Source organism: Aeromicrobium sp. (assembly GCF_037719875.1).
GTDB lineage: Bacteria > Actinomycetota > Actinomycetes > Propionibacteriales > Nocardioidaceae > Aeromicrobium.
In genome coordinates this window covers 1-57671 of sequence record NZ_JBBJMJ010000017.1, presented here as the reverse complement: position 1 = coordinate 57671, position 57671 = coordinate 1, and the positions used below count along the sequence as shown (strand labels likewise).

The 57671-nt window shown below is 67.7% G+C and carries 52 protein-coding genes, 3 tRNA genes and 1 pseudogene (1 of these 56 running past the window's edge); 27 read left to right on the top strand and 29 right to left on the bottom strand.

All coding sequences use genetic code 11. The features are described from left to right. On the bottom strand, positions 1-567 hold the 5' portion of the coding sequence (locus tag WKF39_RS14065) for a YdeI/OmpD-associated family protein (protein ID WP_340389479.1). 6 nt of this gene lie to the left of the window's left edge; the window shows 567 of its 573 coding nt (coding positions 1-567); the start codon lies at positions 565-567; its stop codon lies off the left edge, out of view. A 40-nt stretch (positions 568-607) separates the two neighbouring features. Between WKF39_RS14065 and WKF39_RS14060 the strand changes: the two genes are divergently transcribed. Next, positions 608-1477, top strand: a complete 870-nt coding sequence (locus WKF39_RS14060) for an SDR family NAD(P)-dependent oxidoreductase (RefSeq protein ID WP_340389477.1) — start codon at positions 608-610, stop codon at positions 1475-1477. Here the strand turns inward: WKF39_RS14060 and WKF39_RS14055 are convergent. The 6 genes from WKF39_RS14055 to WKF39_RS14030 are packed head-to-tail and all read right to left on the bottom strand — an operon-like array spanning position 1398 to position 6581. Continuing rightward, positions 1398-2573 carry a PP2C family protein-serine/threonine phosphatase gene (locus WKF39_RS14055; protein ID WP_340389474.1) on the bottom strand — a complete coding sequence of 392 codons (1176 nt, stop codon included), beginning with the start codon at positions 2571-2573 and terminating at the stop codon, positions 1398-1400. The two genes, WKF39_RS14060 and WKF39_RS14055, sit on opposite strands and share 80 nt — an antisense overlap. 9 nt (positions 2574-2582) lie before the next feature. Further along, positions 2583-3395, bottom strand: a complete 813-nt coding sequence (locus WKF39_RS14050; RefSeq protein WP_340389472.1) for a DNA-formamidopyrimidine glycosylase family protein — start codon at positions 3393-3395, stop codon at positions 2583-2585. After that, positions 3388-3846 carry a ribose-5-phosphate isomerase gene (locus tag WKF39_RS14045; RefSeq protein WP_340389470.1) on the bottom strand — a complete coding sequence of 153 codons (459 nt, stop codon included), beginning with the start codon at positions 3844-3846 and terminating at the stop codon, positions 3388-3390. Before WKF39_RS14045 ends, WKF39_RS14050 begins: the two co-directional genes overlap by 8 nt. A gap of 44 nt (positions 3847-3890) precedes the next feature. After that, entirely contained in the window at positions 3891-4778 is an 888-nt protein-coding gene (locus WKF39_RS14040; RefSeq protein WP_340389467.1) for an alpha/beta hydrolase, read from the bottom strand. A gap of 16 nt (positions 4779-4794) precedes the next feature. Next, complete coding sequence (locus WKF39_RS14035; RefSeq protein ID WP_340389465.1) at positions 4795-5436, bottom strand: DsbA family protein; 642 nt, start codon at positions 5434-5436, stop codon at positions 4795-4797. Next, the gene (locus tag WKF39_RS14030; protein WP_340389463.1) at positions 5433-6581 is read right to left on the bottom strand and encodes a glutamate--cysteine ligase; all 1149 of its coding nucleotides are present in this window, start codon (positions 6579-6581) and stop codon (positions 5433-5435) included. Before WKF39_RS14030 ends, WKF39_RS14035 begins: the two co-directional genes overlap by 4 nt. Positions 6582-6628: 47 nt before the next feature. Between WKF39_RS14030 and WKF39_RS14025 the strand changes: the two genes are divergently transcribed. Further along, entirely contained in the window at positions 6629-7291 is a 663-nt protein-coding gene (locus WKF39_RS14025; RefSeq protein WP_340389461.1) for a class I SAM-dependent methyltransferase, read from the top strand. Positions 7292-7354: 63 nt separating this feature from the next. Continuing rightward, positions 7355-9874: an aminopeptidase N gene (gene pepN / locus WKF39_RS14020; RefSeq protein WP_340389459.1), complete on the top strand. Its 2520-nt coding sequence runs from the start codon at positions 7355-7357 to the stop codon at positions 9872-9874. 84 nt (positions 9875-9958) lie between these two features. Here the strand turns inward: pepN and WKF39_RS14015 are convergent, their stop codons facing one another. Then, a complete protein-coding gene (locus tag WKF39_RS14015; protein WP_340389457.1) occupies positions 9959-10933 on the bottom strand; it encodes a hypothetical protein in 975 nt (324 codons plus the stop codon). Positions 10934-11111: 178 nt separating this feature from the next. Continuing rightward, positions 11112-11396, bottom strand: a complete 285-nt coding sequence (locus WKF39_RS14010) for a hypothetical protein (RefSeq protein ID WP_340389455.1) — start codon at positions 11394-11396, stop codon at positions 11112-11114. A gap of 33 nt (positions 11397-11429) precedes the next feature. Here WKF39_RS14010 and WKF39_RS14005 point away from each other — a divergent pair, with 33 nt between their 5' ends. Together WKF39_RS14005 and WKF39_RS14000 are read left to right on the top strand one after the other, a co-directional pair. Continuing rightward, positions 11430-12353, top strand: coding sequence for a mechanosensitive ion channel family protein (locus WKF39_RS14005; protein WP_340389453.1), 924 nt, complete (start codon positions 11430-11432; stop codon positions 12351-12353). Beyond that, complete coding sequence (locus tag WKF39_RS14000) at positions 12350-12733, top strand: globin (RefSeq protein WP_340389451.1); 384 nt, start codon at positions 12350-12352, stop codon at positions 12731-12733. Before WKF39_RS14005 ends, WKF39_RS14000 begins: the two co-directional genes overlap by 4 nt. A 104-nt stretch (positions 12734-12837) precedes the next feature. Here WKF39_RS14000 and WKF39_RS13995 read toward each other — a convergent pair whose 3' ends face one another. The 3 genes from WKF39_RS13995 to WKF39_RS13985 are packed head-to-tail and all read right to left on the bottom strand — an operon-like array spanning position 12838 to position 15329. Then, positions 12838-13560 carry a thioesterase family protein gene (locus WKF39_RS13995; protein WP_340389449.1) on the bottom strand — a complete coding sequence of 241 codons (723 nt, stop codon included), beginning with the start codon at positions 13558-13560 and terminating at the stop codon, positions 12838-12840. A gap of 33 nt (positions 13561-13593) precedes the next feature. Continuing rightward, entirely contained in the window at positions 13594-13821 is a 228-nt protein-coding gene (locus WKF39_RS13990; protein WP_340389447.1) for a biotin/lipoyl-binding carrier protein, read from the bottom strand. Then, a complete protein-coding gene (locus WKF39_RS13985) occupies positions 13821-15329 on the bottom strand; it encodes a carboxyl transferase domain-containing protein (RefSeq protein ID WP_340389445.1) in 1509 nt (502 codons plus the stop codon). Before WKF39_RS13985 ends, WKF39_RS13990 begins: the two co-directional genes overlap by 1 nt. A 171-nt stretch (positions 15330-15500) precedes the next feature. Here WKF39_RS13985 and fabG point away from each other — a divergent pair, with 171 nt between their 5' ends. From fabG to WKF39_RS13965, 4 genes are all read left to right on the top strand, one after another. Further along, on the top strand, positions 15501-16256 hold the full coding sequence (fabG, locus tag WKF39_RS13980; RefSeq protein ID WP_340389442.1) for a 3-oxoacyl-ACP reductase FabG: 756 nt from the start codon (positions 15501-15503) through the stop codon (positions 16254-16256). A 1-nt stretch (position 16257) separates the two neighbouring features. Beyond that, positions 16258-17289 carry a phosphotransferase family protein gene (locus WKF39_RS13975; RefSeq protein WP_340389440.1) on the top strand — a complete coding sequence of 344 codons (1032 nt, stop codon included), beginning with the start codon at positions 16258-16260 and terminating at the stop codon, positions 17287-17289. 10 nt (positions 17290-17299) lie between these two features. After that, on the top strand, positions 17300-17920 hold the full coding sequence (locus WKF39_RS13970) for a TetR/AcrR family transcriptional regulator (RefSeq protein WP_340389438.1): 621 nt from the start codon (positions 17300-17302) through the stop codon (positions 17918-17920). Positions 17921-18119: 199 nt separating this feature from the next. Next, the gene (locus WKF39_RS13965; RefSeq protein ID WP_340389436.1) at positions 18120-19097 is read left to right on the top strand and encodes a type IV toxin-antitoxin system AbiEi family antitoxin domain-containing protein; all 978 of its coding nucleotides are present in this window, start codon (positions 18120-18122) and stop codon (positions 19095-19097) included. Between the two features lie 134 nt (positions 19098-19231). On the opposite strand, the gene WKF39_RS13960 is transcribed toward WKF39_RS13965, so the two are convergent. After that, the gene (locus WKF39_RS13960) at positions 19232-19627 is read right to left on the bottom strand and encodes a holo-ACP synthase (protein WP_340389434.1); all 396 of its coding nucleotides are present in this window, start codon (positions 19625-19627) and stop codon (positions 19232-19234) included. Next, the gene (locus WKF39_RS13955; protein WP_340389432.1) at positions 19618-28617 is read right to left on the bottom strand and encodes a fatty acid synthase subunit beta domain-containing protein; all 9000 of its coding nucleotides are present in this window, start codon (positions 28615-28617) and stop codon (positions 19618-19620) included. The genes WKF39_RS13960 and WKF39_RS13955 overlap by 10 nt, the downstream gene beginning before the upstream one ends. A 189-nt stretch (positions 28618-28806) precedes the next feature. Between WKF39_RS13955 and WKF39_RS13950 the strand changes: the two genes are divergently transcribed. Together WKF39_RS13950 and WKF39_RS13945 are read left to right on the top strand one after the other, a co-directional pair. Further along, entirely contained in the window at positions 28807-29778 is a 972-nt protein-coding gene (locus WKF39_RS13950; protein WP_340389430.1) for a LysR family transcriptional regulator, read from the top strand. Between the two features lie 88 nt (positions 29779-29866). Beyond that, positions 29867-31471, top strand: coding sequence for a M4 family metallopeptidase (locus tag WKF39_RS13945; protein WP_340389428.1), 1605 nt, complete (start codon positions 29867-29869; stop codon positions 31469-31471). Positions 31472-31542: 71 nt separating this feature from the next. Here WKF39_RS13945 and WKF39_RS13940 read toward each other — a convergent pair whose 3' ends face one another. Genes WKF39_RS13940 through WKF39_RS13930 form a run of 3 tightly spaced genes read right to left on the bottom strand, consistent with a single transcriptional unit; the run spans position 31543 to position 34721 of the window. Next, complete coding sequence (locus WKF39_RS13940; protein ID WP_340389426.1) at positions 31543-32313, bottom strand: SDR family oxidoreductase; 771 nt, start codon at positions 32311-32313, stop codon at positions 31543-31545. Continuing rightward, the gene (locus tag WKF39_RS13935) at positions 32310-33524 is read right to left on the bottom strand and encodes an acetyl-CoA C-acetyltransferase (protein WP_340389424.1); all 1215 of its coding nucleotides are present in this window, start codon (positions 33522-33524) and stop codon (positions 32310-32312) included. Before WKF39_RS13935 ends, WKF39_RS13940 begins: the two co-directional genes overlap by 4 nt. A 48-nt stretch (positions 33525-33572) precedes the next feature. After that, on the bottom strand, positions 33573-34721 hold the full coding sequence (locus WKF39_RS13930) for an acyl-CoA dehydrogenase family protein (protein WP_340389422.1): 1149 nt from the start codon (positions 34719-34721) through the stop codon (positions 33573-33575). 116 nt (positions 34722-34837) lie between these two features. Here WKF39_RS13930 and WKF39_RS13925 point away from each other — a divergent pair, with 116 nt between their 5' ends. Continuing rightward, positions 34838-35452: a TetR/AcrR family transcriptional regulator gene (locus WKF39_RS13925; protein WP_340389420.1), complete on the top strand. Its 615-nt coding sequence runs from the start codon at positions 34838-34840 to the stop codon at positions 35450-35452. Positions 35453-35477: 25 nt separating this feature from the next. Here WKF39_RS13925 and WKF39_RS13920 read toward each other — a convergent pair whose 3' ends face one another. Continuing rightward, on the bottom strand, positions 35478-36026 hold the full coding sequence (locus WKF39_RS13920; protein WP_340389418.1) for a YceI family protein: 549 nt from the start codon (positions 36024-36026) through the stop codon (positions 35478-35480). Positions 36027-36119: 93 nt separating this feature from the next. Between WKF39_RS13920 and WKF39_RS13915 the strand changes: the two genes are divergently transcribed. Beyond that, positions 36120-36593, top strand: a complete 474-nt coding sequence (locus WKF39_RS13915) for a MarR family transcriptional regulator (RefSeq protein WP_340389416.1) — start codon at positions 36120-36122, stop codon at positions 36591-36593. A gap of 3 nt (positions 36594-36596) precedes the next feature. On the opposite strand, the gene ettA is transcribed toward WKF39_RS13915, so the two are convergent. The 5 genes from ettA to WKF39_RS13890 form a co-directional block, all read right to left on the bottom strand. After that, positions 36597-38279: an energy-dependent translational throttle protein EttA gene (ettA, locus tag WKF39_RS13910; RefSeq protein WP_340389414.1), complete on the bottom strand. Its 1683-nt coding sequence runs from the start codon at positions 38277-38279 to the stop codon at positions 36597-36599. Between the two features lie 39 nt (positions 38280-38318). Beyond that, positions 38319-38759, bottom strand: coding sequence for a single-stranded DNA-binding protein (locus WKF39_RS13905; RefSeq protein WP_340389412.1), 441 nt, complete (start codon positions 38757-38759; stop codon positions 38319-38321). A gap of 108 nt (positions 38760-38867) precedes the next feature. Beyond that, complete coding sequence (locus tag WKF39_RS13900) at positions 38868-40517, bottom strand: GTPase (RefSeq protein WP_340389410.1); 1650 nt, start codon at positions 40515-40517, stop codon at positions 38868-38870. After that, a complete protein-coding gene (locus WKF39_RS13895; protein WP_340389408.1) occupies positions 40514-42229 on the bottom strand; it encodes a GTPase domain-containing protein in 1716 nt (571 codons plus the stop codon). The genes WKF39_RS13900 and WKF39_RS13895 overlap by 4 nt, the downstream gene beginning before the upstream one ends. Before the next feature lie 98 nt (positions 42230-42327). Continuing rightward, positions 42328-43509, bottom strand: a complete 1182-nt coding sequence (locus WKF39_RS13890; RefSeq protein WP_340389406.1) for a PrsW family intramembrane metalloprotease — start codon at positions 43507-43509, stop codon at positions 42328-42330. 55 nt (positions 43510-43564) lie between these two features. On the opposite strand from WKF39_RS13890, the gene WKF39_RS13885 reads away from it, so the two are divergent. Continuing rightward, positions 43565-43638 (top strand) — tRNA-Arg (locus tag WKF39_RS13885). Between the two features lie 104 nt (positions 43639-43742). Here the strand turns inward: WKF39_RS13885 and WKF39_RS13880 are convergent. Beyond that, complete coding sequence (locus WKF39_RS13880) at positions 43743-44630, bottom strand: LysR family transcriptional regulator ArgP (protein WP_340389404.1); 888 nt, start codon at positions 44628-44630, stop codon at positions 43743-43745. 71 nt (positions 44631-44701) lie between these two features. Here WKF39_RS13880 and WKF39_RS13875 point away from each other — a divergent pair, with 71 nt between their 5' ends. From WKF39_RS13875 to WKF39_RS13865, 3 genes are read left to right on the top strand one after another with little or no spacing between them, the layout of a single operon-like run. After that, positions 44702-45328, top strand: a complete 627-nt coding sequence (locus WKF39_RS13875; RefSeq protein WP_340389402.1) for a LysE/ArgO family amino acid transporter — start codon at positions 44702-44704, stop codon at positions 45326-45328. Further along, positions 45325-45705 carry a CrcB family protein gene (locus WKF39_RS13870; protein WP_340389400.1) on the top strand — a complete coding sequence of 127 codons (381 nt, stop codon included), beginning with the start codon at positions 45325-45327 and terminating at the stop codon, positions 45703-45705. The genes WKF39_RS13875 and WKF39_RS13870 overlap by 4 nt, the downstream gene beginning before the upstream one ends. Beyond that, complete coding sequence (locus WKF39_RS13865) at positions 45702-46061, top strand: CrcB family protein (RefSeq protein WP_340389398.1); 360 nt, start codon at positions 45702-45704, stop codon at positions 46059-46061. Before WKF39_RS13870 ends, WKF39_RS13865 begins: the two co-directional genes overlap by 4 nt. Positions 46062-46131: 70 nt before the next feature. Here the strand turns inward: WKF39_RS13865 and WKF39_RS13860 are convergent, their stop codons facing one another. Continuing rightward, positions 46132-46899 (bottom strand): thioredoxin domain-containing protein, encoded by a 768-nt coding sequence (locus tag WKF39_RS13860; RefSeq protein ID WP_340389396.1) that lies wholly within the window; start codon positions 46897-46899, stop codon positions 46132-46134. A gap of 118 nt (positions 46900-47017) precedes the next feature. Here WKF39_RS13860 and orn point away from each other — a divergent pair, with 118 nt between their 5' ends. Together orn and WKF39_RS13850 are read left to right on the top strand one after the other, a co-directional pair. Continuing rightward, positions 47018-47623 (top strand): oligoribonuclease, encoded by a 606-nt coding sequence (gene orn / locus WKF39_RS13855; RefSeq protein ID WP_340389394.1) that lies wholly within the window; start codon positions 47018-47020, stop codon positions 47621-47623. 78 nt (positions 47624-47701) lie between these two features. Continuing rightward, a tRNA-His gene (locus WKF39_RS13850) sits at positions 47702-47777 on the top strand. A gap of 35 nt (positions 47778-47812) precedes the next feature. Here the strand turns inward: WKF39_RS13850 and WKF39_RS13845 are convergent. Next, positions 47813-48565 carry a DUF4097 family beta strand repeat-containing protein gene (locus WKF39_RS13845; protein ID WP_340389392.1) on the bottom strand — a complete coding sequence of 251 codons (753 nt, stop codon included), beginning with the start codon at positions 48563-48565 and terminating at the stop codon, positions 47813-47815. Beyond that, a complete protein-coding gene (locus WKF39_RS13840) occupies positions 48562-50316 on the bottom strand; it encodes a glycerol-3-phosphate dehydrogenase/oxidase (protein WP_340389390.1) in 1755 nt (584 codons plus the stop codon). The genes WKF39_RS13845 and WKF39_RS13840 overlap by 4 nt, the downstream gene beginning before the upstream one ends. Before the next feature lie 77 nt (positions 50317-50393). On the opposite strand from WKF39_RS13840, the gene WKF39_RS13835 reads away from it, so the two are divergent. The 6 genes from WKF39_RS13835 (at position 50394) to WKF39_RS13810 (ending at position 54727) form a co-directional block, all read left to right on the top strand. Next, positions 50394-51059 (top strand): histidine phosphatase family protein, encoded by a 666-nt coding sequence (locus WKF39_RS13835; RefSeq protein WP_340389388.1) that lies wholly within the window; start codon positions 50394-50396, stop codon positions 51057-51059. A 22-nt stretch (positions 51060-51081) separates the two neighbouring features. Then, positions 51082-51762 carry a DNA alkylation repair protein gene (locus tag WKF39_RS13830; protein WP_340389386.1) on the top strand — a complete coding sequence of 227 codons (681 nt, stop codon included), beginning with the start codon at positions 51082-51084 and terminating at the stop codon, positions 51760-51762. After that, entirely contained in the window at positions 51752-53299 is a 1548-nt protein-coding gene (locus tag WKF39_RS13825) for an NAD(P)/FAD-dependent oxidoreductase (protein ID WP_340389384.1), read from the top strand. Before WKF39_RS13830 ends, WKF39_RS13825 begins: the two co-directional genes overlap by 11 nt. Positions 53300-53325: 26 nt before the next feature. Continuing rightward, positions 53326-53398, top strand: a tRNA-Lys gene (locus tag WKF39_RS13820). Positions 53399-53533: 135 nt separating this feature from the next. Beyond that, positions 53534-53797, top strand: coding sequence for a zf-TFIIB domain-containing protein (locus tag WKF39_RS13815; protein WP_340389382.1), 264 nt, complete (start codon positions 53534-53536; stop codon positions 53795-53797). A gap of 75 nt (positions 53798-53872) precedes the next feature. Next, positions 53873-54727, top strand: coding sequence for an NAD-dependent epimerase/dehydratase family protein (locus tag WKF39_RS13810; protein WP_340389380.1), 855 nt, complete (start codon positions 53873-53875; stop codon positions 54725-54727). Here the strand turns inward: WKF39_RS13810 and WKF39_RS13805 are convergent. Further along, positions 54724-55308, bottom strand: a complete 585-nt coding sequence (locus tag WKF39_RS13805; protein WP_340389378.1) for a hypothetical protein — start codon at positions 55306-55308, stop codon at positions 54724-54726. The genes WKF39_RS13810 and WKF39_RS13805 overlap by 4 nt on opposite strands. 35 nt (positions 55309-55343) lie before the next feature. Here WKF39_RS13805 and WKF39_RS13800 point away from each other — a divergent pair, with 35 nt between their 5' ends. Both WKF39_RS13800 and WKF39_RS13795 read left to right on the top strand, forming a co-directional pair. Next, the gene (locus tag WKF39_RS13800; protein WP_340389376.1) at positions 55344-55640 is read left to right on the top strand and encodes a DUF503 family protein; all 297 of its coding nucleotides are present in this window, start codon (positions 55344-55346) and stop codon (positions 55638-55640) included. Positions 55641-55662: 22 nt separating this feature from the next. Then, on the top strand, positions 55663-56283 hold the full coding sequence (locus WKF39_RS13795) for an FMN-binding negative transcriptional regulator (protein WP_340389374.1): 621 nt from the start codon (positions 55663-55665) through the stop codon (positions 56281-56283). 95 nt (positions 56284-56378) lie between these two features. Here WKF39_RS13795 and WKF39_RS13790 read toward each other — a convergent pair. Beyond that, positions 56379-57671, bottom strand: a pseudogene (locus tag WKF39_RS13790) (hypothetical protein); the annotation flags it as partial.

The window sequence follows — 57671 nt, the reverse complement described above, 5'->3', positions numbered from 1 at the left end:
GAGCTTCTCCCCACGGGCGAACATGTCAACGAACTTCACGATCCGCCGTTCGCGGGTCTCGGGTTTCTTGGCGTGGTGGAGCTGGTAGTAGACCGCGAAGGCGTTCTGCTTGCTCAGCGTCGCGAAGAAGGCCTTCGCCTCAGGGTTTCGCTCGAGCACCTCGAGGAAGTCGGCCGGCACCTCGGCGGTCGACGGACTCGCGGTCGCCGCCTCCCACCGCCCGTCCTGCTTGGCTCGGTCAGCTTCGGCGAGTCCGGCGGGGCGCATGCGTCCCGCGGCAGTCAGAGCCAGAACCTTGTCGCGATTGATCTGTGACCAGGGGCTGCGCCGGCGCCTCGGGACGTAGGCCTGCTGGTAAAACCCGTCGTCGAGCTTCTTGCGCTGGCCATCGATCCAGCCGTATGCCAAGGCGAGGTCGAGCATCTCGGGGATCGTCGCACTCGCCACCGACGAACCCTTCTTGGCGATCACGACCCAGGCCCCGTCGGTGTCCGCGTGGTGGGCCTCGAACCAGGCCTCTGCCTCGGCAGCATCGACAAATCTGAGCAGGGGACGATCCTGGGGCATATCTCGACCATATTCGCGGCATCTGACACATACTGACCGGATGACCGACCGCACCCGCCCTCGCACCGTGCTCATCACCGGCTGCTCCTCAGGCATCGGTGAATCCACCGCGGCCCGCCTCGCGCGCTCCGGCTGGACCGTCTTCGCAACGGCGCGCAAGCCCGAGACACTTGCCGACCTGGCAACGGCCGGCTGCCACACCCTCGCCCTCGACGTCACCAGCGAGGAGTCCATGGCATCGGCGGTCGAGACCGTGCTCGGCGAGGTCGGACACCTTGACGCCCTGGTCAACAACGCAGGCTATTCCCAGTCCGGCGCAGCGGAGGCGCTCGATCTCGATGACGTGCGCCGGCAGTTCGAGACGAATGTCTTCGGCCTCCTGCGCATGTGCCAGCTCGTGCTCCCGTCGATGCGCGAGCACCGCGGTGGACGCATCGTCAACATCTCGTCGATGGGCGGCCGACTCGTGTTTCCTGGTGGCGGCGCCTATCACGCGACCAAGTACGCCGTTGAGGCCCTGTCGGACGCGATGCGGTTCGAGGTCGCCGGATTCGGCGTCAGGGTTGTCATCGTGGAGCCCGGACTCATCACGACCAACTTCGACAACGCGGCCGTCGCATCGATGGAGGGCAACGCAGACGGCCCGTACGCCAAGTTCAACGCGCAGGTCGCGAAGGCGACGAAGGAGGCCTACGCCGGGCCCATGCGACACCTCGGCGGCAGCCCTGAGGCGGTGGCCAAGGTCATCGAGAAGTCGCTCGACGCGCGACGCCCCAAGATCCGCTACACCGTGACGCCATCGGCATCCCTGTCGATCCGGAGTCGCAACCTCATGGGTGCGCGGGGTTGGGACGCGATGCTGAAGTCGCAATATCCTCAGCCGAAGGGGCCACCAGCCCCGAACGTGTGAGGATCAGGACGGCCCGGTCGTCCTTGCCGGAATCGACGAGCTCGAGGATCCGCCGGGCTGCCTGATCGAACCCGTTCGACACGACCCCTGCCGCCGCGGTGCGCAACCACTCGATGCCGGCCGTGAAGTCCTGCGTGCGGGACTCGACGACTCCATCGGTGTAGAACATCAGCGCATCCCCCTCATCGAGGGTGCCGATCGTCTGGTGGAAGTCCGGACGCTTCAGGACACCCAGCGCGGTCCCACGCGCCCCGTCGATCTCCCACGCCTTGCTCCCGTTGTGCCAGCGAAGTGCGGGCGGGTGCCCGGCGTTGATGATCGAGTAGTCGCCACTCGGCAGGTCGACCAGGACGTGCACCGCGGTGGCAAATCCTTCGTTCCAGTTCTGGCGGACCAGGAAGTCGTTGGCGGCGGCGAACAGGCCGAGTGGGGGCAGCGCGCCGATCAGCCCGCCGAGCGCTCCGGCCAGCTGCAGCGACTGGGTGCCGGCCGCCACCCCCTTGCCGCACACATCGACCAGGACCATCTCGAGCCTGGACTCATCATCTGAGAGCCTGGCGACGAGGAAGTCACCGGCAAACTTGGCGCCACCGGCCGACATCATCGCCGCCTGCGACGACCAACCCGGCGGCAAGGGCGGCACAGCGCCCTGAGCTTGCAGCCGATCCCTCAGGTCGACCAGCATCGCCTCGCCGAGAGGGCCTGGCAGCCCGCTGCGGTGGCGACTCGACTCGAACAGCACGATGATCGCGACGATCGCCATCACGACCAAGGTGCTGACCCGCCCCGTCGTCATGCCGTTCTGAACCGTCTCGAGCGTCACGGTGATCGCGATCGTGACGACGATGAAAAGGACGAGGATCAGCAGCGGGCGATATCGCAGGGCCATCGTCCCCAGCAACATGGGGATCACGAATGTCGCAGCCGGGAACGTGTTGTAGCTGGCCAGCGACACCGCAAGGATGCCGGTCGCCATGACGATCAGACCGACGAGGACCGCGACCTGTCCCTCACTCGTGCCGGTACGCCAACGAACGATGCGATCGTCCACATAGCGGGCCACCGTGGGCAGCGCTCGCCGGAACCGTGTTGTCACCCATCGAGCCTATCCACGATGCTGGCAGGTGGGGCACCAAAAGAGGTTTCTGCCGGCAAGCAGACGGCGACGGATCGGCGAGTCGCAGACCAGGCAGCCCTGTCCCTCGCGCCGATAGACATAGACCTCTCCCCCATGGTCATCTGCGCGAGGCTCCCGACCCATCGCTTCCGGTTCGTGCTCGGGTCGGACGGTGTCGATCCTTCCCGTACGCACTCCGTCGCGCATCAGCTCGACCAGGTCGGCCCACATCGCGTCCCACCGCTTGCGGGCGAGCCGGCGACCCGCGGTCATCGGTGCCACGCCGTGGCGGAACAGCACCTCAGCGCGATAGACGTTGCCGACCCCGGCCAGCACGGCCTGGTCCATCAACAGGGCTGCCACGGGGACGGATGAGCGGTGGATGCGCCGCCACGCGCGGTCGGGGTCTGCATCGGCTCGCAGCGGGTCGGGGCCGAGCCGGGCCAGGATTGCATCGATGTCCGGCGGTGTGAGCAGCTCGCACGCGTTGGGCCCACGCAGATCGGCGGTGGATCGCGCCTCGATCCGCCAGCGGACCTGCCCGACGACTGGGTGCTGCATCCCGGGTCGGATGACGAACGAGCCGTAGAGGCCCAGATGGATGTGGACCTGATCCGGGACGCCCGCGAACGACACGAACACATGCTTGCCCCAGGCTTCGGCGTCCTCCAGCACGAGCCCGTCCAGCCGGGCGGCCTCGGCGGCGAATCGGCCCTGCGGACTCGACGACGCGACGCTCAGGCCGGCATACGTGGTCCGCAGCTCGTCGGCGAGTCGGTGAAGGGTGTGCCCCTCAGGCAAGCTCGCCGGTCTCCTCGTAGGCCAGCAGCATGTCGATGCGTCGCTGGTGGCGCTCGGCGTGGCTCCACGGTGTCGTGAGGAACGCCTCGACGATCGCGGTGGCCTCGTCGGCGGTGTGCATGCGTCCGCCGACGGCCAGGACCTGCGCGTCATTGTGCTGACGGGCGAGCGAGGCGGTCTCGGTGCTCCACCCCAGCGCGGCCCGGGCCCCCTTGACCTTGTTGGCAGCGATCTGCTCACCGTTGCCGGAGCCGCCGATCACGACGCCCAGCGAGCCCGGCTCGGCCACTGCGGCGGTGGCCGCGGAGATGCAGAACGGGGGGTAGTCGTCCTCGGCGTCGAAGGTGGACGCACCATGGTCGACGGGCTCGAAGCCCCGGTCGGTGAGCCAGGCGATCAGGTGGGTCTTGAGCTCGAAGCCGGCGTGGTCGGAACCGATGTGGACGCGCATGCGATCAGTCTCCCAGCCCCGTCTGCGATCCGCTCAGGCACCCGTCAGCGCGTACGTGCCCGACGCGCATCGAGCAGCGCGCCGAGCATCGTGACGATCGCCCGCGATGCGTCGAACGCCGCAGGCTGCCGCCAGAACGAGTGCACCATGCCGAGCGCCCGGACCGCGGTCACCTCGACACCGGCCTCGGCGAGCAGAGCGGCATAGGTCTCGCCCTGGTCGCGCAGCAGATCGTGCTCGTTGGTCACAAGCAGCGTCGGCGGGTGCTCCGCGAGATTCGTTGACTCCACCGGCGAGACCTCGGGCAGGTCGCCGAGGTCTCCGGGGGCATAGGCCTCCCAGAACCACTCCATCGACGCACTGTCGAGGGCCGCGTTGGCGAGGGGCCCGGCGAGATCCGCGCGGCGATCGACCGGCGGGTAGAGGAGGGCCTGGAAGTCGATCGCAGACGGATCACGAACCGCCAGGCCGGCCACGAGATTGGCGCCCGACGAGTCGCCGATCGCGGGCAGGAACGACGCGTCGACCCGTTTGTCGCGGTCGTGCGTACGCAGCCAGAGCGCTGCGGCCTGCACGTCGTCGAGCGGTGCGGGATAGGGGTGTTCGGGCGCCCGGCGATAGTCGACCGCAAGCAGCGCCCAGCCAGTCTGGTGGGCGAGGTAGCGGCAGAAGCTGTCGTGCGTCTCCAGGTCATGCAGGACCCACCCCCCGCCGTGGACGTAGAGCGCGACAGGTGCGCCCTGCCGGGGCCGATAGAGCCGGCCCGGAACCCCGTTCGCGTCGACGTCATCGACGTGATCCAGGCCGATCTTGTCGGTCTCGGCCAGTGCCGCAGCCCGGGCGGTCGCCCGGAGCTCGGCGTAGGTGTCGGCCAGCGTGGAGGGGATGCCCAGCTCTTGCAGGAGCGCGCGTGACTGGGGGTGGAGAGCCATGCGCCGAGCCTAGCGATCAGTCGAAGGAGAGGTCACCCGCTCGCGAGCGCTTGAGCTCGAAGAAGTCGTCGAAGCCGGCCAGCAGCCGGGCACCGTCGAACACCGACCCGGCAACCTCTCCACGCGGGATGCTCTGGAGCACCGGACCGAAGAAGGCTGTCCCGCCGATCGCGATGACCGGCGTGCCGACCTCTTCGCCGACCCGGTCGATCCCGACCTTGTGGGAGGCGCGCACGGCATCGTCAAGCGACGTGTCGTCCGCCGCTTCGGCCAGCTCGACCGGCAGTCCGGCCTCCTCGAGCACCTCCCGGTAGAGCGCCTGATCGAACTCACGTCCGTCGTTGTGGTGCTTGGTGCCGATCGCGGTGTAGAACGGGCGAAGCGCCTCGGTGCCGTGGGCCTGCTCGATCGCGATCGCGAGGCGTACCGGTCCCCAGCCGCTCTCGATCATGTCCTTGTAGTCCTGGGGGACGTCCTTGTCCTCGTTGAGGACCGAGAGGCTCATGACGTGGAACGTGGTCCGGACGTCGCGGACCTGCTCGACCTCGAGCATCCAACGCGAGGTGATCCAGGCGAACGGGCACAACGGGTCGAACCAGAAGTCAACATCTTCGGTCGACGTGGCAGTTGCGCGTGGGTCAGCTTCTGTGGCAGTCATGGTTGGTGCAACAACGGCCGGCCCGCCCGCATTTCCTCGACGAGCGATCCGACCACGGCATCGAGCTCGCCACCATGTGCGGCCGCAACCCGCCGCTGGCGCTGGTAGGACGCCCCACCGGCAATGATGTCGTGGATCCCACCGAGCTCTTCGGTGCACCTCAGCCGCTCGGCGACCGGCGCCAGCCGCTCGAGGAGCCGTTGGAGATCGGTCGTGACGAGCTCCTCATCGGCGTTCCTGTCGAGGATCAGGATCGCCTCCATGCCGTAGCGGGCGGAGCGCCACTTGTTCTCCTGGGCGAACCACGGAGGCACGGTCGGCAGCTCGCGGCCCGCGTCCAGCTCGGATGAGAAGTGCTCGACCAGGCAGTGGGTCAGCGCCGAGATGCTGAGCAGCTCGGCCTGCGACGGGATGCCGTCGCACACGCGCACCTCGAGCGTGCCGAACTTGGGAGACGGCCGCAGGTCCCAGCGGATCTCGTCGAAGACATCGATGACACCGGTGTGCAGCATGTCGTCGACGTAGCCCTCCAGCTGGCTCCACTCCTCGAACTGGAATGGCAGGCCGGCCGTCGGCAGCTGCTGGAACATCAACGCGCGGTTGGAGGCATAACCGGTCTCCTTGCCGCCCCAGAACGGCGACGAGGCACTGAGCGCCTGGAGGTGGCCGTAGTAGGCCAGCATCGCCCGGCTGATCGGCAGGACCTTGTCGCGGTCGTCGATGCCGACGTGGACGTGGACCCCATAGATCAACATCTGGCGACCCCACCACTGGGTGCGGTCGATCAGCGTGGCGTACCGCTGCTTGTCCGTGACCTTCTGGTGGTCCCACGCGGCGAAGGGGTGGGTTCCCGCGCACATCAGCTCGACCCGCAACGGGTCGGTCACCCGGCGGATCTCCTCGATGGCTCGCTCGAGGTCGGCGCCGGCCTCGGCCACGGTGCGGCACACACCGGAGACGATCTCGACGGTGTTGAGCAGCAGCTCCTGGCGGATGTGCGGGTGCTCTCCACCTCCCGCGGGCGCGACCGCATCGAGCACGGTCTGGGCGACCTGGCGCAGGTCCCCGGAGTCAGAGTCGACGAGCGCGAGCTCCCACTCGATGCCGATCGTCGAGCGCTCGGACTTCGCGAACGGGATCCTCATGCATCCATCCTGCCTGACGGCCGGCAGGCAGGCGCTACTGTCCCAGGATGGGAAGACGCGACGCGAGCCGAGCCTGGCAACGGGACCATCCATGGGCGGTCGTCTATGACCGGATATCCGGGGGCGAACGCCTCGGCAGGCTCATCTGGCGAGTCGGCATGGGCTCGGACCTCGGCCTCCTGCACCGCACGGCCCACGCCGAGCTCTCCAGGTTGCCCTACGGCTCGGCCGTTCTCGACATCCCGTGCGGTGGTGGAGTCACCCTCCGAGACGTCCCCCGCAATCGATCGCTGCGATACGTCGCCGCCGACATCTCACCGGCGATGCTCGAGCGGACCGGCAAGGAGGCTGCTCGTCGCGGCATCCAGGTCGAGCTCGCGGAGGCGGACGTGCACGACCTGGCATACGACGAGGGGGCTTTCGACCTGGTGCTCGCGTTCACGAGCCTGCACTGCTTCCCCGAGCCTGAGCAGGCCGTCAAGGAGCTCGTGCGTGTCCTGAAACCCGGGGGCCGCCTCGCCGGGAGCAGCATGCTGACCGGGCAAGGCCTTCGCCACCTGGCGGGCTGGGTCGGTGGCCGGACCATCGGCGTCCTCGGCCCCGGCTGCACCAGGGACGAGCTCATCGGCTGGCTGGAAGAGGCGGGTATGCATGAGATCGTCCTGCTGCCGTCGGGCGGCATCACCTACTTCACCGCGACGCGCGGCTGATCGCGCGGCCGCATCGCGCCCACCGCATCGCGCCTGGATCTGTCGCGTGAAAGCATGGCCGACATGCCTGGTACCAATCTCACCCGCGAAGAAGCCAGCGAGCGCGCCTCGATCGTCTCCACAGAGACATACGACGTCCAGCTCGACCTCACCCTCGACTCCGACACCCGCTTCGGCTCCGTCACGACGATCGCGTTCACCGCGACTCCCGGGGCCTCGACATTCGTCGATCTCGTCGACGGCGAGATCTCCTCGATCACGCTCAACGACGCGTCCGTGGACCTCTCGGCCTACGACGACAACCGCATCGCGCTGACCGGCCTCGCCGAGTCCAACGTGCTGCGCGTCGAGACGACGTTGCCCTATTCGCGCTCGGGTGAGGGGCTGCACCGCTTCGTCGATCCGGTCGACCAGCGCGTCTATCTCTACACCCAGTTCGAGGTGCCGGACGCGCGTCGGGTGTTTGCCACCTTCGAGCAGCCCGACCTCAAGGCGACATTCGAGTTCCACATCACTGCCCCGTCGGTCTGGGCCGTGGTGTCCAACTCCCCCACGCCCGAGCCGGAGTCTGCCGCCGAAGGAACCTCGACGTGGCACTTCGCGCCGACCAAGCGCATGTCGACCTACATCACTGCTCTCATCGCGGGCGAGTACGTCTCGGTGACGGACTCCTACCGCGGCGCATACGAGGCGATCCCGCTCGGCATCTTCTGCCGCCAGTCGCTCGTCGAGCACCTCGACGCCGACGACATCTTCCTGGTCACCAAGCAGGGCTTCGAGTTCTTCGAGGGCGCCTTCGAGATGGGCTACCCGTTCGGCAAGTACGACCAGCTGTTCGTGCCGGAGTACAACATGGGGGCGATGGAGAACGCCGGCGCCGTGACGTTCCGCGACGAGATGATCTTCCGGAGCCGGCAGACCGTTGCTGCATACGAGCAGCGTGCCAACACGATCCTGCACGAGATGGCGCACATGTGGTTCGGCGACCTCGTGACGATGAAGTGGTGGGACGACCTCTGGCTCAACGAGTCGTTCGCCGAGTTCGCTGCCTCGCACGCCGCGACCAACGCGACGCGTTTCACCGACTCGTGGACGAGCTTCACCAACGCCCGCAAGAACTGGGCCTACCGCCAGGACCAGCTGCCGTCGACGCACCCGATCGCCGCCGACAACTACGACCTGCACGCGGTCGAGGCCAACTTCGACGGCATCACGTATGCCAAGGGCGCCTCGGCGCTCAAGCAGCTCGTGGCCTGGGTCGGCGAGAAGGACTTCTTCGCCGGGCTGCGGGCCTATTTCGGCAAGCACGCCTACGACAACACGCAGCTCAGCGATCTGCTGGTCGAGCTCGAGGAGGCCTCGGGCCGCGAGCTGGGCGAGTGGGCGCAGGAGTGGCTGCAGACGTCGGGCGTCAACACGCTGCGGGCGAAGTTCGAGACCGACGCTGCCGGCGCCTTCACCTCGTTCTCGATCGAGCAGTCCGCGATCGAGGCATATCCGACGCTGCGTCGTCACCGCATCGCGATCGGGCTCTACGACCAGGTCGACGGGCGGTTGGTCCGCACCGAGCGGGTCGAGACCGACATCCGGGGCGCCTCGACGCAGATCGACGAGCTGCTCGACACCCGGCAGCCCGACCTGATCCTGCTCAATGACGACGACCTGACGTACGCCAAGATCCGGCTCGACGAGCGGTCCTTTGCGACTCTGATCCAGAGCATCGCTACCTTCGAGGAGTCGCTCCCCCGCGCCCTGTGCTGGGGCTCGGCGTGGGACATGACGCGCGATGCCGAGCTCTCGTCGTCGGACTTCGTGACGCTCGTGCTCGCCGGTGTTGGCTCCGAGACCGACCTGACGGCCGTCGGGTCGTTGCTCCGCCAGGGATTGGGCGCGGTCAATCTCTACACCTCGGACGCGGCGCGACCCGAGCTCGCCGAGCGCTGGGAGTCCGGCGTGCGTACGCTGCTGGACTCGGCTGAGCCCGGCAGTGACCACCAGCTCGCCCTCGTGCGGGCCTACGCCTCGGCCGCCTCCGGGCCCACGCACCTGCGCGAGATCCTCGACGGCGGTCTCGAAGGCCTCACGGTCGACGCCGATCTCCGCTGGACGCTCGTGACGGCGCTCGCGCGGCTCGGCGAGGCAGGCGAGGAGGAGATCTCCAGCGAGCTCGAGCGGGACAACACGATCTCGGGCCAGGAGAACGCCGTCGCGGCCCGCGCCATCCGTCCCCTGGCGGAGGCCAAGGCTGAGGCTTGGCAGATCGCGGCTGTCGATCCGTCGACACCCAACGAGACACGGCGGCAGGCGGCGCTGGCATTCCAGGTCGCGGGTCAGGCCGATGTCCTGGAGCCATATGTCGACCGTTACCTCGAGATGGCCGGCACGATCATCGACGACATGGGCGTGTGGATCGGGCAGATCGCGCTGATCTACCTGTTCCCCTCGGCAAACCCGTCACAGGCCGCCCTCGACAAGGTCGATGCCTGGCTGTCCTCGACGACGGCCAACCCGGCGGCGAAGCGCTATGTCTCCGAGGGCCGGGACGATCTCGCCCGTGCCCTGAAGGCCCAGCAAGCCTTCTAGCTCCCGTAACCGCTGGGAGTGACGCTTTTGAGGCACGCTTCGGCGTGTCACCTCAAAAGCGTCACTCCCAGCGGGATGGCTGGGTCAGTCCCAGCGCCGACCGGGTGGCCAGCGCCACCACCAGTCCGGTTTGTCGGTCGTCCAGAGCGGCTCGGCTCGGCGCATCATGGCGTGGAGCCGCGCCTGCTGCAGCCGTATGACTAGCGCAGCCTCGTCTCGATGGTCGATCGCACCCACCCTGGACACGACCAGGTTGAGGACCTCGAAGCCCTCTTCGCGCACGTTGTCGCCAGCGTGCGACGCCTCCTCCCGGTGGCCAGAGCCGTCGGACTCGATGACGAGTCCGACCCCACGATCGAGCAGATCGGCGATCCCAGCCAGACGGCCGGCATGGTCGAAGATCGGCACATTCACCTCAAGGCCGGTGAGCCCCCCGACCACCTCGGCCACATACCGCGTGCGGCTCTCCCACGGACTGGCCGAACGGGTGGATGCCATGGCCAGCGCCTGCCGGGTCTGGACGATCCCTCGGGTCTTCTGGTGCTGGTCGATCAGTCCGGCAAGGTTGCCCAGGGTCGTGCGCCCCTGCTCGATGACAGTCGAGACGCACATCTCGACCGCTACCAGGGCCTCGCACAGGCTGGGTGCATCGAGCGCCATGTCGTATGCCGCTCGGGTCAACGTCGCAGCGCCAACCGATTCGATGACGGTGACCTCGTGCTCGTGCACCGATCGGCGCGTGGGTTGCAGGCCGTCTTGGCGTCTGTGCTGGCCGCGGCCCGCCGAGATCACCGCGACCGGGACGGGCCTGTAGAAGCGGTCGCGTCCGTCGGCATGTGCCACACCGTGGCCCCTCGCGGCCGCCCACCCGGTCAGGAGATCCGAACGCGACATGAGGGCGATGGCGTCGCCGATACGTACGTCTGGATCGTCGGGATCCACCCCGCCGGATCGGACCTGGCCCCAGTAGGGGTGCTCCCACAGCCCGGTGCGCAGCTCCCACTCTGTCGCACCGGCCATCCGGGCCTGTCGGTAGGTCGTGGTCCACGGCTCACTCATGGTCCGAGCGTGGACACCCGCGCGCCATCAGGTCAGCGCCCGCATCCGGGTCTGTGGATCAGCAACGCCCGTCCACAACCCACCCCACCGCTGGGCGTGACGCTTTTGAGGCGACACGCCGAGCCACACCTCAAACGCGTCACGCCCAGCGGGGAAGGGACCCGGCCGGGCGTTGAGGTCAGTGGTGGCGCGTGGGGGTGCTGTCGGGGATCTTCTGGATCTCGTTGCCCGGTGCCGGGGGGACGTAGTTGTTGCGGGCCGTGAGCAAGCCGAACAGTGCGATCAGCACGAAGAGACCAAGAGTGCCGCCCCCGAACAGGACCAACAGGTAGAGATCGCTGCGCTCCTGCCCGTCGGGCCAGGCAGGACTGGCTGGCGCGTCGGCGAGCGCCGCAGCCGAGCTGGCGAAGAACGTCACGACGAAGGCAAGTGCGAGTCCGAGCACGCGGGCGGGAGTCCTCATGGACCCCATCGTATCCACCCGTAGGCTGGAGTAATGCCACCCCTCGATGTGAACTGGGACATCCCCGCAGGCAAGGCGTACGAGTGGTTCGTCGCCGACCCCGCCTCGATCCTGCTGATCATCGGCGTCGGGCTCGCCTTCCGATGGTTCGTCGTCCGGTCGATTCACCGGCTGGTCAAGCGCGCCGGCAACGGTGCGGTGCCCAGTGTCATCGCCAACACCAAGGCCGGCGAGCTCCTCGCCGATCTCAAATCACCCGTAAGTGCGCGGCGACAGCAGCGGGCCGAGACGATGGGCTCGCTGCTCACCAGCGTCGCCACCGGCACGATCCTTGCGGTCGTGACCGTCATGGTGCTGTCCAAGCTCAGCGTGGACGTCGCACCCATCATCGCGAGCGCCGGCATCGTCGGCATCGCCTTCGGATTCGGCGCGCAGAACCTCGTCAAGGACTTCCTCTCCGGCATCTTCATGATCCTCGAGGACCAGTACGGCGTCGGCGACACCGTAGACCTCGGCGAAGCGACCGGAACCGTCGAGGCCGTCGGACTGCGGGTCACGCGTCTGCGCGACGTCAACGGCACGGTCTGGTATGTCCGAAACGGCGAGATCCTGCGCGTCGGCAACCAGAGCCAGAACTGGGCCAGAACCGTCCTCGACGTGACGGTCACCTATGACGCCGACCTCACCCAGGTCCAGGAGATCCTGCAGCAGGTCGCCACCTCGACGTACGAGGACCCGCGATTCCACGATGTCATCATCGAAGCCCCCGAGGTCTGGGGTGTCGAGCGGTTCGACAAGGACGGAGTCGTGGTCCGTGTGGTGCTCAAGACCGCGCCGGCCCAGCAGTGGCTCGTCGCCCGCGCGATGCGGCAGCGGATCAAGGCCGAGTTCGATCGAGCCGGGATCAAGATGCCGACGACCTTCCCCACGATCCATGCCGAAGGGCCCACACCGTGACCGATCAACCGACGTTCTACGACGCGATCGGCGGGCACGACACGATCAAGCTCATCGTCGACACGTTCTATGCCGGCGTCTCGACCGACGAGGTGCTACGACCGCTCTATCCCGAGGAGGATCTCGGCCCGGCCAATGAGCGATTCCGGATGTTCCTCGAGCAGTACTGGGGCGGCCCCACCAACTATTCCGACCAGCGGGGGCACCCTCGGCTCCGGATGCGGCACGCGCCCTTTGCGGTCACCCCCGACGCGCGCGACCGATGGCTCGTGCACTTCCGCGCCGGCCTCGACAAAGCTGCCCTCCCGCCCGAGCTCGACGCGCAGTTCTGGGCGTACGTCCAGCACGCCGCGAACTTCATGGTCAACACCGCGACCTGAGCGAAGCGAAGCGGTGTTGGGCCATGAAGCAACGACACAGCATGGTCAACACCGCGACCTGAGCGGAGTGGTCAACACCGCGACCTGAGCGAAGCGAAGCGGCGCTAGTCGGCCGATCCGGCGAACTCCGCCTTCTCCTCATCCGACAACCGGCGCGACGTCTGGGCCTCGAGGTCGAAGCCGACCATCACCGTGTTGCACTGGGCCAGCACGACGTCGTCGGCGGTGAGCTGCGACTCGATCGTGACCGACGAGTCGCCGATCCGGCTGATCCGGTTCTGGGCGGCATAGGGCTCGGCCCGCCAGAGCATCGGTTCGCCGAACGACACGTCGACCCGGCCGACGACGAAGCGACCCGGCGACATACTGGTGAGGCGGCCCGCGACGAACAGGATCCGCGCCTCCTGGAACAGCTCGAACATCTTGGTCGTGCTGACCGAGCCGGTCGGGTCGAGGTCGCTGCGGCGGACCCGCGACGGCAGGGCCTCTTCCGTTGCCGGGTGGCGCTTGACCTCTGAGCGGGCGCCGAGTGTTGTGACAACTCGCGCGAACACGGCAGCGGACCCCGTCGAACGGATCTCCTGTGTGAGATCGTCACCCTCGCGGGTCGACCACACCTGGACCGGTCGGGGGCTCAAGAGGAGCGGGCGCAGGAAGTCGATCGCGATCCGGGACACCTGCTCGTCGGCCCTGACCAGACCGTCGTCGACCAGCATCGCGCGACTCTCGGCGGCGTAGTCGAGGTAGACGACATTGTTGACGTGGTTGAGCGAGTCGAGGTCGGCCCAACGCATGGACACCTCGTGGACAGTGGGATCGGCGGGCACGCGCCGATGATGCCAGACGAGGCGAACGGCCGCTCAGGCGCTGGCGGTCTCGTCGATCTCGATCAGGGGGTCGCCCTCCTGGACGATCTGCCCCACCTCGACGAGCACCTTGCTGACGAACCCCGAGGCCTCGGCATAGACCGGGATCTCCATCTTCATGCTCTCGAGGACCGCGAGCACGTCGCCGACCCCGACCTGGTCGCCCTCGCGGGCGACGATCTTCCAGACGTTCGCGACGATCTCGGCCCTGGCCGCAAACATCAGCTGGCCGACTCGTGCGTCAGCATGCGCAGCGCGGCGGCCATCCGCTCGCGGGTCTCCTCGGGGTGGATCACGTCATCGACGATACCGGCCTCGGCCGCGATGTAGGGGCGGGCGACCTCCTCGCGGTAGACCGCGGCGAGCTCATCTCGCAGCACGGTCGGCTCGTCGGCCTCCTTGAGAGCGCGGCGATGCAGCAGCGCCACGGCGCCGCCGGGGCCCATGACCGCGATCTCCGAGCCCGACCAGGCCCAGTTGACGTCGGCGCCGAGCGAGGCCGCGCCCATCGCGATGTAGGCGCCGCCATAGGCCTTGCGGACCACGACGGTCAGCTTGGGCGACGTGGTCTCGACGTACGCCTTGAGGAGCTTGGCGCCATGCGTGATGACACCGCGGCCCTCTTCGACCGTGCCGGGCAAGAAGCCGGGCACGTCGACGAACGTCAACACGGGGAGGTCGAACCGCCCGCAGAACTCGACGAACCGCGCAGCCTTGACCGACGCCTTGGCGTCGAGGATTCCGCCCCGCGCATTGGGCTGATTGGCCAGGATGCCGACGGCATGGCCGTCAAGGCGTCCGAACAGCGTCAGGATGCTCGGCGCATGCGTCGGCATGAGCTCGAGACGTGCACCGTTGTCGAGCACACCGTCGAGCACCGCGTTCATGTCGAAGACGATGCTCGACTTGACCGGCACGAGGCCGGGGAGCCGCTCGGCCGCGCCCGGGTTGGCCGGCACCGGGCTGTGGCGCTTTTGCGGACCACCCTTGTGGGTGGGAAGGAACGACAGCAGGAGCCGGGTGGAGTGGAACGCCTCCTCTTCGCTGTCGACCTCGAGGTGCGCGACCCCGCTGACCTTGGTGTGCAGGGCCGACCCACCGATGTCCTCAGCTGACGCGTCCTCCCCCGTGGCCGCCTTGACGATCTCAGGGCCGGTCAGGAACATCTGCCCCTGCCCCTTGACCATGATCGTCCAGTCGGTGAGCGCGGGCGAGTATGCCGCAGCGCCCGCACACGGGCCGAGGATCAACGAAATTTGCGGTATGCGCCGCTGCGCCTCGATGTTGAGGGCGAAGATGCCGCCACACCCGTGCAGGGCGAAGATGCCGTCGTGGATCCGCGCCCCACCGGAGTCGTTGATGTAGACGATCGGATAGCCCTTGTCGATCGCGAACCGCTGGGCCTTCATGATCGCCTCGGCCATGACCGCGCCGATCGCGCCGGAGGCCACGGCCGCGTCGTGCGAGACGACGACGACCGCGTGACCGTCGGTCGTACCCCAACCGGCAACGACACCGCTGCCGCTGCCGCCACCCGCCGTGCGCAACGGCGTCATCTCCACGAAGGAGCCCTCGTCGACCAGCATCTCTGCCCGCTCACGCGCCGTGAAGACGCGCTTGCCCTTGGGCTCCACGCGGGCATACCGATCATGACGACGCTGCGTGAGCGACGTGCGGTGTTCGGCCTGATCCGGCGCTGAGACCACCGAGGGGGTGTCGAGCTGCGTCACGAGGACTCCTAAAACATGAGGTTTCCCTCAACTGTACACAAACATGAGGAATCCTTCATCTTCTGCGTCCCTCTTTTCGGAGGTGATCTCGCACACGTGGCCAGTCGTGCGATAACGTGCGGAGACCAGCACTAAGCAAGCGCTTAGGCGTACCCGTCGAAGGAGCATGTCGTGACCGAACCCCGCACCGCGATCGTCACCGGAGCTGCACGAGGCATCGGCGCGGCCGTCTCACAGCGCCTCGCCGCCGATGGCTTGCAGGTTGCCGTCGTCGACCTCGACGAGGGCTCGTGCGCCGGGACCGTCGACGCGATCACCGCGGCGGGCGGCAAGGCGCTGGCCGTCGGCGCCGACGTGAGCAACGAAGATCAGGTCAACGCCGCCGTCGACCGCATCGCCGCCGAGCTCGGCGCGCCGACCGTGCTGGTCAACAATGCTGGAATCCTGCGCGACAACCTGCTGTTCAAGATGTCCGTCGAGGACTGGGACCTGGTGATGGGAGTGCACCTGCGCGGGTCGTTCCTGATGTCCAAGGCCGCCCAGAAGCACATGACGGAGGCCACATTCGGTCGCATCGTCAACCTGTCGAGCACCTCGGCGCTGGGCAACCGCGGTCAGGCCAACTACTCCGCTGCCAAGGCAGGTCTGCAGGGCTTCACCAAGACACTGGCGATAGAGCTCGGCAAGTTCGGGGTCACCGCCAATGCGATCGCTCCGGGCTTCATCCAGACCGACATGACCGCGGCGACCGCCGAGCGTATGAAGGTGCCGTTCGACGACTTCATCAAGTTCAGCGCCGACCAGATCCCGGTCGCCCGGGTCGGCCAGCCCGAGGACATAGCGCACACGGTGTCGTTCCTCGTGAGTGAGGGTGCAGGCTTCGTCTCGGGCCAGGTCATCTACGTCGCCGGCGGGCCCAAGGACTGACGTGACCGAGGATCCCAGAGGCCTGGACCTGTCAGCGCTGCAGGGCTGGCTCGAGCGTGAGCACCCCGAGCTCGCGACCGGTCCGTTGTCCGCGAGTCTCATCACCGGCGGCAAGTCCAATCTGACTTATACCGTCAGCGATGGCGGCCGTGACTACGTCGTGCGCCGCCCTCCCCTGGGGCATGTCCTCGCGACCGCGCACGACATGGGGCGCGAGCACCGGGTCATGGCGGCGTTGGCGCCCACCGACGTACCCGTGCCGCGGATGCTTGCCCACTGCGAGGATTCCGAAGTCATCGGCGCACCGTTCTACGTCATGGAGAAGGTCGCCGGTACGCCATACGGTCGGGCGTCCCAGCTCGAGCCGCTCGGGGCCGAGCGGACGCGAGCCATCACCGAGCGCCTGGTCGACACGCTGGTCGCGCTGCACACGGTCGACTACGCCGCGGTCGGGCTGGGTGACTTCGGCCGCCCCGACGGCTATCTGGGACGGCAGGTCGCCCGTTGGAAGAAGCAGCTGGCATCGTCCACCAGTCGTGAGCTGCCCGGGATGGACGAGCTGGTCGCACATCTGGAAGGCAACATCCCCACGAAGGCCGACGGCACGATCGTGCATGGCGACTTCCGGCTCGACAACGTCCTGGTCGACGATCACGACCGGCTCACCGCAGTGCTGGACTGGGAGATGAGCACGCTCGGTGATCCGCTGACCGATGTCGCGGTGCTGCTGGCTTACCAGCAGCTGGCGGAGGTCGCTCCCCCGTCCGGCGACGGCGTGGCGATGGTGACCGATGCGCCGCTCGCCCCCGGCTACCTGACTCGCGACGAGGTGCTCGCCCGCTATGCCGATCGCTCCGGCCGGGACGTGAGCGACATCGGATTCCATCTCGCGCTGGCCTTCTTCAAGCTCGCAGTCATTCTGGAAGGCATCCACTATCGCCATTCCCACGGGCAGACCGTCGGGTCCGGCTTCGACGGGATCGGCGACATGATCGTCCCGCTGATCGCCGCAGGGAACGCCGCTTCAAGATAGGGTTGCGCGCGTGACGGCCGAGATCCTCGAACCCCGGCGCCGCCCGACGCAGGAGCGCAGCCACAAGAAGTTCGATCACCTGCTGCAGGTGGCGCGTGAGCTGTTGCTGGACGTCGGCTTCGAGTCGTTCACGTGCGAGGAGGTCGCCCACCGGGCCGGCCTGCCGATCGGCACGCTCTACCAGTTCTTCCAGAACAAATACGTCATGGTGTGTGAGCTCGACCGGGTCGACGCGGTCGCGGTACGCGAGGAGCTGCAGACATTCGCAGCGGCGATCCCGTCGCTGGACTGGCTCAAGTTCCTCAACCGGTTCATCGATCACATGGCCGCGCTGTGGGTCCGGGACCCTTCGCGCCGGGCCGTGTGGCTGGCGGTCCAGTCGACTCCGGCAACCCGAGCGACCGCGGCGGTGACCGAGCGCGAGCTCGCGGCCGAGGTCGCGCTGGCCCTCGCTCCATTGACGCCCGGCACCCCGCGCGAGCGCCGAACGATCATGGCCGAGGTGCTGGTGCACGTCGTGTACTCGATGCTCAACTTCTCGATCCGTGACAGCCAGGAGCACAGCGAGTCGATCATCGAGCTCAAGCGCCTCCTCGCGGCATACCTTCTCAGCGCCGATCCCTCCCCCTAGCCACCCACGGTTTACCACGGCCGTCCGGTTTACCACGGTCCCTAGGCAAGCCTCGTCCGTCCTACGCAAACTTCCCCAGGGCGGACGACGCTTGCCACGGGCGGAACCGCTGATCCACAGGCAGAGCGCCTTCTCCACCCATCCACACATCGCGGCCGTCCCGTTCCCGGCATCGCACGAGGATCGCCACGGTGGATTCATGGACGACCTCATCCCCGTGGCCGAGCTCAATGGCGGCTACCTCATGCGTCACCAGCTCAACGACCTCGGATACAGCGATGCCCTGATCCGCCGGGCGATGCGGGCCGGAGTCCTCCATCGCGCTCGCCACGGGACGTACGTCGTCAAGCAGGTGTGGGATGTCATCTCGGAGGCTCAGCGCCACGCCATCCTGACCCGGTCTCTGCTCGACAAGCTCGGGTCGAGTGTCGTGGCGACGCATCAGTCGGCGGCTGCACTTCACGGCTTCGATCTGTACGAGGCCGACCTGACCCACGTCCACTTGACCCGACTTGATGGGCACAACGGACGCAAGGAGGCCGGCGTGATCTTCCATGAGGGCAAGGTTGACGGGGACGTGGTCGAGGTCGGCGGGAGGCTCGTGATCGAACCGCTACGGGCAGTGTTCGAGGCATGCAGCCAGGCCAGCATCGAATCAGGGATGGTGTTGGCCAGCAGCGCAATGCGCAAGGGCCAGGTGACGAAGGAGGAGCTCGAAGATCAAGGCGATCGCTTTGCGCACTGGCCCCGAACCAGGACGGCGCGCCTGGCCATCCGACTCAGCGATCCGCGCCTCGAGTCCGTTGGCGAAGTCCGTTCGCTGTCGATGATGTGGCGGTACGGGGTTCCCTACCCCGAGCTGCAGTGGCGAGTTGTCTCGTCGGCGGGCATTGTCGTCGCCCGAACGGATTTCGCGTGGCTCGAGGCACGACACACCGGCGAGTTCGACGGGCTGTTCAAGTACGGACGCCTGAACCCGTACTCCGACGAGCCCGGCCGCGCCATCACTCACGAGAAGACCCGGGAGGACCTCGTCCGGGATGAGCTTCTCGGGATGAGTCGGTGGGTGTGGGCCGAGCTGGCACCCAAGGCGCAACCCCGGACCGCCGCGCGGATCACCCAAGCCATCCAGCGATCTCGCAAGCTCTACGCCCGCAACGCGACAACGATCGTGTAGGGAGCTGCGTCAACGTCCGTCCTAGGAGACTGTTGTCCGCCCGGGGCAAATTTCCCGCGGGCGGACGAGGTTTGCGTAGGGACCGTGGTAAACCGCGCACGGTTTGCGTAGGGACCGTGGTAAACCGCAGGGGGTTAGTGGTGGAGGATCACGTAGGCGATCGCATAGTCGCCGTCGTGGCTCAACGAGACCTCCAGCGTGTGCCCGTCGAGTCGCTTCGCGACCTCGCCGTGCAGGCGTATGCGTGGACGCCCCCAGGCGTCGGCCACGAGCTCGATCAGGTGGTGCACGTGCTCATCCATCACGGGGGCCTCGCCATACAGCGACGCCGACCAGGCCTTGATGACGGCCTCCTTCGCCGCCCAGCGGGCAGCGAAGTGACGCGCGGAATCGAAGGGATGCCTCCGCACGTCACTCCGCTCACCGGGCAGGAACGCCGTGGCGAACGTCGTCCCGGGTTGATCCAGCTGATCCGCGAACGTAGGTACGTGGACCAGATCAACTCCGACACCGACGATCGTCACTGGCACGACAATCCGTAGTAGACGTCGTCCTCGCCCAGCCGTGCCTGCGGATCCAGGAGCAGTCCCGCCTCCCGCTTCCGCACTCCCTCGCTGCCGAGGCGTCGATCGGCCGGACGTTCGTACAGCGAGGGACCGCCGTACATCGCCCGGACCAGACGCATCCGGCCCTCGATGACCCGCGCCTGCGCACGGCCGGCATAGGAGTCGCGCTCCTCGCCGCTCAAGGTTGCCAGGAATGCCTGTGGGTGCACGATCGCGAGCAAGCCCGCGACATGTCCGAAGCCGAGGCTCGTCACGAGCCCGGCCTTGAGCTGCCCTGTCTCGAGCGGCTTGCGCAGCCAGACGAGGTGCTCGTGCTCGGCGAGGTCGTCGTCGACGCAGTCGAGACTGCGGTTCGGCGGGATGACCCCGCCCGACAGGACCTGGCAGAGCCCGATGAGCTGGAATGCTGCGGCGCCACCCTTCGCGTGACCCGTGAGGGTCTTCTGCGAGATGACGTGGAGCGGGTTGCCCTCGCTGCGGCCGATCGCCGCGGCAATTCGCTCGTGCAGCTCGGACTCGTTGCGCTCGTTGACGCCGGTCGAGGTGTCGTGCTTGGACAGCACACCGATGTCGTCGGCGGTGAGGCCCAGAGTCGTCAGCGACCTGGCCAGCGCGGACTCGCGCCCACCGCGGGCCGCGGCCAGCGCACCGATGCCGGGCGCCGGGATCGACGTGTGCACGCCATCGGCGAACGAACCGGCATATGCCACGACTCCGAGGACCGGCAGTCCCATGCGGGCTGCCACGTCGCCGCGGACCAGGAGGATCGTGCCGCCGCCCTGGGACTCGACGAATCCGCCGTAGCGGCGGTCGTTGGCCCGGCTGAAGTAGCGGTCCTCGAGGCCCTTGGCCCTCATCGCGGCGGAATCGGCTGTCGCCGACATGTCGCCGAAGCCCACGATGCCCTCGACGCTCAGGTCGTCGAAGCCTCCGGACACGACGAACTCGGCCTTGCCGAGTCGGATCTTGTCGACCCCCTCCTCGACCGAGACGGCCGTGGTGGCGCAGGCGGCGACCGGATGGATCATCGCACCGTAGGAGCCGACGTACGACTGCACGACGTGTGCCGCGATGACGTTGGGAAGTGCCTCCTGCAGGATGTCGTTGGGCTTGCTCTCGCCCAGCAGCGTGTCCAGGTAGAGCGACTGCATCGACTGCATGCCGCCCATGCCGGTGCCTTGCGTGTTGGCGACGAGCGCTGGGTGCACCCAGCGCATCAGCTCGGACGGGTTGAAGCCGCTGGACAGGAACGCATCGACGGTGCAGATGAGGTTCCACAGCGCGACCCGGTCGATCGACTCGACCATCTCGGCCGGCACACCCCACACCGTGGGGTCGAAGCCGGTTGGGATCTGGCCGCCGACCGTGCGAGTCAGCTCCATGCGACGCGGCACGCGGATCTCGGTGCCGGCCTTGCGGGTCACGGTCCAGTCGCCGTCCGCCGTGGCGGAGATGACCGTACGCTCGGGGTCCGCGTCGCGCAGGGCGCGCGCCTCGGACTCGCTGGAGACCGTGAAGGACAGGTCGTTGTCGAGGTAGACCGAGGTGAGCAGCGGGGCCGTGTTGTCGACCATCGTGCCCTCGTCGACGTAGCGGCGTATGCCGACCGCCTCGCGGACGGTCTCCTCATAGCGCTCGACGAGGTCAGCCTCGTCGACCTTCTCCTGGGTCGCGGTGTCGAACCAGCCGCCACCCTGCTCGTCCCACGACACCAGACCGGTCGTCCATGCCAGCTCCAGGACGCCGGCCGCCGACAGCTCGTCGGAGACCTCCATCTCGAAGCGGGTGCGCGAGGAGCCGTAGGGACCGAGCTCACCTGCACCCACGATGACCACGAGGTCCTCAGGGCGAGCCTCGATCGGCGCCCAGTCCATCTGCTCAACGCGGTCGAGCTGTGCCGGCGAGGCTGCGAGGGCGGCGATCGTGTGGTCGTCGTCCTCCCGCGCGGCGGACGGACGCTCGACGCCTGCGGCGAGAGCCTTCAGATCGAGGGCTGCGCCCGCGAGTCCGCCGGTGAGGTCGACCGTGAGGGGCTCGACCCGCGCGGCAGCGCGTGCCGCGGGGGTCGCGGTCTCCAGCAACGCCTCGGCCATGCCCTCCGGCGTCCAGGTCGTCACGCCGGCGGCCTCGACGGCCTCGACCAGCGGGTCGTTGCCGCCCATCAGGCCCGTCCCGCGCACCCAGCCGATGATGGCGTGGCTCAGCGTGACCCGATCGGCCCATGTGCGCTCCGCGGTCCACCGCGTGACGAGCGCGTCGAGCGCCGACTTGGCCTCTCCGTAGGCGCCGTCCCCACCGAACATGCCGCGGTTGGGCGAGCCCGGGAGCACGACGTGGAGCGTCGCATCGATGTCGTGGTCCTGACCGCGTGCGGACAGGGTCCCGATCAGGCGCTCGACCGACCACAGCAGGATGCGCATGTCGATCTCGGTACGGCTGCCGGCGTCCGTGAGGTCGCCGGCGACCCGGCCCGCCGCGAAGGGGAAGAGCAGCGAGGGCGTCATGGCCGGCTTTGAGACCGTCGTGACACCGGCCCTGGTGTGCGTCTGCTCGCTGGTGATCCAGCTCGTGAGCGCATCGACATCGGCGAACGACGCCATGTTGGCCGGCACGACCCACAGCTTGGCCCCGTCGACCGCGTGCGTGCGGTAGAGCTCCTTGTAGAACTCCAGGCGCTTCGGGTCGAGTCCCGAGGTCGTCGCGACGACCGTCGCCCCACCTGCCAACAACCTGCCGGTCACAGCGGCCGCGATGGACCCCCGGCTGGCACCGGTCACGACCGCGAGCTCACCGGACCACTGACCCTCGGATGACTCAAGAGCCTGGGCTGCGATGTCCTGGAAGCTTTGCGCGAGGTGACCATCGGCTCGACCCGCATACCACCGGGCCTGAGCCGCGACGGCCTTGCCGGCGCCGGCGAAGCTCGCCTCGACAGTCTCACCGGCAGCGATCCGGGCGAGATCCTCTCGGGCACTGGCCCAGCGATCGTCGAACAGCACAGCCTTCCGCGGGTCGAATGCCGGAGCCGTGAGCTTGGCCCAGTCGCTGCCGAGCTCCGACTCGACGCGACCAAGGATCTCGGCATCGGCCGGGTCGGCCTCGGTGACCACCGGTACGTCCGAGAGCCCCAGCTGGTCGAGGACCAGGCGGGCAGAGGAGGCGAGCACGCCGTCGGGTCCGGTGATCTGCGCAGTGAACTCGCCGAGGGCGGCCGCATCGATCGTGGCCTCTCCCCCGCCGGTCGACGGCAGGTCGACGCTGACACCGTGCCGGGCTCCCACGGCCTGGATGCTCGCGTCGATCGCGGTGTCCACATCGGCACCGGACGCGAGCCCCTGCAGCGAGCCGAACTCGCCACCACGGACGCTCGAACCCTCGCGGCTCGCCAGTGCGAGCTCGACGAGTGCGTGACTCGCCCAGCCCGGTCCGAGCTGCCAGACATCGGCAACTCGCTCAGCGATCGCCGACTGACGCTTGCCGGTCGGCCCGAGGACCTTCTTGAGATGATCGCCGAGCGCCTCTGTGAGCACAGGGCCGAACGGCTTGTAGGTGCGGGCGAGGCCCTTGACCTGGCCCGAAAGCGTCGGCAGATCGGCATCGGCGGCGCCGTCGATGGCACCGAGCCCGAGCTCTCCGCCGAGGTCGACGAGCAGCTGGTTGCGACGCGACGATGCGCCGTCGCACAGGGACTCGATCGAGTCGGCGGCACCGATCTGATCGAGCCGCATCTTGGTCCACCAGGCGATCAGCACCGTCGTGGCGTCGGCGGCGTCGAACGTCAGGTCGTCGGGTCGTGGACCGCTCGCGGTCGCGGGGGCGGCCGGCGCCGGGGCCGCGCTCGCGCCGGGCTCCTCGGCCGCGGGGGTCTCCTCGACATCGTCCTCGACGGGAGCCTCCTCGTCGGTGGAGAAGACCGCGGCGCTGTCGCGCTCGAAGTTGAGCACCTCGACCGGGCCACCGGTGCGCCCCGGAAGCTTGAGTGTCGATGACGCCAGGTTGGCCACCGTGGGGGCCTGACCCACGCCGACCTCGACGAAGCGCTCGACACCGAGGCCTCCCTCGCTGCGGGGGCCGAACAGCAGGTCTTGGGTCTCGATCCAGCGAACCGGGCTGGCAAACTGCCACGCGAGCAGCTCGATCAGCACGACCCGGCACAGTTCGCCTGGCCGGTTCGACCAGTCAGCGAAGTCGGCCAGGACCTCTTCGAGTGGCTCCGAAGGCACGAGATCGGCGATTTCCTGCAGGAACGACCGATCCAGCGAGAACGGCCTCGGCACGAGGTTGGGGACATACCGGCCCGTCAAGATCTCAGGATCGATTGAGGTCGGCAGCAGCTCGGTGAGGCGATCACGGAAGTCCGGGACGCCATCACGCAGGACCGTGGAGTGGAATGGCACATCGATGCCGGGGACCAGGATGAACGCGGCCTTGCCACCGAACTCCTCGCGGCGGGCAGTGACGTCCTTCTCGAGCAGCTCCAGGCCGCGCACCGTGCCCGCGATCGCATACTGCGAGTCGCGCAGGTTGTAGTTGACGATCTGCAGGAACTCACCCGACCGCTCGGCGATGCCATCGACGTATGCCGTGACGTTGTCATCGTCCAGCCCGATCTGGGAGGGCCGGATCGCGGCGAGCCGGTAGTCGCTCCGGCCGGCCGCATCACGCGGCACCAGGGTGTGCATGACGGAGCCGCGCTGGAAGACGACCTCGACGACGGCCTCGAGCGGGATGACGCCGGAGACGGCGGCGAGCGCGTTGTATTCACCGACCGAGTGACCCGCGAGGATCGAGCCCTCGACGAACCCACCGGACTCGCGCAGCTCGGCCATCTGGGCCGCGCCGAGGACCGCCATCGCGACCTGGGTGAACTGGGTCAGGAACAGCACCCCGTCAGGGTGCTTGTGGGTGACTCCCCGGGTCACCAGGACCGTGGGGTTGTCGCGGACGACCGTGAGGATCGAGAAGCCCAGCGCGTCGCATGTGTGCGCATCGGCGCGGTCCCAGATCTCGCGTGCCGCCTTGGAGCGCTGATAGGCGGCCATGCCCATGCCCGGGTGCTGGATGCCCTGGCCCGGGAAGGCGTACGCCGTGCGCGGGGCCGCGAGACGAGCCGTGGCGGACATGACGACCTCGCCCTCGGCGCGACACGTGATGTCGACCAGCTCCGCACCGGCGTCGAGGCCGATCCGATCGGCCTTGACGTCGACCGCGACGCCCGGGCGTACGGGTGCCAGGAAGCGGGTCGTCCAGCCCGTGATGCGGCGATCCGCGACAACCTGCTGGGCCGCGGCGGAGACCCACATGCCGTGCACGATCGGGGCACCGAGTCCCGCGAGGCGTGCGGCGGCGATGCTGGTGTGGATCGGGTTGTGATCGCCCGTGACAGCCGCGAAGCCACGCAGGTCAGTCGGAGCGACCAGGCTCGCCGAGCCGCGTGCCTTGCGGGGGGTGTCGCTGACGTCGTCACCGAGCGCACCGCCGGCGCGCGCTGGATCGGCGAGCTCGCCGGGTCCGGTACGCCCGCGGATCGCGAATCGCTCGCGCAGTGTCGCGATGTCACCTGCGGCGGACGACATCGTGACGTCGACCGCGACAACGCGGCCGAAGCCGGTGTCCTCGATCGACTCGACGACCGAGGAGATCGTGAGAACCGCAGGTGCGGCCGGCAGCGGGCCGGTCAGCGCGATCGAGTGGTCCAGGTGGACCAGGTCCAGCATGCCCTCGATGACCGGGATGCCGTCGTCCGTCCTGGCCTCGCCGAGCACGGCGAACACCGACGGCCAGGCAAGACCGACGAGGACGTCGGGCACGGGGTGCTCTGACGGACGGCCACCGGTGACCCCGGCGTGATCGGCGATCAGGTCCGGATCCCAGTCCGCGAGGACCGTCGCGCGGCTGTTGGACACCGAGGGGACATTGCCGCCCGCTGCACCGGCGACCAGAGAGGCCATCGCGGACGCGGCGACCGCGGTCGAGACGATCGGGGCGGAACCGGCGAGCGCCGCGCCGTCGACCTCGATGCGCAGGGAGAGCGGGCGCGCCAACGGCACCTGCAGCTCGGCCGTCCGACCGTCGACCGCGACGAGCGCGGCTCCGGTCTCGGGGTGCTCGGCCCGCAGGGGATCGACGATGACCCACTCCGCACCCAGGCGGTGGACCGGGTTGCGGACCGTGCGACCGGCCCACACGAGATCGGGGGCAGCCAGGACCAGGGACAGGACGTCACCGGCGCCCTCGACGCGGCGGCGTCCGGAGACGCGCTGAGCTGCCCGCCCCGAAGCGAGGAGTCCGTCGATCGTGGCGTCCTCGAACCGGCGCAACAGGTCGGCGACCGGCTCGTCGACGCGGTCGATGCCGGCGACGGAGACCGGGCCCGGGATGATGCAGACCTCGTCGGCGCCGTAGCGCGCGTCGTGCGCCTGCCACAGCGAGTCCGAGCGCCACCAACGGCGTACGTCCTGGTCGAGCACCGGCACGAAGTTGACCGGCTTGCCCGGGGTCTTGCACTGCTCGACGAAGAACAGCACGTCCGCCGGGTGCAGGGTGACGCCGTCGGCGTGCGGGTAGGCAGCAAGAACTCGGTGGATCGCTGCCGCGCCGTCCTCCACGGACGCCGAGTCGGCGAACAAGGTCTCGATCGTGCCGCGGTCCGCGCTGTTCAGCCGGGCCTCGGCACGCTGAAGCATCGCGTGGAAGCGCTCGCGCAAGGTCGTGTCGAGCCAGACCGGCGTGCCGGAGAGCTCGAGATAGCGACCGAGCCACTGCGCATAGGTCATGGTCTCGACATCGCCGAAGTAGGGCTTGGCGGTGCGGTTGAGCGCCTCGATGATCTCCTCATGACGAGCGGCGACGGCGTCAGCATCGCCCGCGACATCGTCGAGCAGCCGTCCGGTCCGAGAGGCCGTGTTGTCGATCTCATGGATGTCGGCGCCAAGCTGGCTGCGGCCCGAGGCCATGCCGCCCTTGGCGCTACCGGCGCCGACCCACGTGCCGGTGCCGCGGGTGTCGACGAGGAGCTGCTTGACCTCCGGAGCGGTGGTCGCCTCGAGGGTCGCCATCGCGGCGGTGCCGACAAGGATGCCGTCGAGCGGCATGACCGGGAAGCCGTGGCGACGGGCCCATTCGCCGGTCAGGTATGCCGAGGCGACCTCGGGCGTGCCGATGCCACCACCCACGGCGACGACGACGTTGTCCAGGGTGCGCAGCTCGCCATACGTCGCGAGCAGCAGGTCGTCGAGGTCTTCCCACGAGTGGTGTCCGCCGGCCCGGCCGCCCTCGATCTGGACGATGATCGGCGTCGGCGCGACGGCCTTGGCGATCGCGACGACCTGGCGGATCTGCTTGACCGTGCCGGGCTTGAACACGACATGCGTGATCTCAGCCTCGCGGAGCTCCTCGACGAGTGCGACGGCATCGTCGAGCTCGGGGATGCCTGCGGTCACGATGACCGCATCGATGGCGGCGCCCGCGGCACGAGCGCGCTGCACGAGGCGCTTCTGGCCGAGCTGGAGCTTCCACAGGTAAGGGTCGAGGAACAGCGAGTTGAACTGGTAGGTCCGGCCCGGCAGCAGCAGCCGGTCGAGCTCGGCGACCCTATCGGCGAAGATCTCCTCGGTGACCTGGCCGCCGCCGGCCAGCTCGGACCAAAAACCCGCGTTGGCAGCGGCAGCGACGATCTTGGCATCGACCGTGGTCGGCGTCATGCCGGCCAGGAGGATCGGCGACTTCCCGGTCAGACGGGTGAAACGGGTCTCGACGTGCAGTGTGCCGTCGGGAAGCGTCACGACGCTGGGTGCATAGGCCGCCCACGGTGTGGCGAGGCGTGGCGCGGCGCCCGCGGCGGTCAGCTCGCGGTGACCCCGGCGTGTCGTCGTGGCGATGACACCGGCTCCGCGGCTGCGCAGCTCACGCGCGGACAATCGGGCGGCGAGATCTGAGGGACCGAGGTCAAGGACCCAGGTCGCGCCGGCGTCGATGGCCGCTTCCAAAGACTCGACCCAGTCGACCGGGTCCACGATCGAGCGCATCGTGAGCGTACGAGCTCGGGTCCGGTCCAAGCCACAGGTCTCGGCCCAGGTGGCCACGAGGTCGGCGGCCTCGGCGAGGTCGGGGTGGTGGAACGCGAGCTGGGCCGGCAGCGGCTCCAGCACGGGGGCGAACGGCGAGCCACCCGTGGACTTGCGGTCGCGCTCAGCCTTCTCGGCGGTGGCGATCTCCTCGAAGCGCGCCTCGACCACCCGCAGGCTGTCGGCCGGGCCGGAGAGCACGACACTGCGGCGACCGTTGCGCAGTCGGGCGACGACCCGCAGCGAGGACGGCAGCTCGGCGAGGATCGCGTCGATGCGCTCGGGCACGACGTTGGAGACGCTCAGCATCGTGGCGCCGAGCAGCCCGCGGCGACGGCCGACGAGCTGCGCGGCGGCACCCATCAGTCGGGCCAGGGCCAGCAGCTCGACATCGTCGACGCCGGCAAGCGATTGGGTGGCCAGATCACCCTGCGAGTGACCGAGGACCGCCACGGGCGGAACCAGCTGTGTGTCGACACCCTGCCGGTGCAGCGCGCGGATGCCGGCGAGCTGCGTGAGCAGGATCCCCGGCACCGAGGCTCCGGGTGTATCCAGCACCTCGGAGCTCGGCAGTGCGGGAGCGTCGTCGTCCTCGGCGGACTCTCCGACAGCAATGACATCGGCCCACGCGAGGGGGGTGAACGTGACGCCGACGCGGGCCAGCTCAGCGGCAACCGGCGCCAGCCGGTCGTCGGCCTGCGACACGAGCGACTCCAGCTCGGCCTCGAGCGCGAAGTCGCGGATCAGCCCCGCCAGCGGCTCGAGCCACGGCGCACCCTGTCCGCCGAACGCCACGGCATACGGCGTCCCGGTGCGGAAGCGATCAATCAGGGCGCCGCGGCGCTCGGTCGACTGGATCGTGGCAAGCGGGGTGTCGATGGTCGTCACGTGGATTCCCTCGGGTACTGCCGTCGCTGGATCGACGGGCGGTCATCTCATCATGACAAAACATGAGGGGTTCCTCAACTTTTAAGTGAGGTTTTCCTCATGTTTTTCCCGAGATGTGGATCACACCCCGGCTGGGTTCAGCCTGAGCGTTCCGCATGCACCGCAGTTACCCTGTGCCAAGGGGGTCACATGGAGATCGAGACGCGCCACCTTCGGATGGTCAAGGCCGTGGCGGACGAGGGCAGCATCACCCGGGCGGCGAGCTCTCTGGGGACGACCCAGCCGGCGTTGACCCGCCAGCTGCGGCGCATCGAGGACAACCTGGGCGGAGCGCTGTTCCAACGCTCGCACGCCGGCGTCGAACAGACGCCGCTCGGACGCCTGGTCGTCGGTCGGGCCACCGCCGTCCTGTCGGTGCTCGACACGCTGCAGACCGACGCCTCGAGCCTGCGCAGTGCGCCTGCAGAGGTCCGTATCGGGGTGCGGTTCGGCAACGCCCTCATCGGCTTGATCCGCGGCCTGCGCGCGACCCTGCCGTCGACCGAGATCGTCACCGAGAGCGAGACCCGCATCGACGGTCTCCTCGACCTGCTCGGTTCCCATCGGATCGACTTTGCCGTGATCCACGAGTACGTGGGCAACGAGATCCCGCTCGATCCGCGCCTGCTCGTACGCTCGGTGGGCTGCGAGCCCGGCTTCGTCCTGATGTCGGCCGACCATCCGCTGGCCGACCGCGGCGAGCTCGTCCTCGCCGATCTCGCCGACGAGACGTGGCTGCTGTCGCCGCTCGACGTCGATCGCGAGGCCGACTGCATGACTCGAATCTGCTGGGATGCCGGCTTCACGCCCAAAGTCGGCCACTACCTCAGCGACGGCCTCAGCGTCGAGCTGATCCGGGCCGGCGAGGCGATCGCGCTCAGCACCCACACCAACCGGGACTCCGGGATGGTCCTCAAGCCATTGGTCGGGACGCCGATGCAGGTCCGCCGGCTGATTCTGACCGAGCGGGACAACCCGTTCGCCGAACACCTCGACAAGCTGGCCCGATTCACCGCCGACGTCCTCACCGAGACCCTCGAGCGCCAGCCCGTCTACCGGTCCTGGGTCGAGAACCACGGACCTCTGTCGACAGCTCTGTCGACAACCCGCCCCCGACACTGACGCGCCCCGATGGCATGGGGAAGTGGCATGAACAGGTGCCCGGGATCTGATCTAACGTCACGCCTACGTCAACCGAGAGGACCAACTCATGAAACAAGTCTTTGCCATCGGGGGAGCAACCCTCCTCGTGGCCGGGCTGGGCGTCGCCTCGCCCTCGCTGAGCGCAGCAGCCGACAACAGCGGCGATCCCGCTGTCGTGGCGAAGCAATACATCCAGGAGCATCCCAACAAGGTCGAAGACAGCGCCAAGGACGCCTACCAGGCCGTGGACACGGTCGACTCGAGCAACGGCGCGGCCCACGTGCGGTTCAATCGGATATATGACGGGCTACCCGTCCTCGGCGGCGACCTCGTCGTCCATCTCGACGCAGCAAACTCCCCTCGTGGCCAATCCGTCGCCCAGACCGCTCCCATCAGTGTCAGCACGACGCCCAAGGTGACCTCCTCTGCGGCAGCCAGCAAGGCCCGAAACGAGTTTTCCGGCCGTGACACCGCGAAGTCCGGCGCACCCAAGCTCGTCGTGGACGCGCGTCAAGACAAGGCGGCTCTCGCCTGGCGGTCCACCATCACGGGCACGCAGGCCGACGGCCAGACCCCCAGCCGCCAGATCATCGTGACCGACGCCAACACCGGCAAGCTGCGCAGCGCGGAGGAAACCATTCTGACCCCGATCAAGGTCGGGACGACGACCCGGCAAAAGGCCACCGCCGTCAAGTCCGGCGTCGCGGCCAGCGGCACGGGTCGCGGCATCTTCGTCGGGACGGTCGGCATCAGCACGACCGGCAGCGGCAGCAGCTTCTCGATGGTCGACGCGACCCACGGCAACGCTCGAACGTGCGACCTCCGGAACCGCACCTCTGGCACCTGCTCGACATTCGCGGACTCCGACAACTCATGGGGCAACGGCACCATGAGCGACCGCGCCTCAGCAGGCGTCGACGCTCACTACGGCGCGGCCAAGACATTCGACTACTTCAAGACGAGCTTCGGCCGCCAGGGCATCTTCAACAACGGCAGCGGCGTCCCTTCGCGCGTCCATTACGGCAACGGTTACGTCAACGCCTACTGGGACGGCAGTCAGATGACGTATGGCGATGGGGCAAACAATCAGGCTCCACTGGTCGAGCTCGATGTCGCCGGTCATGAGATGACACACGGTGTCACCGAGAACTCGGCCAATCTCGGCTATTCCGGTGATGCCGGCGGCCTCAACGAGGCAACCAGCGACATCTTCGGGACGATGGTCGAGTTCTACGCCAACAACCCCAGCGACGCGCCGGACTTCCTGATCGGCGAGGAGATCAACATCAACGGTGACGGGACTCCGCTGCGCTACATGGACGATCCGCGTCGCGACGGAGCTTCGTACGCGTGCTGGAGCACCGCGGTGCCCGGGTCAGACCCGCACTACTCCTCGGGAGTGGGCAATCACTTCTTCTTCCTGCTCGCCAATGGCAGCGGCCAGAGCACGTACGGCAACAGCCCGACGTGCAACGGCTCGGCCGTCACGGGGATCGGCCGGGCCAAGGCCGCGGCGATCTGGTACAAAGCGCTGACCGAGCGCATGACCAGCACCGAGACGTACGCCAAGGCACGGATCGACACGGTCGCCTCCGCGACGACCCTCTACGGCGCGAGCAGCGCCGAGGTCGCCGCGGTCAAGGCTGCTTGGTCCGCAGTCAGCGTCAACTGACGGACGACCAACCCAGATGTGCGGTCCACTTCCTTGCCGGAGGTGGACCGCACATCTGCGCTGGCCAGAGCTCAGACGCCGCCGGTGAGCGTGAGGCCGCCGTCGATGACGAGCGTCTGCCCGGTCATCCAGGCCGCATCGTCGGACAGCAAGAACGCCACAACCGATCCGATGTCGTCGGGAACGCCGAGCCGCTTGAGCGGGTATGCGGCGGCGACTTCCTCCTCGCGACCCTCATACAGCGCGCTGGCGAACTTGGTCTTGACCACGGCTGGGGCGACCGCGTTGACCCTGATCTCTGGTCCCAGCTCGACGGCGAGCTCTTCCGTCACGTGGATCAAGGCCGACTTCGAAGCCCCGTAGACGCCGATCCCCGGGGCGGGCTTGAGGCCGCCGACCGAGGCAACATTGACGATCGCGCCCCCATGAGACTCCATCCACGTGTGGTAGACCTTCTGCGCCCACGCGATCGCCGCGATGACGTTGACCCGCAGCGTCTTCTCCGCCGCCCCGAGGTCGACGTCGATCATGCGCCCGTATGTCGGGTTGATCCCGGTGTTGTTGACCAGGAAGTCGATGCGACCGAACGCATCCAGTGTCGCCGCGACGGTCTCGTCCTGGTGGGCGAGGTCGTCGGCGGCCCCTGCGGAGAAGATCGCGTTCTCGGCGCCACCCAGTGACTCGACCGCCTCGGCCAAGGCATCGGCCTTGCGGGCCGTGATGCATACCTTCGCACCGTCGGCAACGAGCCGCTCGGCGATCGCGAGGCCGATCCCCCGGCTCGCGCCGGTGACGATCGCGACCTTGCCCGCGAACCTCTGGTCCTGGGCACCTGTCGTCACGAGAGGCGCTCCAGCACCATGGCCATGCCCTGGCCACCACCGACACACATCGACTCGACGCCGAACTGCTTGTCGTGGTGCTGCATGGAGTTGATCAGCGTGCTCGTGATGCGCGCACCGGTCATGCCGAACGGATGACCGATCGCGATCGCTCCACCGTTGACGTTGAGCTTGTCCAGCGGGATGCCCAGGGCCTGCGCCGAACCGAGCGCCTGCACCGCGAACGCCTCGTTGATCTCGAACAGGTCGATGTCGTCGATGCCCATGTCGGCGTGGCCGAGGGCCTGCTTGATCGCCTCGACCGGTCCGAGGCCCATGATCTCGGGCGAGAGTCCGGTGACACCGGTGGAGACGATGCGTGCCAGCGGGGTCAGGCCCAGCTCCTTGGCCTTGGTGTCGCTCATGATGACCAGTGCGGCCGCACCGTCGTTGAGCGCGCAGCAGTTGCCGGCCGTGATGGTGCCGTCAGGACGGAAGACCGGCTTGAGCTGGGACACCGCCTCGTACGTCACTCCGGCGCGGGGCCCGTCGTCCGTGCTGACGACGGTGCCGTCTGGCAGCGTCACCGGGGTGATGTCCTTGGCCCAGAACCCGTCGACGATGGCCTGCTCGGCGAGGTTCTGGCTGCGGACGCCGAACTCGTCCTGCTCCTGCCGGCTCATGCCGATGAGCTGCTGAACGTTCTCGGCGGTCTGCCCCATCGCGATGTAGGCATCGGGCAGCAGGCCGTCCTCACGCGGGTCGCGCCATGAATCGGCACCCTCCGAGCGCTGTTCTGTGCGCGCGAGGGCCTCACCGAGGACGGGGTTGTACGTGCTCGCGGAGTCGGCCATGCCGTTGGCGAACCGGCTGACCGTCTCGACGCCGGCCGAGAGGAACACGTCGCCTTCCCCCGCCTTGATTGCGTGGAACGCCATGCGGGTGGTCTGCAGACTCGACGAGCAGTAGCGGTTGACCGTCACGCCGGGCAGGTGGTCCATGCCCGAAAGGACCGCGACGATGCGACCGAGGTTGTTGCCGGACTCACCGGCGGGCTGGCCGACACCAAGGTGCAGGTCGACGATGTCGCGCCGGTCGAGCTCAGGCACCTTCGCGAGGGCCGCCTCGACCATGGCGACGGTCAGGTCGTCAGGTCGCAGATCCTTGAGCGATCCCTTGACGGCTCGGCCGATCGGCGAACGCGCGGTGGACACGATGACTGCTTCGGGCATCTTGTTCTCATTTCCTTAGTTGTGTTGGCGGCACAGGCCACCGAGGACTCAGAATCCGAGGTCGCGGCCGATGAGCTCTTTCATGATCTCGTTGGAACCGGCCCAGATCTTGGAGACGCGGGCATCGCGCCACGCACGAGCCACCCGGTACTCGTTCATGAACCCATAGCCGCCGTGCAGCTGGACGCAATGGTCGAGCACGTCGTTCTGGATCTCCGAGGACCACCACTTGGCCTTGGCCGCGTCCGTCGCGGTCGCCTCGCCGCGGGTGTGCGCGAGCACGGCGGCGTCGATGAATGCCTCCGCGACCTCGATCTTCGTGACGAGCTCGGCGAGCAGGAACTTGTTGTGCTGGAGGCTGCCGATCGGCTGCTTGAACGCCTGGCGGTCGTGGGCATACTGGATCGTCTCGGCCAGGATCTGCTTGGCGTGGGCGATGTTGGAGACCGAGCAGCTGATCCGCTCCTGCGGGAGGCGCTGCATCATGTAGATGAATCCCTGGTCCACCTCGCCGATCAGGCGATCGTCACCCAGCCGGACGTCCTCGAAGAACAGCTCAGCGGTGTCGGCCTCACTCTGACCGACCTTGTCGAGCTTGCGACCCCGGCTGAACCCGGGATCGGTCGCCTCGATGCCGAACAGGCTGATGCCGCGTGCACCCTTGTCGGGGGACGTGCGGACCGCCGTCACGATGAGGTCGGCGGAGAAGCCGTTGGTGATGAAGGTCTTGGACCCGTTGATGACCCACTGACCGTCCGGGTCACGGACCGCCGTCGTCTTGAGGGCGGCCAGGTCCGAGCCACCACCGGGCTCCGTCATCGCGATGGCGGTGAGGATCTCGCCGGTCACTGCCTTGGGCAGCCAGCGCTGCTTCTGCTCGTCCGAGCCGAGGTCCACGAGATAGGGAATCGTGATGTCGGTGTGGATCGCGACGCACGAGGCGAGCGCGGCATTGAGCTTGCTCAGCTCCTCGTCCCAGACCGCGTTGAAGCGGAAGTCGCCCGCTTCGGCACCGCCGAACTCCTCGGGGATCTCGAGCCCCAGGTAGCCCTCGGCGCCGGCAGCCAGCCAGAACTCACGCGGGAGCGCCTTCTCCTCCAGGTACGTCTCAAGATTGGGCTCGACGTGCTTGGCGAGAAAGGCGGAGCACGAGGCTCGAAACGCCTCATGGTCCTCGTTGTAGATCGTGCGTCTCATCGTGGTCCTGTCGCCGAACGGATGCTGGGCGCGCCGCGACACCCGTCCGGAAATCACTAAGCGCTTGCTTAGCATGCAATCCCTCCGTCATGCTGTCAACTGAAGGAGGTGGAGGCATGAGGACCATCACGGCCCGCGAACGACTCATCAACGCAGCGGTCGAGGCATTCGCTGAGAAGGGCTTCGCCGGCACGACGACGCGGGACATCGCGTCGCGCGCGGGCATGAGCCCGGCGGCGGTCTACGTGCACCACGACTCCAAGGAGAGCCTGCTGTTCACCGTCAGCCTCAACGGCCACCGCCACGCGCTGGACGTCATCACAGCAGCGGCGCGGTCAAGCGCTGAGCCGATCGAGCGGTTGCGTGCCATGGTCTACGACTTCAGCCTCTGGCATGCCGACAACAGCCGGGTCGGTCGCATCGTGCAGTACGAGTACCACGCCCTCACCGACGAACACCGGGCCGAGGTCGCGACGTATCGCCGCAGCATCGAGCGGGCCATGCAAGATGCCCTGGCCGACGGAGTCGACCAGGGCATCCTGGATGTGGAGGACGTGCCCGGCACGGCCTTTTCGCTGCTGTCGCTGGGCGTCGACCTCGTGCGCTGGTTCGAGCCGGGCGGATCACGCTCCGGGCACGAGCTGGCCACGCTGCACGCCGATCTGGCGGTGCGGATGACCCTTCGGACCTCGTTTCCTCCGCCCCTCAGCCCCGAGGCACGAGGGGCGTGAGCGAAGCGAAGGGGGCCCACCCCGTCTAGGCCTGAAGGACGGCCTCAGCGTTGATGTGGATCGAGATCTTGTCGCCGATCATGAGCTTGTCCGCGCCCTCGACCGGCATGTTGAAGTCGATGCCGAACTCCTTGCGGCTGATCTCGGTGGACGCCTCGATCCCGACACGGGTGCCGCCCCACGGGTCGCCACCCTCGCCGAGGAACTCGGTCGCGAGCTCGACCGGCTTGGAGATGCCCTTGATCGTCAAGTCGCCCGCAACGATGAAGTCGCTGTCGCTCTTCTGCACGATGCCGGTCGAGACGAAGGTCATCGTCGGGTTGCTCTCGACATCGAAGAAGTCGGCTGAACGCAGGTGATCGTCGCGGCCTGCGGTGCCGGTGTCGATCGTGCTCAGGTCGACCGCCACGGTGACGCTGGAGGCAGAGACGTCGTCGGCAGTGACGACGGTGCCTTCGAATCCGGTGAACTTGCCCCGGACCTTGGACACCAGGTGACGAACCGAGAAGCCGATCTCGGTGTGCGTCGGGTCAATCGTCCAGGTTCCGGTGGTGACTGCTGTGGCAGTGGTCATGTGCGCTCCTCGAAGTCATGTAGTTGATCGTTCAACTAGACAGTAGCACGCAATTAAGGATTCAATCAACAATCACGCAGTAGGCTGCCTCACATGGAGACGAAGACCGCCACCCCCTGGCTGACCCCGGAGCAGCAGCGCGTGTGGCGCTCCTTCCTCGGCGGCACGACAGTCCTGATGGACCGGCTCGATCGCGACCTCCGCGCGACCCACGGGCTCTCGGTGCCCGAGTACGAGATCCTCGTCCGTCTGTCCGAGGCACCCGGCCGTTCCATCCGCATGGCCGAGCTCGCGGCAGCCGTGGCGCATTCACGAAGCCGGGTCACCCACACCATCGCCCGGCTCGAGCGCGAGAACATCGTCGTACGCGGTCAGTGCTCCGAGGACGGCCGAGGCGTGTCCGCGGTCCTGACCGACCACGGCTTCAGCGTGCTCGAGGCTGCCGCGCACACCCATGTCCAGGGTGTGCACGACTACCTGATCGAGAATGCCGACGCCGCGGACTTCGTCGCGATGGGGCGCGTGATGCAAAACGTCGTGGAAGCCCTACACGGCAAGAACTTCTGAGGCTCAGTCGCGAGTCAGCTTGCGATAGGTCACGCTGTGCGGACGCGCAGCTTCCTCGCCCAGCCGCTCGACCTTGTTGATCTCGTAGTCGGCGAAGTTGCCCTCGAACCAGAACCAGCGGGCCGGGTTGTCGGCGTTGCCCTCCCACGCGAGGATGTGGGTTGCGACGCGATCCAGGAACCACCGGTCGTGCGAGACCACGACGGCACAGCCGGGAAAGTCCAGCAAAGCGTCCTCGAGAGACTGCAGCGTCTCGACATCCAGGTCGTTGGTCGGCTCATCGAGCAGCAACAGGTTGCCGCCCATCTTGAGGGTGAGCGCCAGGTTGAGCCGGTTGCGCTCTCCGCCCGAGAGCACCTTGACCTGCTTTTGCTGGTCGGGGCCCTTGAAGCCGAACGAGGCGACGTAGGCGCGGCTCGGGACCTCGAAGTTGGCGACCTTGATGAAGTCGAGCTCGCCTGAGACAAGCTGCCACACGTTGAGGTTGTCGTCGATGCCCCCGCGGCCCTGGTCGACATAGGAGATCTTGACGGTCTTGCCGACCTCGAGTGCGCCTTCGTCTGGCTTCTCCTCGCCGACGATCATGCGGAACAGGGTCGACTTGCCCACGCCGTTGGGACCAACCACACCCACGATGCCCGCGCGCGGCAGGTCGAAGGTCAGGCCGTCGAACAGCTCACGATCACCGAAGCTCTTGTGCAGCTCCGTGGCGTTGAGGACGACATCGCCCAGTCGCGGCCCGGCCGGGATGTTGATCTCCTCGAAATCGAGCTTGCGGGCACGCTCGGCCTCCGCGGCCATCTCTTCGTAGCGTCCGAGGCGGGCCTGGTTCTTGACCTGACGGGCCTTGGCGTTGGAGCGGACCCACTCGAGCTCCTTGGCCAGGATCTTGGCGCGCTTGGCGTCCTTCTTGCCCTCGACGACGAGTCGGGCCTGCTTGGTCTCCAGATATGTCGAGTAGTTGCCCTCGTAGGGGTGGGTCTTGCCGCGGTCGAGCTCGAGGATCCATTCGGCGACATTGTCGAGGAAGTAGCGATCGTGCGTGATCGCGAGGACGGCACCGGGGTATGACGCAAGGTGCTGCTCGAGCCACAGCACGCTCTCGGCGTCCAGGTGGTTGGTGGGCTCGTCGAGCAGGAGCAGGTCGGGCTGCTGCAGCAACAGCTTGCACAGAGCGACACGACGACGCTCACCGCCGGAGAGGTGATCCACGAGCTCGTCCGGTGGCGGGCACCGCAGCGCGTCCATGGCCTGGGCCAGGCGGGCGTCGAGGTCCCACGCATTGGCGTGATCCAGGTCGGTCTGCAGCTCACCCATCTCCGGCAGGAGCGTGTCGTAGTCGGCGTCGGGATCGGCGAGCTCTTCGCTGATCTGGTTGAACCGGTCGATCTTGCCCTTGATCTCCCCCACGGCCTCCTCGACATTCGCAAGGACGGTCCTGCCCTCGGTCAGTGGGGGCTCCTGCAGCAGGATGCCGACGGACGCCTCGGGGTCCTTGATCGCATCGCCGTTGTTGGCCTGCTCCATGCCGGCCATGATCTTGAACAGCGTCGACTTGCCGGTGCCATTGGGCCCGACGACGCCGATCTTGGCACCGTGGAGGAACGACAGCGTGACGTCGTCGAGCACGAGCTTTTCGCCGAGCTTCTTGCGGACGTTGCGGAGGGTGAAAACGTAGTCGGCCATATGCACCAGCCTACCGGCACCCGCCTGCGTCGAGTCCCCTCAGGCGGCGGCATCGTCCCTCTCCAGCTCCTGCAGAGCTGCAGCCGTGCCGTCGTCAGACGCGGGCGCAACGGGGTGCTGGCGATCGACGCGACGCAGTCGGGTGACGCCCCAGGTCAGGTCGTGGCCGATCAGCGTGGCCTCGAGCACCGTGCTCTCACGCGCCTGACCCTCTTGGCTCGTCCACCGCTCGGTGCGGACCTTGCCGATCACGACGATCGGATCGCCGACCTCGAGCGACTCAGCGACGTTCTGGGCGAGCCCGCGCCATGCCTTGACGGATATCCAGATCGTCTCGAGATCGCGCCACGTGCGGGTCGCCTGGTCGAAATAGCTCGGCGTCGACGCGACACGGAACAGGATCCACGGGACATTGCCTTCGCGCAGCTCAACCTTGGTGCCGACTCGCCCACGGAAGGTCATGGTGTTGTCGTTGGACATCGGAGACTCCTTGATAGTGGAGCTCCAGACTCGCGCCGGTTGGGGTCTCAGTCACCACCTCCGAGACCGGCTGTGGATCATCGCCCGGGCGGTGAGAGCTGTGGATGCTCAGGCGAGTGCGGTGAGAATACCCGCGCGATAGCTCGCATAGGAGTCGAGCTCGACCTGGATGGGCGCAATGACCCGCTCGGCCGTCACCCCGTCGATCGCGTCGCGCAGCTCGCGGTCGGCGTGGCGGGCCTTGCGGCGCCCGGTTATCCGAGCGGCAATGCGGGACAGCACCGAGATCGCGAGGCCCGCGAGCAACGAACCGCCAGCCACCACGGCTGCCACCGGGAACCCGGCGGCCTCGCCGAGGTCAGGCAGCTCGAATGAAGCAAGCTCGCTGACTCCCTGGGCCGCGAGCCAGCCGAAGCCGGCGATCATGGCGATGAAGAGCAGGATCTGGACGACCTGGGCGACGCGCCACCAGGCGGCCGGTCGGGCCACTCCCAGGCTGGTCTGGCGAATCGCGTGGTCGAACGCGTCGATGATGTCGTCGCCGGCGGGGTTGGAGGCGTCGCGGATCGAGTCGCGCCATGGCCTCTCGAGGCCGACCGCCGCCTTGTCAGCCGCGTCACGGATGGCGAGCTCGGCTTTGGCACGCTGGACGTGTCCGGCCTCGGGGACCGCCGCGCGAGCCAGCGACGAGATCGACAGGTCGCTGCCCAGACCCAGCTCCTCCAACGGATCCTTCCTGAGCCGGCGCAACCATTGGGCGACCGGCCAGTCGGTGAACTGCGCGGCGCGGCGCCGATTGGATGATGCGATCGCATCGACGATCGGGGGGACGCCGGCGCAACCCACCAACGCCTCGTCGAGGGCCTGACGGTCGGTCGGTGTGAGGCCGGGCGCGTCGCTGGTTCCACCGACCTGTGCGATGACACCGGCCGCCGCAGAGATGTCCGAGGCAAGCCGGGCCTTGGCCGAGGACTTGGCGCGGATGCGCAACGCCATCTCTCGCTTGAGGTCGTCGACGCCGTCGCCCCGCGTCGCGGACACCCCGATCACCGTGACATCGGGCAGGCCCTCCTCGGCGAGGATGCGCTTGACGTCGGCGAGCGCGCGTTCGCGCTGCTCGAACGGGATGCGGTCGATCTGGTTGAGCACGACCACCGTGACATCCGCGTAGGCCGCCATCGGCCGGATGTAGCGGTCGTGGATCGCCGCGTCGGCATACTTCTGGGGATCGAGGACCCACACGAGTACGTCGGCGTACGTGATCAGCCGATCCATCTCGAGGTGGTGCGACACCTCGGTCGAGTCGTGATCCGGCAGGTCGAGCAGCACGAGCCCGTCGAGCTTGGTGTCGTCGGCAGAGTGGTCGAGCATGCTCATCCGGGACACCTGATGACGGGCAGGAATGCCCATCCACTCAAGCAGGCCCTGCGCCCCGTCCGGGCCCCAGGCGCAGGCGAGGGCCCACGACGTCGTCGGGCGGCGGACACCGACGCCGGCGAGCTCGAGATCGGTCAGACAGTTGAACAATGAGGACTTGCCCGATCCGGTGGCGCCCGCGAGTGCCACGATCGTGTGGTCGCCCGAGAGCTTGAGCCGCTCGGCGGCCCGGCCCGACAGCATCTCGGCCGGCGCAAGGATCTCATCGTCGATACGCCCTCGGCCGGCGTTGACGGCTTCGGTCAGTCCGTCGATCCGGGCGGCGACATCATTGCGCCCACCGCCGAACACTGCTTCGGCGGCGTCTCCCTGCGAGGTCATGGCGTCATCTCTCCATTCAGGAAGTCTGAATGCCGAGCGTATTCGGCCTGACGCGCCGATTCGCGGAGGACGGTCTGGTGTGCCTTGACGGTGTCGGGGCTCTCGACCAGGTCGAGGTAGCGCTGCATCTCGCCTTCGAACAGCCCGGCGACCCGCGACTCGAGGTCGGCCTGCGCCTGGCCGACGAGGGTGACCACGACGCTCTCACCGAAGATCGCGTTGAGGAGCTTGTTGCCCAAGGCGGCAGTGCCGCCGGCTTCGGTTCCCTTGCCCTTGCGCGAGAACATCACGATCATCAGCGCGACGCCGATGCCGTTGACCCCAAAGGCGAGGAACTTTGCCGTCATCCGCTTGTCGGCCCCTTCGACCCGCACGAGCTCGAGCACGGCCTGCTGCCAGTCGTGGACCGTGCGTTCGGCACGGACCCGGAAGTCACGTGAGGCTCGGTCGATCCCGCGATTGGAGTCCAGCAGCGCACGACCCGCGGTGTTGGTCGCCCAGGAGCGGGAAGCGGCCTCGGCAGCGGCCTCGGCCTGCTCGAGGAGCAGCATGTGCAACCCGGTCTCGATGGCCTCGATGACCTCTGTCGCGCGGGTCCGCTTGCCCGTCACCCCGTCGACGAATCGGCCGCGGATGCGGCTGACCTTGTCCTCGACGGAGCGCACCAGCTCACCCGTGCCGACGAATTCCTGCCAGCGCGCGAGAACCTCGCCGCGCAGGAGGGTGCCGTCGGCGCTCTGTGTCGCGAACGTCGAGAGGGCCTTGCGATGGATCGTCTCGATGCTGGCGTGGAGGGCCTCGGAGGCCGCGATCTGAGCGTCCATGGCGTCTGCCACGTCGTGGGTGCGCAGCACGACATGGCGCACCGCGCCGTCGAGCGTACGGACCACCACCATCTGGCGGGCCGCCGGATCCGCGGCGAGCTCATGCAGCCAGACCACGATCGGCGAGACCGCTTCGCGCGGTAGCAGCCCGTCGACGTCAAGGCCGCACTCTGGAACCGTGAACAGCGGCGAGTCGGACAGGCCCCGGGACGTCATCATCCGGGCCAGGTGACCGCGCACCTCCATGACGGCGTCATTGCCCGTGCGGTCGAGGACGACTGCCACCGACGTGCTGCGCTCGGATGCCTGGCGGAGATAGTCCCACGGGACCTGATCGGCATAGCGGGCTGCAGAGGTGACGAACAGCCACAGATCAGCAGCGGCGAGGAGCTGGGCCGCGAGCTCGCGGTTGCCCTGGTCGATCGAGTCGACATCGGGTGCATCGAGGATCGCGAGGCCACGCGGGATCTTGTCGGACGAGGCGAGCCGCAGGGCGTAGGTGTCATTGCTCGGCACGTCGGTGCGGGGCAGATCGGGCAGGATTCGGTCGGGCTTGAACCACTCGGCGTCATCTGGATGGTGCACGAGCACCGGAGAACGGGTGGTCGGACGCAGGACGCCGGACTCGGTGACGCGCTCCCCCACGAGCGAGTTGACCAGCGTGGACTTGCCGGCACCGGTCGAACCCCCGACAACCGTCAGGAGGGGCGCATCGAGCTGCACGAGCCGCGGGAGCACGTAGTCCGACAGCTGGTCCGTCACCTTGGCCTGCGTGTCGCGAGAGGCCGCGGCGCCGTCGACCTCGAGTCGGAGGTTGACATCGCGCACCGTGATGAGGAGCTTGCCCATCGCGCCAAGGAGCTCGGCCGAAGCGTGTTCGCTGGCCACTGGTGCTCCTTTCGTCGTCGATGAACTGTGCGGATGGATCTAGGCACAGATTAGTGGACGGAGTGCGACTTCGCCGCCGCACGTCGCGCCGCGCGGGATCAGAAGTGACGGGCCGTGTTTTGCAGTGCCGGCGGGAATCGTAAACCCGGCCGCAGGGCATACATCGCGTCGAGCAGCGCGTAGGTGCGCTCGACTCCCCTTGGGATGGTCCGTCCGCTCATCATGGCATCGTGCAGGAAGGCCATCTCCGTCGCCAGCTGCTGATAGCGCTTGACGATCCGGCCACCAGCCTTGCCGCCGTTGCCCTTGGCGTAGCGCAGAGCGGCCTTGCGGTGCCCGAAGCGTGAGAGATAGGGGATCTCGGCCGGGTGGATCCACCCGCGCTGTGCCACGTACGACAGGGATCGCTCGAGGATCTTGACCTGGCGGTTGCGGACGATGACCGCCAGGACCGCGACCGCGATCAGCACGACGGCCAGCGCGAGGTAGGCCAGGAAGAACCCGAGGCCGCCGCCATAGCTCAGCGAGCCGTTCCACAGCGCGTGCAGGGCGATGCTGACGGCCAGGCCGACGGAGGCTATCAGGACCTTGAGGACCTTTGACTTGCGTGCGACCGCCAGGCCGATCGCGATGCCGAAGGCCGATGTGAACAGCGGGTGCGCGAACGGGCTGAAGAGACCGCGAACCACGAAGGTCGTCGTGGCGCCGTCCGCGCCGGCGACCTGGATGTCGGGTGATCCCAGATAGCTGGCGGCGTAGTAGCCGATGTTCTCCACGAAGGCGAAGCCGAGGCCGACGATGCCGGCATAGATCAGGCCGTCGAGGAATCCGTCAATCACCCGGCGTGCGCGGGCGAAGGTCAGGATGAGGAACAGGCACTTGGCCGGCTCCTCGGCGAGCGGCGCGATGAACGACGCCATCTTCTTGTCACTGAGATCCCACGTCTTCTGGATCCAGATCTCGAGCGCGAGAGCTATCGCCACCGCGATGACTCCGCCCCACACGAACGCGGCGAACTTGTAGCGACGCGGCTCGGGCTCATAGCGGTCGAGCCACCAGTAGACGAGCCACAGCAACGGCAGCGGCGCGATCGCGAGGAAGATCGACAGACCGGCACCCGCGGGGTCGCCTGCGTTGAGCGAGATGAAGACCCCGCCGGCGATCCCCAGGATCGCGATCACGATGAACAGGACCAGCAGTGGGGTACGCCCCCGCTGGCGGATCGCCTCGCGATACTTCGGCAGCACGGCTGGGATGGCGGCGGCAGTCGTCTCTGTCACCCGCAAATCGTAGGGCATACATGGGTGACGACCTGCGCAGATAGGCTTGCGCCGGGCGCCCGTAGCTCAGCCGGATAGAGCAAGAGCCTTCTAATCTCTAGGTCGCAGGTTCGAATCCTGCCGGGCGCACTTCGTGATCCCACCCCTCCCCGCTGGGAGTGACACTTTTGCGGCGACACGCGGGTCGCTGCCTCAAATGCGTCACTCCCAGCGGGGAGGGGAGCCGGCGCCTCTCAGGTCAGGTGCTGCGCCGCGGCTTCGCGGATCGCCTGCGCAGTGGCCGCGAGCGCCGGGGTCTGGAGGGTCCACTGCTGCCAGTAGAGCGTCACGTCCACGTGGCGACCGGGGTCGATGCAGACCAGTCGCCCGGCGCGCTCGTCCTCGAGCGACTGGGCATCGGGCAGCATGCCCCACCCGAGGCCGAGGCCGACTGCCGCGGCGAACTCGACCGACGATGGCACATGCTGCCGAGGCGCATCGAGGCGCCGGCGGCTCAGCTGACGAAGATATTCATCCTGGAGATCATCCTTGCGATCGAAGACCACGACCGGCGCGCGGGCGAGGCTCATCGCGTTGGTCCCGCCGGACAACCATTGCGCCACGAAGTCGGGGGTGGCCATCGGGCGATAACGCATGGTCCCGAGCCGGGTCGACCTGCAGCCCTGCACGGGAGCGGCAGCCGAGGTGATCGCGGCCATGACGGTCCCCGCGCGAAGCAGGTCGGCCGTGTGGCCCTGGTCCTCGCGGCGGATGTCGAAGTATGCCGTTCCGGCCAGTCGGGACAGCGCAGGGAGCACCCACGTCGCCAGCGAATCGGCGTTGATCGCCAGCGGGATGGTGGGCGGCCGATGCTCCGCGGGATCTGCGGTCGCCCGAACCTCCTGGACCAGCGACTCGACCTGCCGGGCCAGCCGGAGGTAGGCGTGCCCCGCTTCGGTGGGTTCGGCGGGCTTGGCACGGCGTATGAGCACCCGGCCGGCAGATTGCTCCAGGGACTTGATCCGCTGGCTCACCGCTGACGGGGTCAGATGCAGCGCAGACGCGGCAGCATCGAATGAGCCTTCGTCGATGACGGCCGCGAGGGCGCGCAGCTGTGCAAGGTCGGGATCTGCTGTAGCCACATCAGCAATGCTAATCCGTCATCACAAACATGAACTGGTCTTAAGTGATTCGGTCGACTTGGATTGACCACATGGATCACGCTGCTCTCGTCGCTGCGCTCGGCGGGATCGGCTTCGGCCTGTCTCTCATCATCGCGATCGGCGCCCAGAACGCATTCGTCCTGCGCCAAGGGTTGCGCGCCGAGCACGTGCTGGCGGTCGTGGCGATCTGCGCGATCTCCGACGTCATCCTGATCGGGCTCGGCATCGCCGGCATCGGCGGGCTCCTGGAGCTCGCCCCGTGGCTCATCGACGGGATGCGGATCGGCGGCGCGATCTTCCTGCTGGCCTATGCCGTGATCGCGGCTCGACGCGCTCTCCGGCCCGGAGCCATCGATCCGGAGATCTCGGGCGCCGCGGCTTCGCTGTGGTCGACCGTCGCCACCGCGATGGCACTGACCTGGCTCAATCCTCACGTCTATCTCGACACGATCCTGCTGCTCGGATCGGTTGCCGGGTCATACGGGGACGAGCGCTGGTGGTTCGGACTCGGGGCTGCGCTCGGGTCGGTCATCTGGTTCGCGGCGCTCGGCTTCGGCGCCCGATTCCTGCGACCCCTGTTTGCCCGGCCGATGGCTTGGCGGATCCTCGACGCAGTGATCGCCGTGATCATGGTGGCGATCGCGCTCAGCCTGCTGCACGGTCTAATGGAGGGATGAGGCCATTCATCCTGGTCGCCGTCGGTGGCGCCGCAGGCACCCTGAGCCGCCATGGCATCGCCGAGGTGCTCGACCCGGGCCTCCAGTTCCCACTGGCCACGTTCCTGGTCAACATGACAGGTTCCTTTGCCCTCGGCGCGCTCCTGGTGGTGTTGCTCGTACGCGAGCAGACCACGTCAGCCGATCAGTGGCGGCTTCTGCTCGGCACGGGCCTGCTCGGCGGCTACACGACATACAGCGCCCTCGCCGTCGAGACCGACGCTCTGCTGCGCGGTGAGCACGTGGCCCTCGGCCTGGCCTATGCCGGCGGGTCGGTCCTCGCAGGCCTGCTGGCAGCACTCGCCGGCATCGTGACCGCCCGAGCGATGATCCGATGACGCCTCTGCTCATGGCGCTTGCCGGCGGCCTCGGCGCCGGCACCCGCTACTCGCTGGACGCCTGGCTGCGGCCCCGCGTTTCGAGCCCGCTGCCCTGGTCCACCCTGCTGATCAACGCCAGCGGCTCATTGTTGCTGGGTCTGCTGCTCGGCCTCGGTGCAGGCAACGGGTGGCAGACGGTCGCCGGAACCGGTTTCCTCGGCGGCTACACGACCTTCAGCACCGCGAGCGTCGAGACCGCGCGCCTGGCGCTCGACCGCCGCTATGGCGTCGCGACCCTCAACGCCGTCGGGATGCTGGTGCTGAGCGTTGCCGCGGCGTCATGCGGCTATGCCCTCGGCCGCGCCCTCCGCTGAGAGTGACGTTTTTGAGGCGACACGCGGGTCGCTTCCTCAAAAGCGTCACTCCCAGCGGGGAGGCGGGTAGCTAGGCCTTCTTGGCGGCGTCGATGGCCTTCTGGAGGTTCGCTGCGGATGGCGTCTCGATGGCCTTGCCGTCTATGAGGACCGTTGGAGTCGCTGAGACCTTGGCATCACGCGATGCCTCTGTGGCTGCCTCGATCCACGGGACGAACCGCTCAGTCTTGACGCAGGAGTCGATTCCCGTGACCCCGGCCTGCTTGGCGAGGTCGATCAGCGCAGGATCCTCCATGCCGTTGGTCCCCTCCTCGGGCTGGTTGGCGAACAGGATCGCGTGCATCTTCTTGAACGCGTCGACGCCACCCTTGTCGAGCGTGCACATGGCAGCACTGCCCGATCGGCTGGAGTAGCGGTTGCCGCCACTGGCTTCGTCGAGGAACGAGATCGGTCGGTACTCCACCGTGATCTCTCCCTTGGCGACCGCGGCATCCAGGAACGGACCGCTCTGCTCCTCGAACGAGCGGCACGCGGGGCACTGGAAGTCCTCATAGACGGTGACGCTCACCGGGTTCGTCGCAGGCGTGCCGGTCACCACGTCGGTGTCGTAGACGACGCCAAAGGAGTCCTTCTTGATGTTGACCGGGTTGATGACCTCGGTCTCAGACTTGTTCTTGTCGCTGGTGGTCTTGATTGCGTAACCGCCGACCGCGATCAGTGCGATGACGACAGTGACGATCGCAAGAGTGATGAAGTTGCGCTGCTTCTTGTCGGCCTTCTCGCGCTCCTTGCGCATCTGCTCGGCACGGGCGGCGCGCTGCTGGCGGTCGTTGCTCACTGATTACTCCTGGGTCGGGCGGTCATCTGACCAACGCGGCTCACTGGCTGAGGGTTCCAGTCGACCTTACCGGCCCGCCCGAAGGGCGGTGTCCGTGAGGCGCAGTAAGGTGCGGGACGTGAATGACAAGCTGGTATGGATCGATTGTGAGATGACCGGGCTCTCCCTCGAGGCCGATGCGCTGGTCGAGGTGGCCGCGCTGGTCACCGATTTCGACCTCAACGTCCTCGGCGACGGGATCGACCTGATCGTCAAGCCTCCTGCAGCAGCGCTCGACCAGATGAACGATTTCGTCCGCGAGATGCACACCGGCTCGGGGCTGCTGACCCAGCTCGAGGCCGGCCTGAGCCTCCGCGAGACCGAGGAGCAGGTGCTGACGTATGTCCGCGAGTTCGTCAAGGAGCCCGGCAAGGCCCCGATGGCGGGCAACACGATCGGCACGGATCGCGCGTTCCTCGCCCGCGACATGACCGAGCTCGAGGGCTGGCTCCACTACCGAGTCATCGATGTCTCCTCGATCAAGGAGCTCGCCAGACAGTGGTTCCCACGAGCCTATTTCGCCGCGCCCGCCAAGGCCGGCCACCACCGCGCCCTGGTCGACATCCAGGAGAGCATCGAGGAGCTGCGCTATTACCGGCGGGCCGTGTTCACGCCCGATCCGGGCATCGACACCGAGACCGCCAAGGCCATCGCCGCCGAGGTGGCCGGATCCATCACGCGTTAGCCCCGGCCACGGTCTGAGCACCTGCAGGCCTGCGTTAGACTGACCGACGCCGTGTCGGGCGCATGCCCGGCGCGCGTGGTGGGTGTAGCTCAGTTGGTAGAGCACCGGCTTGTGGTGCCGGTGGCCGCGGGTTCAAGTCCCGTCATCCACCCCACGAAGACCCCCGTTCCGTCCGGACCGGGGGTCTTGTCATTCGCTCCAGAGCGTGATGTCACCGCTGCCCGTCGTGGCCCGCAGAATGCCCTCGCCAGCCCGGTCCGACCTGAGATCGTTTGACACCTCGCCCGAATCGGACTTGACCGTGATGGCATACGTCCGTTCGCCGGTCGGCACCATGGCGCGGATGTCACCACTCTCGGTCATGGCCTTGAACCCGAACGGCTGGGAGGCGAAGGACGCGCGGATGTCGCCCGAGCCGGTGTTGGCCGAGAACTCGTCGACCTCGATGCCCCGGACCGAGATGTCGCCGCTGCCAGAAGTCACCGTGAGCACGCCTTCGACGATCGAGTCGGCAACGACGTCGCCCGTCGTGGTCTTGACGACGACCGGCAGCCCCTCGGGTATCTCGAGCGTCGCGGAGACACCACAGCCCGGCGAGAGCCAGGCCTGGCACGCCGCGGCGATCTTGATCTCGTCCGCACGTCGGCCGAGCTGGAACTCGGTCTTGCGCAGGCCGGAGGTGATGCGGGAGCGGATCCTGACGACGTCCTCCGCACCTTTCACGAGGCGCACGTCGGCCGCCCCGGCGTCGATCACGAGCTGGGCCGAGCCTCCCACCTCGACGACGCTCGTCGAGACCGTCGTGTCGCGCTTGAGGATCGACGCGCCCAGCACGAGCCCCCCGACGAGCACGACGGCCACGATCGTGCCGATGACGGTCATCAGGGTGCGTGAGGCCGGCGAGCGTACGTCGTAGTCGGCGACGGTCTCCTCGGCCGTCACGACGCGGACTTCGCTGGGCTGGTCGCCGTCGTCGAGATGGGCACGACGTCGTCGGCACCCATGCGCGCGGCGTCTGCGGTCTCGTCGTCGGGCATGGTCTGGCTCTCGCGCTCGGCCTCGACCCGCTTGAGGTAGTGGTCGACCTCGTTGTCGCGCTGTGCATCGGTCCAGCCGAGGACGCCGGCCATGAGCTCGGCGACCTCGACGGCGACATCGGTCCCCCGGTCGAATGTCTCGATCGAGATGCGCGTGCGTCGGGCGATCGCGTCGTCCAGGTGGCGGGCACCCTCGTGCGTCGCGGCATAGACGATCTCGGCGCGCAGGTAGTCATCGGCTCCCGTGAGCGCCTCGGCGAGGTCGGGTCGCTCGGCGATCAGGTCGAGCAGCTCGTGGGTCAGCGATCCGTAGCGCTGCAGCAGGTGCTCGATGCGGCCCACCCCCATCCCGCTGGCGGTCGCAAGCATCTGACGCTGGTTCCACACTGCCTCGTAGCCGTCGGCCCCGAGCAGCGGGACATCCTCGGTGCACGACTCCGGGACCGTGCGATCCAGCTGGCTTGCCATGCCGTGGACGGCGGCATCGACCGCGTCCTTGGCCATGATCCGGTAGGTCGTGTACTTCCCGCCGGCGATCACGACCAGACCCTTGACGCTCGTGCCGACTGCGTGCTCGCGGGACAGCTTGCTGGTCGCCTCGTCCTCCCCGTGAAGCAGCGGTCGCAGGCCGGCGAAGACACCCTCGACGTCGGCGTGGGTCAACGGCTCGACCAGGACCGTGTTGACGTGGTCGAGCAGATAGTCGATGTCGTTGCGGCTCGCGGCCGGGTGGTCCTTGGACAACGACCAGTCGGTGTCGGTCGTGCCGATGATCCAGTGCCGACCCCACGGGATGACGAACAGCACCGATTTTTCCGTGCGTAGGATCAGCCCGGTCTCGCTGCGGATCCGATCACGCGGCACCACCAGGTGCACACCCTTGCTCGACCGCACGTGGAACTGACCACGTTCGGACGTCAGCGCCTGCGTCTCATCGGTCCACACCCCCGTGGCGTTGATGACCTGCTTGGCGCGGATGTCGAACTCCTTGCCCGACTCCAGGTCCCTGACGGTGGCGCCGGTGACCCGGTCACCCTCGCGCAGGAGTCCGACGACGCGGGTGCGGGTGGCGACGTGTGCGCCGTATGCCGCTGCGGTCCGGGACAGGAACATCGTGTGCCGCGCATCGTCGACCTGGCCGTCGTAGTAGTGGAGGGCGCCGACCAGCGCCTCCTTCTTCAGCGCAGGCATCATGCGGCGCGCGCCTCGGCGGGTCAGGTGGCGGTGCAGCGGCACACCGTGGCCATATCCCGAGGCCTTGCTCATCGCGTCGTACAGCGCGACGCCTGCGCCGGCATAGAAGCGCTCCCACACCCGATGCGTGAGCGGATAGAGGAATCCGACCTCGCGGACCAGGTGTGGCGCGAGCTTCTGGAGGTTGAGCCCACGCTCCTTCAACGCCTCGGCGACGAGCCGGAAGTCCAGCATCTCCAGATAGCGCAGACCTCCGTGCATCAGCTTGCTCGAACGGCTCGACGTCCCCGAAGCGAGGTCACGCGCCTCGACCAGACCGACCGACAACCCACGGGTGGCGGCATCGAGGGCAGAACCACCCCCGACCACACCACCACCGATCACCAGGATGTCGAGCGGTGTGGCTGCCATCGCGTCGAGAGCGGCTTGGCGGTTTTGAGGTGACAGGGCTACCGATCGCATGGGTCCAGTCAATCAGCCGCCCGGCTGCCGGTCGACTCGCATGGGGTCGGGTGGGTGGGGAGCCATAGGCTCAGAGCATGCGCCTGATCCTCATCCGCCACGGCCAGACACCGGCCAATGTCGAGGGTGTGCTCGAATCCACCGTCCCGGGCCCCGGACTCACGGCACTGGGTCACGAGCAGGCCGCGCAGCTCGTCGACGCACTTGCCGAGTCGCCCATCGACGCGATCTTCGTGTCGTCCATGGTGCGTACGCACCTGACTGCGGCACCGCTCGCTGCGGCGATCGGCGTCGAGCCGGCCGAACGCGACGGGATCCGGGAGATCGCCGCCGGCGATGTCGAGGGCAACACCGACGCCGACTCGGTCCATCAATACGTCCACACCCTGTTGGCCTGGTGCGGGGGCGACCTCGACGTACGCATGCCGGGCGCCGAAAGCGGTCACGAGGTGATCGGCCGCTTCGACGGGGTCGTCGCCGAGGCCGAGGCGTTGGGCGTCGAGACCGTTGCGCTGGTGAGTCACGGGGCAGTGATCCGCGCCTGGTGCGCGACGCGCACGAGCAATGTCGACCTCGACTTCGTCAGCAACCACTACGTCGTCAACACCGGCATCGTGATGGTCGACGGATCGACCGCGACCGGCTGGGAGGTCGCGTCGTGGCTAGGCGAAAGCGTCACCGAAGCTGCGGCCATGGGCGTCACCTCCGATCACAGCCCCGCCTCGGAGCCCCTGGAGGACTGATCGCGGCCCGTACCCTGCTGGCATGAGCGTCGCTCCCCTCGTATCGACGATTCGGGATGCGTTGCGCAGCGCGGCAGATCCTGAGCGTGCACCGGGTATGCAGGCCTACATGAAGTCAGCCATGCCCTACCGCGGGGTGCGGATGCCGGTGGTGCGATCGATCACCAGGACCGCTGCGAGGGACCACCCGGTGCCGAGCCTGGCTGAGCTCGAGACCGCGGTGCGAACGTTGTGGGATGAGGCGGCCTTCCGCGAGGAGCGCTACGCCGCGAGCGGGCTGCTGGCGCTGAAGATCGCCAGGGGACGGCCGGAGCTGGTCCCGCTGTTCGAGCACCTGGCCACGACCGGCGCCTGGTGGGATCACGTCGACGACCTGACGCAACGCATCGCATCCCTGCACGACACCCACCCCGAAGAGGCGGCGGCCGTCGTACGCCGCTGGAGCGTCACGGATGACATCTGGTTGCGCAGGCTCGCGATCATCAGCCAGCTCGGCCGCAAGGACCGGGTCGACACGACCTTGCTGACCCAGGTCATCGAGCCGAATGCCGCCGATCGGGAGTTCTTCGTCCGCAAGGCGATCGGCTGGGCGTTGCGCGACTACGCGCGGGTGAATCCCGAATGGGTGCGCACATTCGTCACATTGCGCGAGGATCGACTCAGTGGTCTGTCGAGACGGGAGGCGTTGAAGCATGTCGGATGAGCCTGGGCCCAACGAGCGCCGTGACGTCGTCATCGTCGGGGGTGGTCACAACGCGCTCGTCGCCGGGACCTATCTCGCGCGTGCCGGACTCGGCGTGACGATTCTGGAGCGACTCGAGCATGTCGGAGGCGCGGCGATCAGCGCCGACGTGTTCGACGGCCTGGATGCCCGGCTGTCGCGTTACTCCTACCTCGTCAGCCTGATGCCCGAGGACCTGATCGCCGACCTCGGGCTCGGACTCGAGCTGCGGTCGCGGGACACCGCGTCCTACACGCCCTACGCCGGCGGCGGCCTGCTCGTGGAGACGGTTGCGGGCGAGGCGACCGAGGAGTCCTTCCATGTGCTCACCGGCTCAGGCGACGAGCTCGCCGCATGGCGCCAGTTCTATGCCGAGGTCGCGACCGTCGCCGGAGCAATCGCGCCGACCCTGTTGCGTCCGCTCCCCCACATCGGCGATCTGCGGGATCAGGTCGACATGGCGATCTGGACCGATCTGGTCGACGAGCCGATCGGCACCGCGATCGAGCGGCGCTTCGCGCACGACCTCATCCGCGGCGTCGTCGGCACCGACGCCCTGATCGGCACGTTCGCCTCGCTCCACGACCCGACACTGGTGCAGAACAAGTGCTTCCTCTACCACCTGATCGGCAACGGCACCGGTGAGTGGCGGGTGCCCGTCGGCGGCATGGGCGCCGTCACCGCGGAGCTCGAGCGAGTCGCCCGTGAGGCCGGCGTCGACATCCGAACCAACTGCGAGGTCGACGGCATCGATGCCCGCGACACCGGTGTGACGGTGTGCGGCGACGGCTTCGTCATCGATGCCGACTGGGCGCTCAGCGGGGTGGCGCCGTATGCCCTCGCGCGACTCCTGTCACGCCCAGTCCCGACCAAGCCGTCGGGTTCACAGTTCAAGATCAACCTGCTCGTCTCGCGTCTGCCCCGCCTGAAGTCCGGCATGGATCCCGCGATCGCCTTCGCGGGCACGTTCCACCTGGGTGAGTCGATGAGCCAGCTCGAGGCCGCATGGGCCGAGGCTGCAGGCGGGGCGTTGCCGGACTTCGCCTCCGGCGAGCTCTACTGCCACACCCTGACCGACCGTTCGATCCTCGGCTCCGAGCTCGCCGGCACCGCCGCCCAGACTCTGACGTACTTCGGTCTGCACACCCCCTACGGGGTGTTGCCGGACGAGGCCGCCGCCAATCAGGCCTATGAGCAGTTCCTCACCGCGATCAACACGCACCTCGAGGAGCCCATCGAGCCGTTGATCCTCGGCGTCGAGCACAAGACGCCTGCCCAGATCGAGGAGGCGCTGGCCATGCCGGGAGGCCACATCTTCCACGGCGACCTGCAGTGGCCATGGCTCGAGGAAGGCGAAACAGCCCCCGGCCCGATGGAGCGTTGGGGCGTGTCCACGGGCCTGCCGCGGGTCGTGATGTGCGGCAGCGGTGCGCGCCGGGGTGGCGCCGTCAGCGGCATCGCAGGACACAACGCCGCTCACGCGATCCTCGAGGGTCTCCCGATTATGGATCGACCCTGAGCGGCTGATAACGTTGCACCCGCTTCGCGGCAATAGCTCAATTGGCAGAGCAGCTGACTCTTAATCAGCGGGTTCGGGGTTCGAGTCCCTGTTGCCGCACTGTGAAGGCCCCGTTCCTCGCCGAACGGGGCCTTTGCTCATACCCGGGGTTCGTGCCCGGCAGCGTGGCCCACGCCACAGCCGGGAACTCCTCGGCCTTCCCGCTAGTTGGGCGGGCAAAGAGAGGATTCATCCATGAAGTGTCCGACCGACAATGCCACCCTCGTGATGAGTGAACGTTCCGGCATCGAGATCGACTACTGCCCCGACTGCCGCGGTGTCTGGCTCGACCGCGGTGAGCTCGACAAGATCCTCGACCGTGCGACACATGATGCGCCCGCGCAGGCTCCTGCGCCGCAGCAGCACCATAACGAGCCCCGCTACGACGATCGTTCACGACCGCCGCAGCCCTACCGCAAGAAGAAGAAGGAGCACTGGCTCACCGAGCTGTTCGAGTGAGCCGAGACGGTGCACCGCGACTCGATGCGGGCCGCGTCACGGAATAACACCGCAGCAGGCACAGTTGAGCCAGCCATGAAGATCTTGCTCACCGGGGGAACCGGTTTCATCGGATCAGCTGTCCTCGAACGCCTGGTCGCCGAGAGCCACCAGGTCACTGCGATCGTGCGTAGTCAGAGGTCCTCACTCAAGGTGCAGGACGCGGGCGCGACCGGCATCATCGGCGATCTGTTCGATGCGCACTGGCTCGCCTCAGAGCTCCGCGGCCATGACGGGGCGATTCACACCGCGGCCGGCAGCGATGACAAGGACCCAGCGCTCAACGATGCCGTCCTCGACGCCGTGATCGATGCGTTCGGCGGCACGACCAAGCCATTCGTGCACACCGGCGGCATCTGGACCTATGGCAACAACCCCGCGATCACCGAGATCAGCGCACTCGATGCGCCTCCGCTCTCGCAGTGGCGGACGTCCGGCGAGCAGCGACTGCTGGACTCCGCCGTCAAGGCGTCGGTCGTGCAGCCCGCCGTCGTCTACGGGCATGGCAAGGGCATCCCAGCGATGTTCGCCGCCTCGGTCGAGGGCGGTGCCATGCCGCTGTTCGGAGGTGGCCACCAGCACTGGACCTCCGTTCACGTCGAAGATCTGGCCGACCTCTACGTTCGTGCGCTGGACCGGGCACCCGGCGGCCGAACCTACATCGGTGCCAGCGGACAGAACCCCACGGTTCGTGAGCTCGGCGAGGCCCTCGCGGTCGAGGTGGTGCCCGAGAGCCCCGAGTCGACGATCGACCGGCTCGGTGGATTCGGCGAGGCGCTGCTGCTCGACCAGCAGGCGAGCGGCGACCGCGCCCGCTCCGAGCTCGGTTGGCAGCCGACGCGGCCGAGCCTGATCGATCAGCTCAAGGCGGGCTACTCCGACGCTGCCTAGGCGTTCCGATCGATCGACAACAGAGGGAATCGCGCGGACAACAGATCGACGAGCGGACCAAGCAGCAGGATGACCAGGACCGTGCCGGGACCGACCGCGGCCCCAAGCAGCCAGCCCACCAGCGCGCCACCGCCCTGCACGACGCTGTAGCTCCACTTGAACGGCACCGGCGGGTCGAAGGCCAACGCTGCCGCCTCGGTCGGTCCGGCCCCCGCATCGACTGCGAGATATCCGGCGACGCCGACCGCGAGCACCGGGAAGGACAGCGCGAGCAACATCGCCCGCAACCACGGGTTGTCGGGCTCGGCGCAGGCGTCCAGCAGTCCGGAGACCACGAATCCCACGACGATCGGCTGCGTGATCGTGCCGAGCCCCGGGGTGAGGCCACGGGCCCACGCCATCGCGACGAACAGGACGCCGACGATGAGATTGACGACCCAGAACTTCGCATCGAGCGCGAGCGAGAGGCCGTTGATCATCGTGGAGTAGCCGTCCGAGCCCAAGGCCGCGATCAGCAGCATGGCCACGCCAACTCCGAGGATTGCGCACGAGACCACGAGCCGCACCAGCTGTGAAACCACCCGACGATCCTCTCAGCAGGTGACATGATCGACGCATGTGGATCGGCTGGATCGAGTTCGACCTGCTGCTCGGGGACGTGCACTCGCTCAAGACCAAGCGCTCGATCGTCCGCCCACTGGTGGCGGACCTCAGGCGTACGTTCACGGTCTCGGCCGCCGAGACCGGCAGCCTCGACCTGCACCGGAGAGCAAGGGTGGGAGCCGGCCTGGTGGCGGCAGACAGCCGCCATGTCATCGACGTGCTCGACGCCGTCGAGACCTTTGTCGCAGCGCGGCCGGAGATCGAGCTCCTGTCGGCCCATCGCGGCCTCAGCAACAGCGATGACGCCTGAGCCGGACGCCTAGGCTGGTGGCGTGTACATCCCACGCTTCAACGCCATGGACGATCCGGACGACATCCGCGCATTCGTGGAATCGATAGGCAGCGCGGAGATCGTGACGGTGGGACCTGGCGGCACCCCCCTCGCGACCCTGCTGCCCATCGTGTGGAGCGCGGACGGCGGCACGCTCATCGCCCACTTCGCGCGGGCCAATCCCCACTGGCGCGAGATCAGGCACGACGCGCCGTTCCTGGCCATCGTCGCCGGCCCGCAGGCATACATCTCGCCGGCCTGGTATGCCGCGAAGGCCGAGCACGGCCGCGTCGTTCCGACGTGGAACTACTCTGCGGTCCACCTGACCGGCACGGCGCGCGTGCACGACGAGGCCGAATGGGTGCGTGAAGCCGTCACGAGCCTGACCGATCTCCACGAGCAGCCACGCGCGCAGCCATGGGCCGTGACCGATGCGCCGGCGCCGTACGTCGACAAGAACCTCAAGGCGATCGTCGGTCTGGAGCTGACGGTTCATCGGGTCGAGGCCAAGGCCAAGCTGAGCCAGAACCGGTCGGAGGCCGACCGCGCCGGCGTCGTGAGGGGGCTACGGGCCGAGGGCGGCGACCCGGATGTCGCGGCCGACATGGATCGGCTCAGGTAAAAGCTGGCTGACCTGCAAGGCCAGTCTGCCCCAGTCATCCAGACGCAAGGAGGGGAGCCGCCGTAGCGACTCCCCTCCCCGTGACTACTGCAGGGTCAGCGCCGTCCTCCACCGAAGAAGGACCGGACTGCGGCGACCAGCGATGCGAGGAAGCCGCGCACCGGGACCGTCTCGACCGGAGTCGGAACGGCCTTCGTGACCGGGGGCAGCGACAGCGAGTACGAGTACGCAGGGCCGCCTCCGCTCGTGAACGCGTAGTCCACCGGACGACGACGCATCAGGACGAGAAGTCCTGCGGCGGTCATCGGTCCTGCCACGAGCAGCATCCAGAGCGGCAGACCGCCCGTGTCGGGCAGCAGCTTCTGTTCGCGGATGACCGGGTCGGTGTCAAGGACCCGGGGGTTCTTGACAGGGTCCTTGCCGCCGTCGTCGTCGTCGATGCATGCGGCCGTCGAGACGTCCTTGGCCTGCTCACCTTCGGCAGCGAAGCGGAACGCGAAGGAATCCTGAGCGTCGGGGAAGTCGAACGGGAACTTGCCGACGAAGTCCTTGCCCAGGGTGCTCGCGCTGACGATGATGATGTGGCTGAACACACCCGGGGGCGTCCCGGTGAACTTGCACACCACGACCTTCGGGTCCTTGATGACGACCGTGCAGTCGGTGCCCCTCGGCTGATCGCCATCGATGTCCGGGCACGCGTCAAATGGCGGCGGCGGGTCGTCATCGCATACGGCAATCGAGATGTCCTTGGCCTGCTCACCATCGGCCGCGAAGCGAAGCGCAAAGGAGCCCTGCGCGTCATCGAAATCGAACGGGAACTCACCAATGAATCCCTCACCCAGGCTGCTAGCGCTCACGATGATGATGTTGGTCAGCACACCCGACGGCGTGGTGGTGAACTTGCACACCACAACCTGCTGGCCGTTCTCTTCACCCTCATCGCAATCGGTGCCCTCAGGCTGATCGCCATCAATGTCCGGGCACTCGTCAAACGGCGGCGGCGGGTCTTCACCGCATGCGTCAGTGGAGATGTCCTTGGCCTTCTCACCATCGGCCGCGAAGCGAAGCGCAAAGGAGCCCTGCGCGTCATCGAAATCGAACGGGAACTCACCAATGAATCCCTCACCCAGGCTGCTAGCGCTCACGATGATGATGTTGGTCAGCACACCCGACGGCGTGGTGGTGAACTTGCACACCACAACCTGGCCGTCTACCTCTTCTTCTTCGTCGTCCTTCGGCTTGTTCTTGTCATCGTCGACGGGCGGGTCCTTCTTTTCCACTTCGACGACCGGCGAGTCGTTCTCGACCGGCGGCGGGTCCTGCTTCTGGACGACGAGAGGCTCCTCGACCGGGGGCGGTGGTGGGGGTGGCGGTGGCGGTGGCTCTTC

Bases quoted from the DNA above. Each gene is read 5' to 3' on its own strand.
- WKF39_RS14060 (WP_340389477.1), top strand. From the start codon at position 608: ATGACCGACCGCACCCGCCCTCGCACCGTGCTCATCACCGGCTGCTCC.
- WKF39_RS14045 (WP_340389470.1), bottom strand. From the start codon at position 3,846: ATGCGCGTCCACATCGGTTCCGACCACGCCGGCTTCGAGCTCAAGACC.
- WKF39_RS14040 (WP_340389467.1), bottom strand. From the start codon at position 4,778: ATGGCTCTCCACCCCCAGTCACGCGCGCTCCTGCAAGAGCTGGGCATC.
- WKF39_RS14035 (WP_340389465.1), bottom strand. From the start codon at position 5,436: ATGACTGCCACAGAAGCTGACCCACGCGCAACTGCCACGTCGACCGAA.
- WKF39_RS14030 (WP_340389463.1), bottom strand. From the start codon at position 6,581: ATGAGGATCCCGTTCGCGAAGTCCGAGCGCTCGACGATCGGCATCGAG.
- WKF39_RS14025 (WP_340389461.1), top strand. From the start codon at position 6,629: ATGGGAAGACGCGACGCGAGCCGAGCCTGGCAACGGGACCATCCATGG.
- pepN (WP_340389459.1), top strand. From the start codon at position 7,355: ATGCCTGGTACCAATCTCACCCGCGAAGAAGCCAGCGAGCGCGCCTCG.
- WKF39_RS14015 (WP_340389457.1), bottom strand. From the start codon at position 10,933: ATGAGTGAGCCGTGGACCACGACCTACCGACAGGCCCGGATGGCCGGT.
- WKF39_RS14010 (WP_340389455.1), bottom strand. From the start codon at position 11,396: ATGAGGACTCCCGCCCGCGTGCTCGGACTCGCACTTGCCTTCGTCGTG.
- WKF39_RS14005 (WP_340389453.1), top strand. From the start codon at position 11,430: ATGCCACCCCTCGATGTGAACTGGGACATCCCCGCAGGCAAGGCGTAC.
- WKF39_RS13990 (WP_340389447.1), bottom strand. From the start codon at position 13,821: ATGTTTGCGGCCAGGGCCGAGATCGTCGCGAACGTCTGGAAGATCGTC.
- WKF39_RS13965 (WP_340389436.1), top strand. From the start codon at position 18,120: ATGGACGACCTCATCCCCGTGGCCGAGCTCAATGGCGGCTACCTCATG.
- WKF39_RS13950 (WP_340389430.1), top strand. From the start codon at position 28,807: ATGGAGATCGAGACGCGCCACCTTCGGATGGTCAAGGCCGTGGCGGAC.
- WKF39_RS13945 (WP_340389428.1), top strand. From the start codon at position 29,867: ATGAAACAAGTCTTTGCCATCGGGGGAGCAACCCTCCTCGTGGCCGGG.
- WKF39_RS13935 (WP_340389424.1), bottom strand. From the start codon at position 33,524: ATGCCCGAAGCAGTCATCGTGTCCACCGCGCGTTCGCCGATCGGCCGA.
- WKF39_RS13930 (WP_340389422.1), bottom strand. From the start codon at position 34,721: ATGAGACGCACGATCTACAACGAGGACCATGAGGCGTTTCGAGCCTCG.
- WKF39_RS13925 (WP_340389420.1), top strand. From the start codon at position 34,838: ATGAGGACCATCACGGCCCGCGAACGACTCATCAACGCAGCGGTCGAG.
- WKF39_RS13920 (WP_340389418.1), bottom strand. From the start codon at position 36,026: ATGACCACTGCCACAGCAGTCACCACCGGAACCTGGACGATTGACCCG.
- WKF39_RS13915 (WP_340389416.1), top strand. From the start codon at position 36,120: ATGGAGACGAAGACCGCCACCCCCTGGCTGACCCCGGAGCAGCAGCGC.
- ettA (WP_340389414.1), bottom strand. From the start codon at position 38,279: ATGGCCGACTACGTTTTCACCCTCCGCAACGTCCGCAAGAAGCTCGGC.
- WKF39_RS13905 (WP_340389412.1), bottom strand. From the start codon at position 38,759: ATGTCCAACGACAACACCATGACCTTCCGTGGGCGAGTCGGCACCAAG.
- WKF39_RS13900 (WP_340389410.1), bottom strand. From the start codon at position 40,517: ATGACCTCGCAGGGAGACGCCGCCGAAGCAGTGTTCGGCGGTGGGCGC.
- WKF39_RS13875 (WP_340389402.1), top strand. From the start codon at position 44,702: ATGGATCACGCTGCTCTCGTCGCTGCGCTCGGCGGGATCGGCTTCGGC.
- WKF39_RS13870 (WP_340389400.1), top strand. From the start codon at position 45,325: ATGAGGCCATTCATCCTGGTCGCCGTCGGTGGCGCCGCAGGCACCCTG.
- WKF39_RS13865 (WP_340389398.1), top strand. From the start codon at position 45,702: ATGACGCCTCTGCTCATGGCGCTTGCCGGCGGCCTCGGCGCCGGCACC.
- WKF39_RS13840 (WP_340389390.1), bottom strand. From the start codon at position 50,316: ATGCGATCGGTAGCCCTGTCACCTCAAAACCGCCAAGCCGCTCTCGAC.
- WKF39_RS13835 (WP_340389388.1), top strand. From the start codon at position 50,394: ATGCGCCTGATCCTCATCCGCCACGGCCAGACACCGGCCAATGTCGAG.
- WKF39_RS13830 (WP_340389386.1), top strand. From the start codon at position 51,082: ATGAGCGTCGCTCCCCTCGTATCGACGATTCGGGATGCGTTGCGCAGC.
- WKF39_RS13825 (WP_340389384.1), top strand. From the start codon at position 51,752: ATGTCGGATGAGCCTGGGCCCAACGAGCGCCGTGACGTCGTCATCGTC.
- WKF39_RS13815 (WP_340389382.1), top strand. From the start codon at position 53,534: ATGAAGTGTCCGACCGACAATGCCACCCTCGTGATGAGTGAACGTTCC.
- WKF39_RS13810 (WP_340389380.1), top strand. From the start codon at position 53,873: ATGAAGATCTTGCTCACCGGGGGAACCGGTTTCATCGGATCAGCTGTC.
- WKF39_RS13800 (WP_340389376.1), top strand. From the start codon at position 55,344: ATGTGGATCGGCTGGATCGAGTTCGACCTGCTGCTCGGGGACGTGCAC.